71 protein-coding genes and 1 pseudogene (2 of these 72 running past the window's edge) are annotated in these 57,534 nt (G+C 32.3%); 21 read left to right on the top strand and 51 right to left on the bottom strand.

Translation table 11 applies throughout. From position 1 onward, the window contains the following. Together CER22_RS12285 and CER22_RS12290 are read right to left on the bottom strand one after the other, a co-directional pair. Positions 1-584: the 5' portion of a sensor histidine kinase gene (locus tag CER22_RS12285; protein WP_088063727.1), read on the bottom strand. It extends 793 nt beyond the left edge of the window; 584 of the gene's 1,377 nt are visible here — the first part of the coding sequence; it begins with the start codon at positions 582-584; its stop codon lies off the left edge, out of view. Further along, the gene (locus tag CER22_RS12290) at positions 577-1,224 is read right to left on the bottom strand and encodes a response regulator transcription factor (protein WP_046959692.1); all 648 of its coding nucleotides are present in this window, start codon (positions 1,222-1,224) and stop codon (positions 577-579) included. The genes CER22_RS12285 and CER22_RS12290 overlap by 8 nt, the downstream gene beginning before the upstream one ends. A gap of 121 nt (positions 1,225-1,345) precedes the next feature. Here CER22_RS12290 and CER22_RS12295 point away from each other — a divergent pair, with 121 nt between their 5' ends. Further along, a complete protein-coding gene (locus CER22_RS12295) occupies positions 1,346-1,762 on the top strand; it encodes a hypothetical protein (RefSeq protein ID WP_088608840.1) in 417 nt (138 codons plus the stop codon). 45 nt (positions 1,763-1,807) lie between these two features. On the opposite strand, the gene CER22_RS12300 is transcribed toward CER22_RS12295, so the two are convergent. The 8 genes from CER22_RS12300 to CER22_RS12335 all read right to left on the bottom strand — a co-directional run bounded on the left by CER22_RS12300 (position 1,808) and on the right by CER22_RS12335 (position 10,279). Next, a complete protein-coding gene (locus tag CER22_RS12300; protein WP_088063728.1) occupies positions 1,808-2,305 on the bottom strand; it encodes a DinB family protein in 498 nt (165 codons plus the stop codon). 99 nt (positions 2,306-2,404) lie between these two features. Then, the gene (locus tag CER22_RS12305) at positions 2,405-2,863 is read right to left on the bottom strand and encodes a GNAT family N-acetyltransferase (protein ID WP_088063729.1); all 459 of its coding nucleotides are present in this window, start codon (positions 2,861-2,863) and stop codon (positions 2,405-2,407) included. A 389-nt stretch (positions 2,864-3,252) separates the two neighbouring features. Continuing rightward, positions 3,253-3,957: an alpha/beta hydrolase gene (locus CER22_RS12310; protein ID WP_142291759.1), complete on the bottom strand. Its 705-nt coding sequence runs from the start codon at positions 3,955-3,957 to the stop codon at positions 3,253-3,255. Between the two features lie 170 nt (positions 3,958-4,127). Beyond that, on the bottom strand, positions 4,128-5,507 hold the full coding sequence (locus tag CER22_RS12315; RefSeq protein ID WP_088063731.1) for a 5'-methylthioadenosine/adenosylhomocysteine nucleosidase: 1,380 nt from the start codon (positions 5,505-5,507) through the stop codon (positions 4,128-4,130). A gap of 20 nt (positions 5,508-5,527) precedes the next feature. After that, a complete protein-coding gene (locus CER22_RS12320; protein WP_088063732.1) occupies positions 5,528-6,526 on the bottom strand; it encodes a phosphotransferase in 999 nt (332 codons plus the stop codon). A 15-nt stretch (positions 6,527-6,541) separates the two neighbouring features. Further along, entirely contained in the window at positions 6,542-7,294 is a 753-nt protein-coding gene (locus CER22_RS12325; RefSeq protein WP_088063733.1) for a WecB/TagA/CpsF family glycosyltransferase, read from the bottom strand. A 12-nt stretch (positions 7,295-7,306) separates the two neighbouring features. Next, positions 7,307-8,896 carry a M3 family metallopeptidase gene (locus tag CER22_RS12330; RefSeq protein ID WP_088608841.1) on the bottom strand — a complete coding sequence of 530 codons (1,590 nt, stop codon included), beginning with the start codon at positions 8,894-8,896 and terminating at the stop codon, positions 7,307-7,309. A 114-nt stretch (positions 8,897-9,010) separates the two neighbouring features. Continuing rightward, positions 9,011-10,279, bottom strand: coding sequence for an APC family permease (locus tag CER22_RS12335; protein WP_088063735.1), 1,269 nt, complete (start codon positions 10,277-10,279; stop codon positions 9,011-9,013). A gap of 142 nt (positions 10,280-10,421) precedes the next feature. On the opposite strand from CER22_RS12335, the gene CER22_RS12340 reads away from it, so the two are divergent. Further along, positions 10,422-10,856 (top strand): Lrp/AsnC family transcriptional regulator, encoded by a 435-nt coding sequence (locus CER22_RS12340; RefSeq protein WP_088063736.1) that lies wholly within the window; start codon positions 10,422-10,424, stop codon positions 10,854-10,856. An 89-nt stretch (positions 10,857-10,945) separates the two neighbouring features. On the opposite strand, the pseudogene CER22_RS12345 reads toward CER22_RS12340, so the two are convergent. Next, positions 10,946-12,216, bottom strand: a pseudogene (locus CER22_RS12345) (helix-turn-helix domain-containing protein). 454 nt (positions 12,217-12,670) lie between these two features. Here CER22_RS12345 and CER22_RS12350 point away from each other — a divergent pair. Continuing rightward, positions 12,671-12,874, top strand: a complete 204-nt coding sequence (locus tag CER22_RS12350) for a hypothetical protein (protein WP_075307469.1) — start codon at positions 12,671-12,673, stop codon at positions 12,872-12,874. A gap of 47 nt (positions 12,875-12,921) precedes the next feature. On the opposite strand, the gene CER22_RS12355 is transcribed toward CER22_RS12350, so the two are convergent. The 4 genes from CER22_RS12355 to CER22_RS12370 all read right to left on the bottom strand — a co-directional run bounded on the left by CER22_RS12355 (position 12,922) and on the right by CER22_RS12370 (position 15,927). Continuing rightward, a complete protein-coding gene (locus CER22_RS12355) occupies positions 12,922-13,782 on the bottom strand; it encodes a DegV family protein (protein WP_088122376.1) in 861 nt (286 codons plus the stop codon). 480 nt (positions 13,783-14,262) lie between these two features. Beyond that, positions 14,263-14,715: a spore coat protein gene (locus CER22_RS12360; RefSeq protein ID WP_088063739.1), complete on the bottom strand. Its 453-nt coding sequence runs from the start codon at positions 14,713-14,715 to the stop codon at positions 14,263-14,265. Positions 14,716-14,729: 14 nt separating this feature from the next. Further along, positions 14,730-14,930, bottom strand: coding sequence for a hypothetical protein (locus CER22_RS12365; RefSeq protein ID WP_060487103.1), 201 nt, complete (start codon positions 14,928-14,930; stop codon positions 14,730-14,732). Between the two features lie 364 nt (positions 14,931-15,294). Further along, positions 15,295-15,927 (bottom strand): spore coat protein, encoded by a 633-nt coding sequence (locus CER22_RS12370; RefSeq protein WP_088608842.1) that lies wholly within the window; start codon positions 15,925-15,927, stop codon positions 15,295-15,297. Positions 15,928-16,756: 829 nt separating this feature from the next. On the opposite strand from CER22_RS12370, the gene CER22_RS12375 reads away from it, so the two are divergent. Then, the gene (locus CER22_RS12375; protein WP_060487105.1) at positions 16,757-17,188 is read left to right on the top strand and encodes a GNAT family N-acetyltransferase; all 432 of its coding nucleotides are present in this window, start codon (positions 16,757-16,759) and stop codon (positions 17,186-17,188) included. Positions 17,189-17,435: 247 nt separating this feature from the next. Further along, positions 17,436-17,609, top strand: coding sequence for a hypothetical protein (locus CER22_RS33050; protein ID WP_088063741.1), 174 nt, complete (start codon positions 17,436-17,438; stop codon positions 17,607-17,609). A 119-nt stretch (positions 17,610-17,728) separates the two neighbouring features. Here the strand turns inward: CER22_RS33050 and CER22_RS12385 are convergent, their stop codons facing one another. Both CER22_RS12385 and CER22_RS12390 read right to left on the bottom strand, forming a co-directional pair. Next, a complete protein-coding gene (locus tag CER22_RS12385; RefSeq protein WP_087983809.1) occupies positions 17,729-18,499 on the bottom strand; it encodes a GNAT family N-acetyltransferase in 771 nt (256 codons plus the stop codon). A gap of 259 nt (positions 18,500-18,758) precedes the next feature. After that, positions 18,759-19,538 carry a BC_2878 family exosporium-associated protein gene (locus tag CER22_RS12390; protein ID WP_088608843.1) on the bottom strand — a complete coding sequence of 260 codons (780 nt, stop codon included), beginning with the start codon at positions 19,536-19,538 and terminating at the stop codon, positions 18,759-18,761. A 253-nt stretch (positions 19,539-19,791) separates the two neighbouring features. On the opposite strand from CER22_RS12390, the gene CER22_RS12395 reads away from it, so the two are divergent. Continuing rightward, positions 19,792-20,112: a hypothetical protein gene (locus CER22_RS12395; protein ID WP_046954336.1), complete on the top strand. Its 321-nt coding sequence runs from the start codon at positions 19,792-19,794 to the stop codon at positions 20,110-20,112. Positions 20,113-20,166: 54 nt separating this feature from the next. On the opposite strand, the gene CER22_RS12400 is transcribed toward CER22_RS12395, so the two are convergent. The 5 genes from CER22_RS12400 to CER22_RS12420 all read right to left on the bottom strand — a co-directional run bounded on the left by CER22_RS12400 (position 20,167) and on the right by CER22_RS12420 (position 25,695). Then, positions 20,167-21,702: an MDR family MFS transporter gene (locus CER22_RS12400; RefSeq protein ID WP_060487108.1), complete on the bottom strand. Its 1,536-nt coding sequence runs from the start codon at positions 21,700-21,702 to the stop codon at positions 20,167-20,169. A gap of 23 nt (positions 21,703-21,725) precedes the next feature. Then, positions 21,726-22,433 (bottom strand): polymer-forming cytoskeletal protein, encoded by a 708-nt coding sequence (locus tag CER22_RS12405; RefSeq protein ID WP_088608844.1) that lies wholly within the window; start codon positions 22,431-22,433, stop codon positions 21,726-21,728. Between the two features lie 18 nt (positions 22,434-22,451). Continuing rightward, positions 22,452-23,162 carry a bactofilin family protein gene (locus tag CER22_RS12410; RefSeq protein WP_088063744.1) on the bottom strand — a complete coding sequence of 237 codons (711 nt, stop codon included), beginning with the start codon at positions 23,160-23,162 and terminating at the stop codon, positions 22,452-22,454. A 13-nt stretch (positions 23,163-23,175) separates the two neighbouring features. After that, positions 23,176-23,799, bottom strand: a complete 624-nt coding sequence (locus CER22_RS12415) for a YhbD family protein (RefSeq protein WP_087980731.1) — start codon at positions 23,797-23,799, stop codon at positions 23,176-23,178. A gap of 159 nt (positions 23,800-23,958) precedes the next feature. After that, entirely contained in the window at positions 23,959-25,695 is a 1,737-nt protein-coding gene (locus tag CER22_RS12420; RefSeq protein ID WP_088608845.1) for an SgrR family transcriptional regulator, read from the bottom strand. 101 nt (positions 25,696-25,796) lie between these two features. Here CER22_RS12420 and CER22_RS12425 point away from each other — a divergent pair, with 101 nt between their 5' ends. Then, positions 25,797-27,023, top strand: coding sequence for an MDR family MFS transporter (locus tag CER22_RS12425; RefSeq protein WP_088608846.1), 1,227 nt, complete (start codon positions 25,797-25,799; stop codon positions 27,021-27,023). Positions 27,024-27,088: 65 nt separating this feature from the next. Here the strand turns inward: CER22_RS12425 and CER22_RS12430 are convergent, their stop codons facing one another. From CER22_RS12430 to CER22_RS12465, 8 genes are all read right to left on the bottom strand, one after another. After that, entirely contained in the window at positions 27,089-27,757 is a 669-nt protein-coding gene (locus CER22_RS12430; protein WP_088608847.1) for a YjgB family protein, read from the bottom strand. Between the two features lie 16 nt (positions 27,758-27,773). Next, positions 27,774-28,631, bottom strand: a complete 858-nt coding sequence (locus CER22_RS12435) for an aminopeptidase (RefSeq protein ID WP_088608848.1) — start codon at positions 28,629-28,631, stop codon at positions 27,774-27,776. A 220-nt stretch (positions 28,632-28,851) separates the two neighbouring features. Further along, the gene (locus CER22_RS12440) at positions 28,852-29,247 is read right to left on the bottom strand and encodes a hypothetical protein (protein ID WP_000847587.1); all 396 of its coding nucleotides are present in this window, start codon (positions 29,245-29,247) and stop codon (positions 28,852-28,854) included. A 77-nt stretch (positions 29,248-29,324) separates the two neighbouring features. Further along, complete coding sequence (locus CER22_RS12445; protein WP_000638305.1) at positions 29,325-29,567, bottom strand: GlsB/YeaQ/YmgE family stress response membrane protein; 243 nt, start codon at positions 29,565-29,567, stop codon at positions 29,325-29,327. Between the two features lie 172 nt (positions 29,568-29,739). Beyond that, complete coding sequence (locus tag CER22_RS12450; protein WP_088608849.1) at positions 29,740-30,705, bottom strand: nucleoside hydrolase; 966 nt, start codon at positions 30,703-30,705, stop codon at positions 29,740-29,742. Between the two features lie 77 nt (positions 30,706-30,782). Next, the gene (locus tag CER22_RS12455) at positions 30,783-30,971 is read right to left on the bottom strand and encodes a DUF3970 family protein (protein ID WP_088063750.1); all 189 of its coding nucleotides are present in this window, start codon (positions 30,969-30,971) and stop codon (positions 30,783-30,785) included. Between the two features lie 69 nt (positions 30,972-31,040). Beyond that, entirely contained in the window at positions 31,041-31,826 is a 786-nt protein-coding gene (locus tag CER22_RS12460) for a class I SAM-dependent methyltransferase (protein WP_088063751.1), read from the bottom strand. Positions 31,827-32,022: 196 nt separating this feature from the next. After that, positions 32,023-32,391 carry a hypothetical protein gene (locus tag CER22_RS12465; RefSeq protein ID WP_088063752.1) on the bottom strand — a complete coding sequence of 123 codons (369 nt, stop codon included), beginning with the start codon at positions 32,389-32,391 and terminating at the stop codon, positions 32,023-32,025. Positions 32,392-32,842: 451 nt separating this feature from the next. On the opposite strand from CER22_RS12465, the gene CER22_RS12475 reads away from it, so the two are divergent. The 8 genes from CER22_RS12475 (at position 32,843) to coaW (ending at position 38,849) form a co-directional block, all read left to right on the top strand. Further along, the gene (locus CER22_RS12475; RefSeq protein WP_071723536.1) at positions 32,843-32,995 is read left to right on the top strand and encodes a YqbF domain-containing protein; all 153 of its coding nucleotides are present in this window, start codon (positions 32,843-32,845) and stop codon (positions 32,993-32,995) included. A 170-nt stretch (positions 32,996-33,165) separates the two neighbouring features. Next, complete coding sequence (gene exsC, locus CER22_RS12480) at positions 33,166-33,600, top strand: exosporium protein ExsC (protein WP_088063754.1); 435 nt, start codon at positions 33,166-33,168, stop codon at positions 33,598-33,600. A gap of 304 nt (positions 33,601-33,904) precedes the next feature. After that, on the top strand, positions 33,905-35,107 hold the full coding sequence (locus CER22_RS12485; protein ID WP_088608850.1) for an MFS transporter: 1,203 nt from the start codon (positions 33,905-33,907) through the stop codon (positions 35,105-35,107). Positions 35,108-35,260: 153 nt separating this feature from the next. Beyond that, positions 35,261-35,560, top strand: coding sequence for a hypothetical protein (locus CER22_RS12490; RefSeq protein ID WP_088608851.1), 300 nt, complete (start codon positions 35,261-35,263; stop codon positions 35,558-35,560). Between the two features lie 170 nt (positions 35,561-35,730). Beyond that, the gene (locus tag CER22_RS12495; protein ID WP_061673347.1) at positions 35,731-36,093 is read left to right on the top strand and encodes a hypothetical protein; all 363 of its coding nucleotides are present in this window, start codon (positions 35,731-35,733) and stop codon (positions 36,091-36,093) included. Positions 36,094-36,271: 178 nt separating this feature from the next. Further along, complete coding sequence (locus CER22_RS12500; RefSeq protein WP_142293469.1) at positions 36,272-37,471, top strand: LL-diaminopimelate aminotransferase; 1,200 nt, start codon at positions 36,272-36,274, stop codon at positions 37,469-37,471. A 56-nt stretch (positions 37,472-37,527) separates the two neighbouring features. Next, the gene (locus CER22_RS12505; protein ID WP_087983795.1) at positions 37,528-37,926 is read left to right on the top strand and encodes a 3-hydroxyacyl-ACP dehydratase FabZ family protein; all 399 of its coding nucleotides are present in this window, start codon (positions 37,528-37,530) and stop codon (positions 37,924-37,926) included. Positions 37,927-38,018: 92 nt separating this feature from the next. Beyond that, complete coding sequence (gene coaW / locus CER22_RS12510; protein ID WP_088608853.1) at positions 38,019-38,849, top strand: type II pantothenate kinase; 831 nt, start codon at positions 38,019-38,021, stop codon at positions 38,847-38,849. A gap of 6 nt (positions 38,850-38,855) precedes the next feature. Here the strand turns inward: coaW and CER22_RS12515 are convergent, their stop codons facing one another. The 7 genes from CER22_RS12515 to CER22_RS12545 all read right to left on the bottom strand — a co-directional run bounded on the left by CER22_RS12515 (position 38,856) and on the right by CER22_RS12545 (position 43,137). Then, positions 38,856-39,365 (bottom strand): 2'-5' RNA ligase family protein, encoded by a 510-nt coding sequence (locus tag CER22_RS12515; protein WP_088608854.1) that lies wholly within the window; start codon positions 39,363-39,365, stop codon positions 38,856-38,858. Positions 39,366-39,482: 117 nt separating this feature from the next. Then, positions 39,483-39,962: a CcdC family protein gene (locus CER22_RS12520; RefSeq protein ID WP_060487126.1), complete on the bottom strand. Its 480-nt coding sequence runs from the start codon at positions 39,960-39,962 to the stop codon at positions 39,483-39,485. Between the two features lie 41 nt (positions 39,963-40,003). Further along, on the bottom strand, positions 40,004-40,675 hold the full coding sequence (locus CER22_RS12525; protein ID WP_088608855.1) for a DUF4052 family protein: 672 nt from the start codon (positions 40,673-40,675) through the stop codon (positions 40,004-40,006). Further along, positions 40,672-41,544 (bottom strand): ATP-binding cassette domain-containing protein, encoded by an 873-nt coding sequence (locus CER22_RS12530; RefSeq protein WP_088608856.1) that lies wholly within the window; start codon positions 41,542-41,544, stop codon positions 40,672-40,674. Before CER22_RS12530 ends, CER22_RS12525 begins: the two co-directional genes overlap by 4 nt. Positions 41,545-41,546: 2 nt before the next feature. Further along, positions 41,547-41,921, bottom strand: coding sequence for a GntR family transcriptional regulator (locus CER22_RS12535; protein WP_000805192.1), 375 nt, complete (start codon positions 41,919-41,921; stop codon positions 41,547-41,549). A gap of 125 nt (positions 41,922-42,046) precedes the next feature. After that, a complete protein-coding gene (locus CER22_RS12540) occupies positions 42,047-42,535 on the bottom strand; it encodes a DinB family protein (protein ID WP_088608857.1) in 489 nt (162 codons plus the stop codon). 23 nt (positions 42,536-42,558) lie between these two features. Beyond that, the gene (locus tag CER22_RS12545) at positions 42,559-43,137 is read right to left on the bottom strand and encodes a DUF4825 domain-containing protein (RefSeq protein ID WP_088608858.1); all 579 of its coding nucleotides are present in this window, start codon (positions 43,135-43,137) and stop codon (positions 42,559-42,561) included. Between the two features lie 438 nt (positions 43,138-43,575). On the opposite strand from CER22_RS12545, the gene CER22_RS12555 reads away from it, so the two are divergent. Genes CER22_RS12555 through CER22_RS12575 form a run of 5 tightly spaced genes read left to right on the top strand, consistent with a single transcriptional unit; the run spans position 43,576 to position 44,391 of the window. Beyond that, positions 43,576-43,716 carry a YrzI family small protein gene (locus CER22_RS12555; RefSeq protein WP_000156189.1) on the top strand — a complete coding sequence of 47 codons (141 nt, stop codon included), beginning with the start codon at positions 43,576-43,578 and terminating at the stop codon, positions 43,714-43,716. 27 nt (positions 43,717-43,743) lie between these two features. Continuing rightward, positions 43,744-43,887, top strand: a complete 144-nt coding sequence (locus tag CER22_RS12560) for a YrzI family small protein (protein ID WP_000142721.1) — start codon at positions 43,744-43,746, stop codon at positions 43,885-43,887. Between the two features lie 28 nt (positions 43,888-43,915). Then, positions 43,916-44,059, top strand: a complete 144-nt coding sequence (locus CER22_RS12565; RefSeq protein ID WP_017560126.1) for a YrzI family small protein — start codon at positions 43,916-43,918, stop codon at positions 44,057-44,059. Positions 44,060-44,084: 25 nt separating this feature from the next. Next, positions 44,085-44,225 (top strand): YrzI family small protein, encoded by a 141-nt coding sequence (locus tag CER22_RS12570; RefSeq protein WP_064469812.1) that lies wholly within the window; start codon positions 44,085-44,087, stop codon positions 44,223-44,225. A gap of 25 nt (positions 44,226-44,250) precedes the next feature. Further along, positions 44,251-44,391, top strand: a complete 141-nt coding sequence (locus CER22_RS12575; protein ID WP_064473550.1) for a YrzI family small protein — start codon at positions 44,251-44,253, stop codon at positions 44,389-44,391. Between the two features lie 241 nt (positions 44,392-44,632). Here CER22_RS12575 and CER22_RS12580 read toward each other — a convergent pair whose 3' ends face one another. After that, positions 44,633-45,718, bottom strand: coding sequence for an AI-2E family transporter (locus CER22_RS12580; RefSeq protein ID WP_000837880.1), 1,086 nt, complete (start codon positions 45,716-45,718; stop codon positions 44,633-44,635). Between the two features lie 149 nt (positions 45,719-45,867). Between CER22_RS12580 and CER22_RS12585 the strand changes: the two genes are divergently transcribed. Next, a complete protein-coding gene (locus tag CER22_RS12585; RefSeq protein WP_060487133.1) occupies positions 45,868-46,689 on the top strand; it encodes an HNH endonuclease in 822 nt (273 codons plus the stop codon). Between the two features lie 228 nt (positions 46,690-46,917). Here the strand turns inward: CER22_RS12585 and CER22_RS33640 are convergent, their stop codons facing one another. The 13 genes from CER22_RS33640 to CER22_RS12650 all read right to left on the bottom strand — a co-directional run. Then, the gene (locus CER22_RS33640; RefSeq protein ID WP_001289320.1) at positions 46,918-47,010 is read right to left on the bottom strand and encodes a putative holin-like toxin; all 93 of its coding nucleotides are present in this window, start codon (positions 47,008-47,010) and stop codon (positions 46,918-46,920) included. A 223-nt stretch (positions 47,011-47,233) separates the two neighbouring features. Further along, positions 47,234-48,346, bottom strand: coding sequence for an FMNH2-dependent alkanesulfonate monooxygenase (gene ssuD, locus CER22_RS12595; protein ID WP_088063763.1), 1,113 nt, complete (start codon positions 48,344-48,346; stop codon positions 47,234-47,236). A gap of 163 nt (positions 48,347-48,509) precedes the next feature. After that, positions 48,510-49,358 (bottom strand): ABC transporter permease, encoded by an 849-nt coding sequence (locus CER22_RS12600; protein WP_048566196.1) that lies wholly within the window; start codon positions 49,356-49,358, stop codon positions 48,510-48,512. Positions 49,359-49,374: 16 nt separating this feature from the next. Then, complete coding sequence (locus CER22_RS12605; RefSeq protein WP_088063764.1) at positions 49,375-50,361, bottom strand: aliphatic sulfonate ABC transporter substrate-binding protein; 987 nt, start codon at positions 50,359-50,361, stop codon at positions 49,375-49,377. 18 nt (positions 50,362-50,379) lie between these two features. Beyond that, complete coding sequence (locus CER22_RS12610; RefSeq protein WP_088608859.1) at positions 50,380-51,135, bottom strand: ABC transporter ATP-binding protein; 756 nt, start codon at positions 51,133-51,135, stop codon at positions 50,380-50,382. Positions 51,136-51,306: 171 nt separating this feature from the next. Beyond that, the gene (locus CER22_RS12615) at positions 51,307-51,831 is read right to left on the bottom strand and encodes a DUF402 domain-containing protein (RefSeq protein WP_088608860.1); all 525 of its coding nucleotides are present in this window, start codon (positions 51,829-51,831) and stop codon (positions 51,307-51,309) included. A gap of 166 nt (positions 51,832-51,997) precedes the next feature. Beyond that, positions 51,998-52,483, bottom strand: a complete 486-nt coding sequence (locus CER22_RS12620; protein WP_088063767.1) for an NUDIX hydrolase — start codon at positions 52,481-52,483, stop codon at positions 51,998-52,000. Then, on the bottom strand, positions 52,476-53,525 hold the full coding sequence (locus CER22_RS12625; protein WP_088063768.1) for a hypothetical protein: 1,050 nt from the start codon (positions 53,523-53,525) through the stop codon (positions 52,476-52,478). The genes CER22_RS12620 and CER22_RS12625 overlap by 8 nt, the downstream gene beginning before the upstream one ends. Before the next feature lie 12 nt (positions 53,526-53,537). Next, complete coding sequence (locus CER22_RS12630) at positions 53,538-54,011, bottom strand: tetratricopeptide repeat protein (RefSeq protein ID WP_137036125.1); 474 nt, start codon at positions 54,009-54,011, stop codon at positions 53,538-53,540. Positions 54,012-54,148: 137 nt separating this feature from the next. Next, positions 54,149-54,838, bottom strand: coding sequence for a phosphopantothenoylcysteine decarboxylase domain-containing protein (locus tag CER22_RS12635; RefSeq protein ID WP_048566190.1), 690 nt, complete (start codon positions 54,836-54,838; stop codon positions 54,149-54,151). A gap of 12 nt (positions 54,839-54,850) precedes the next feature. Next, the gene (gene aacC, locus CER22_RS12640; RefSeq protein ID WP_131233603.1) at positions 54,851-55,651 is read right to left on the bottom strand and encodes a BA2930 family N-acetyltransferase; all 801 of its coding nucleotides are present in this window, start codon (positions 55,649-55,651) and stop codon (positions 54,851-54,853) included. 324 nt (positions 55,652-55,975) lie between these two features. Beyond that, positions 55,976-57,223: a glutathionylspermidine synthase family protein gene (locus tag CER22_RS12645; protein ID WP_088122404.1), complete on the bottom strand. Its 1,248-nt coding sequence runs from the start codon at positions 57,221-57,223 to the stop codon at positions 55,976-55,978. 20 nt (positions 57,224-57,243) lie between these two features. After that, a protein-coding gene (locus tag CER22_RS12650; protein WP_088063770.1) for a hypothetical protein crosses the window boundary here: on the bottom strand, positions 57,244-57,534 show its final stretch. The gene runs 321 nt beyond the window's last position; the window shows 291 of its 612 coding nt (coding positions 322-612); its start codon lies off the right edge, out of view — the gene reads right to left on this strand; its stop codon occupies positions 57,244-57,246.

Genomic DNA, 57,534 nt, shown 5'->3' on the forward strand with positions numbered 1-57,534 from the left:
TTACTTAATTCTTTCAATGGTCTGGTGATTGTCGTTGAAAGTATCCATACAAGTACGATAATGAGAAAAATCGTAATGCCAAAAATGTAAAAATAAAATGAATTTAACACTTTTATTATTTCATTAGAATGTGCGATCGAAACTCCTACTAAAATTAACATATCGTCTTTCGCAATGTATTTCACAAAAAAACTAGATTTAATCTTTTCTTGATCATATATTTTATTCGCTTGCCCGAAGTTCTTTACTTTCATTACTTCTTCTTTTGTAATCCAAAGTTTATTAAGGGCAACCCTTTTCCTTGTAAGTTGCATACGTAACTCATCATTAATTCGATCTTCCGAATTGTTAATTGATGTATACGCAATCGTAACATTTCCTTTATTTTCAATGCTAGTAATTGCTTCATCCAGTTGTTTGCTCGGTATGGACTGTATTTGTGCTGTAATACCTTCTAAACTTTCTCGCGTTTTGTAAATATTATATTTCGGTAAAAGATAGTTAATTAATAATAAAGAGATTGTAAAAATAAGAATAACAGTTATAGAAATGCTGAGAAATAGCTTTTTTCCAAGTTTATTCACTCTGCTCCTCCAAACTATATCCTAAACCACGATGCGTCTTTATAATATTTTCTCCTACTTTTTTACGTAATCTTCTTACATGTGTATCAACAGTTCGCTCTTCTCCGAAATAGTCAAATCCCCATACGATATCTAACAATTTTTTTCGAGTTAAAATCATGCCTTTATGATTTAAAAAACACTTTATCAATTCTAACTCTGTTTTTGTAATATCTAACTCTTTGTCATTTTTATAAACTTTATTTTTAGTGAAATCTATTTTCAAATCTTGAACTTGAATGACATCATCATGCTGTATAAGTTTTTTCGCTCTAGTTATTAATACGCCTGGATGAAATGGTTTTTTTACATATTCATCTGCGCCACTTTGAAGTGCTGCTAATTCATCTTCACTTTCACTTTTCGCTGTAAGCATTAACACTTTTACGCTTGAATTCTTTTTTATTTCCTGACAGACAGTAATACCACTATGTTTCGGCATCATCCAATCTAAAACAGCTAAATCAACTTTTTCATCATAAAATATTTGAAGTGCTTCTTCTCCATCTTTTGCTAATAAAACTTCGAAGCCTTCTTTCTCGAAATAAGCCTTTAAAATCCTTAACATATCTTGTTCATCATCTGCTATTAATACTCTCATACATTATCCTCCATTGCTATTAAACAAAAACCAATTGTATTATACAACTTCTTTGTTACATCAATGTGACAGAAAAATATTTGAACGTTTTAAGGGTATAGTAAAAACGAGGTGTTGTATTATGATTAAAAAAATCGGGGTTATTACTCTTCTTTGTTTCTTATTATCAACAAATGTGTTCGCAAATACAAATCAACAAATTGAAGTGTTTGATTGTCAAAAAGAAATGGTCGTTCAAAAACAATCTTTAGATCCAGCTATTCAAAAAGAAGCTGTTCAATACGCTAAATCCATTACTGGCCCGTTCAAAAACTTAAACGTCGTTCCAAAAGATGGTCACATGATAAAAATCCCATTATTTAAACCAATTTCTATTACAAATCAATGGTTACATACAACAATTGATGAAGTACTTATTCTCCTCCCGCTTAATCAAAAACCTTATATTATGCTTTACGATGATGAAAACAATCCGCATTTTTATTATGTGAAAGGTGATCCGAAGGGATTATTGAAACAAATGAATGTTAAATTATAATGTAAGAAAGATCCCACAAATATCATTTGCGGGATCTTTTATTTATCAGTTAGCAACTACATTTTCATTTAAAAAATGAATAACCTGTCTTTTATGATGATTATCATGATCTATAAATTCTTTAATAATATATATAAGAGAATACGGCGTTCCAGTATGAGGACAATGTGATACCCCATTGGCTGTTAAAGGTGTCTTTAGATTTTCATCAGGCAGTAATCTAAGTTCTTTTACGAGTAATTCTCTTTTAGCTTTTGCTTCTTCAAGAAGTTTCACCTTAGATATACCTGATTTAGCATAATTAGATGCTAGTTTATTATATGTATCAAAATCAGGGAACTCCATTCCCTGTCCATTTCTCACTGATAATAATGTCTCACATAAAAGATAGTCATCCCAGTTCATAATATGTGATATGATCTCGCTAATAGTCCATTTCCCCTCTGATATTGGAGCCACCCACAATTCCTCTTTCATACCTTTCAATGTATTTAACCAAATTGAATATTCATTAAAATCATTAATAATTTTATTCTCTCCCATTATCTAATTCCCCATTCTAATAATAGATTCTAATAAATTATACCATCAATCTATACAAAAACGAACAAAAGTTCTATTAGAGAGATAAATATTAATTCACTACATCCTTTTATGTAAGTTCAAATAATGGCTTGCTCCCACAAATTTTATCCCTTTCAAAAATCCACTCGAAGTATAAAATTTGTCACCCTGTTCTGTATCTGTATGTAAGACAACAATATTAAAATATTTTTTCGCTTCGCCTAAAATTCGCACTAACAGTAACCTCCCTAATCCTTTCCTTCGGTATTCTTTTGCAATATAAAATCTCCTTATCCTACCAATCCTATTGTTTTCTGTATATGGGTCCTCATTTAACCCTCCTATTCCAATTAACTTTTCCCCTTGAAAAATACCATATAAACATTCTCCAGTTTTATTAAATATGTTTATTTTATTTTCATATTCACTTATTAGTTTTATTAAGAAATTAAATCCTTCTTCTTTGCTTTCTTGAACAAGATAATCGTGCTCGTATTTCATTAAATCTTCAATTTGTTGAATATGTATATCTTTCAAGTAAATTCCCCCTTAATATAAAAATACGTAAAAATGCTCAAGAATTATTTATTCTGAGCATTTTTATGGTTGTTCTTTTATTTAATTCGTAGTGTGCGTATTCTTCACTTCAGATGTAAATCGATAATATAGTTGTTTTATTTTATTATGAAAATATAAGAGCCTTGCTACACTCTAGTGTGTGGTAAAGCTCTTTAAAGTTGTTTAATTTCTATACATATAAAGATATTTGTACTCAAAAATCATTAATAAAGTTGTTTAATTCTTATTGAACTAAGGCAATTGTTTGTTTAAGTGAATACTTTTACATTTATAATATCTTTCAAATATAATATTAGTTTATATATTCACTATTCTTCTCTAACAGGTTCAAGATAAATTATAATTTGTTAATCGATACGTTTGTGTAACCACTGTTCAAATATCTTGAACTGTTCTTCAGTATGAAAATAATGTTCACCTGTCTCCATGACTTCTAATTTACAACGATGTTTTTTTGTAAAATAGTTAATAGTTTCAAATTCGCACAGTTCATCCTTGGATCCGTACATAATATATGTATCTGTATTCCATGTATTAATAGGATGTTCTTTTACATAACATAAATAATCCCAATATAACTTTTGACCAATCGGTGTCTCTATAGTCATTTCTTTTTGCAAAAGCTCTGGTGTTACATTAAACCATTTCATCATATTTTCGATAATTCGTTCCATATTAACTACTGGTGATAAAAATAATGCCTTTTCTATCACATCATTTTGATAAGCTAAAAGGCTAAAATAAGCTCCTATACTACATGCAAACACGCTTACTTTTTTCCAATGTTCTTTTGCGTAATTCATAATTATCGATAATTCACTAACACAAAACTGTACTTTGCAAGGAGTATTATCATTTTTTCTGTCTCCATGCTCAGGTAAATCAAAGCTTAATACTTGATAACCTTTTTGATTAGCTTCTTCAGCTAATATTTGAATAACTGTATCTTCCTTATTTGACCTATTTCCATGTACTGCAATAAAAACTTTTTCACTTTTATCTCCCCACAAAACCGCGGGAATATTACTAATGTTAAAATTATCTTTAAGCATATTTCCTCCGTGGAATAAGATATATAGGAATTGGCAAAAAACTGCACACACTTTATAATCCTCTACTCAGTTTTTTTAAAAATCAAACTATTACTAATTTATCACAAATGAATTCTACTCCATTCGTGGAAGAAGGATTTTTAAAATATTATATGATTTTTTAAATGAATTTATAATCTCTGCACAGTAGGCAATATTCCCTTCAACTCAAGTAAATCATCTATTACTAAATCCGCCTGCGCAAGTTCATCTTCTTGTGCAAAATCAAAGTTGCATCCAATCGCAATCAAGCCATTATCTTTCGCTGCACGTATATCAGATAACCGGTCCCCAACTACAGCTGCTTCTTTTATATCATATTTGTTTAAAATACTTTTTACTAAGTCGCTTTTATTAAGTGAGTTTATTTGCTCAATACTAAATGTTTCAGTAACCCATTGGTCTAAATCATAATAAGATACGATTGCTCGTAAATATTTAGTTAAACCATTACTAGCAATATATATTGAACAATTATTTTCTTTTATGTATGTAAAAACTTCTTTTACGTTCGGGTATAAAGCACCTTTTCCGCTCTTAATGTTTTCAATTAATCTTTCTAAAAAATATGCATCTGTTTGTTCTCTTACTTCAATAGAATGATTCGGTAATAAAGCTTCCCAGACTTTCGGCAAAGGCACACCCATAATTTCACGGTATTTTTCAATAGGTGTTACCGTATCCCATAATTGTAGTGATCTTAAGTAATCAAAAGTATCATCTAACGATAATTCTAAAATTTTATCAGTTTGAAATAACGTTCCGTCCATATCAAAAATTAATGCTTGTAACATGTCATTCTCCCCTTTTGAACTATAAGTTTTACTCGATATATTTTTCAGCATCTCAACGATAATTTCTGAACAATAATTTGCGGCAGTTTTCGCGAAGTCGTCATAAGAAATTTGCGCTTCATCATCTGCACTGTCAGAAATACATCTTATAACGAGAAATGGTACTTCATTTATGTAAGCAACATGGCCAATTGCTGCACCTTCCATTTCAGTACAATGCGGCGCATATTCGTCTATTAATCTCGCTTTTAGTTTTGAATCTTCAACAAAACATTCACCACTGACGATTCTTCCTTCATGAACCTCCATATGTAAACTACTACTATTGCATGCTGTACGTGCTAACTCAACTAATTCCATACTTGCGACAAATTCTTCTTGGAACGGGAATAAGTTTTTCATTTGAGTTTTACTTACATCATGGTGGGTAACATTCGTTGAAATAACGATATCACCAACTTTTACATCTCGGTGTAACCCTCCAGCAACACCTGTATTGATGATAGCATCTACATGAAATTTATGAATTAATGTTTGCGTACATGCGGCTGCATTTACTTTCCCTACACCAGAACGTGTAATAATTACTTTTGTTCCCATGAATTCGCCAATGTAAAAAGGCATTCCCGCAATCGTCTGTTCTTCTTGTATAGCTAGTTTTTCTAAAAGTAAGTCTATTTCGATTTGCATTGCTCCGATAATGCCGATTCTGTTCATGAATGTTATCTCCTTTTTTCTTATAAGTCTGCCAATATATTATGTAATGCACTATAATTTTCAGCTATCCAATTCATTTCATCTGCAAAACGTGAAGGTGGTACACTATTCTGATCCATATTAGTATGAATCCACCATGTACTCTCCATATACCAAAGCATTTGAATTGCCCGAACAATACTCCCTATTGGAAAGTCTAATTTATTACGGTATCCGGCTAAAAATGATGCAACAAGACTCTTATTTAATACTCCATCATGTAAGGCACAAGATATAACCGCACGCCCAATATCCAACTCTACATAATCATAATCCATACGATCAAAATCTAGAATTGCTGAGACTTCATCATTATGGAATAAGAAATTATCTACCCATAGATCACGGTGCACCCATCCTTTTTTACTACTATAAAATTGATCTATATTTACTAATTGTGTTGCTTCTTGCTGCAATTTTATATGGGAGAGAATATGTTCTTTTCCTAACTGTTCTGCTTCTTTCCTTTTATCTTCCCAATGTTTCAACCTTTCCTCTTTAGTAGGCGGAACAAATTTAGGGTTTTCTCCTTCTATTAAAGAGCCATCATTTAACAAATTATGCATTTGACCTATTGTCTTACCAAGAGAGTAGATTTCCTTTTCATTCACTTTTCCTGGTGAAATTAGATTACCTTCTTTATGTTCTAAAACTATAAATCTTTCATTATTTTTTGATGTATGCATTACATTATTTTTATAAGTTAGAAGCTTCGGACAACATACACCATTATTATGTAGTCTTTGCTGGTGATGTAATGCTTGTATTAAAAGTTCTGGGTTATACATTTTGTACCGTTCTTTATTATATTGCTTTAATACAAAAGATCCTGCATCCGTTTCGAGTTTCCACTTCAAATTTAGCCAACCACGATGAATAGGTATTGCTTTTTGAATTTTAAATTCAAATAAATATTCACATTCTACTTTCAGCTCTCGAAAAATTTCTTTAGCTTTTTCATTAGATAACGGCTCTATCATCTTGTTTATCCTTTCTTAACTTGGTGTTCCTTTCATCCTCTCTACCATAACTGAAATTAAAAATTTCGGAAGTACGAGTTGTCTCTTTAACCGTTTCGGCTGCGAAAGTAACCTATACAGCCATTCAGTTCCTGTATCCCTCATAATTTTTGGTGCTCTTTTTACAGTACCAGATATTATATCAATCATGCCTCCTATACCAATAGATAGCGGCACGTTTAATGTTTGTATGTTTTCATAGATGAATTCTTCTTGTTTTGGTGAACCTAGTCCTACTAGTAGTAAGTGCGGCTTGAATTGCTTAATTTTCATTTTTACTTCTTCTATTTCTTCGCCATTTACAAATCCATGCTGTCCTTTAAACTGTGCTCCTGGGAACTGCTCATTTAATTTTTTTAGTGCCTTTTTATTACTTTCTGGCGCAGCTCCAAAAAGAAAGACACGATATTCATTGTCATTACAATATTTTATTAAATCGTGAGTGATATCTGCCCCAGTAACACGTTCTTTCAAAGTTCCTTTTAATATTTTCGAGCCTATTATGACGCCAATCCCATCCGCTGTTATTAAATCTGCAGAAAGTAACATCTTTTTAAACTGCTTTGATTTAGCCGTGCTTTCCTTTGCAGACATAACAATTTCAGGATTTGCAGTTACTACAAACCTTGGTTTCTCTTGTTGTTCATGTAGCCAACCTTTTAATAAACTTATAGCTTTTTCATATTCTAAAGTTGAAAAAGGTATTCCCTTTATAAGTTGGTGATCCACTATACTCTCTCCTTACATAAGCCTCAAATATTCATCAACATCTTTCGAAATTTGTCTAAAAGCTTTATACCAGAATACATAGCTTGTTATATCGATTTCAAAATGTTTTTTCATAAGTTCTTCCACTGGAGCTTTTCCTGTTTCTCGTAAAAACTCCTTATATTTCGGATGAAAAGTACTTTTACTTTCTTGAGCCATCTCTAATAAACTAAAACTAGCTAAATACCCAAATGTGTATGGATAATTATAAAAAGGAACATCTGCAATATAAAATTGAATGTATTTCATCCAAACAAACGGCTGATATTCTGATAACGCATGCCCATATGCTTTTTCTTGCGATATAATAGATAATTTCTCGATTTCATCAGCACTTAATGGACCTTCTTTACACTTTTCATAAAAATTCTTCTCAAATTCAAATGATGCTCGAATTGCCATTACATAATTAAAACAGTTTCTTATTTTCCAACTAAGCAATGACTTTTTCATATCTATACTATCTGTTGTTTGAATTAGATAGTTTAAGAGTACCGTTTCAAAGCAAATAGACGCCGATTCAGCCGTACTCATTGGCAAATAATCATCTAAAAAAGAAGTAGATTGCTCAAAACTCATATTATAAAAATGCCAAGCATGTCCTAGTTCGTGCGCAAGTACTCTTACACTATCGATGCTTCCGTCATAACGCATAGAGATTCGTGATTCTTTTTCACTGAAAAAAGGAGCACAAAATCCACCAGGTGGTTTATTATCTCTCGGTTCCGCATCCACCCATCCACTCTCTATTGCATTCCGTGCAAATTCTGCTAATTCTTTATCTATATTTTCAAACGCATCGTATATGTTTTGAACTGCTACTGAAAAAGGGATATGAATCTCATTATTTTCCTTTACGGTCATAAGTTCATGCCATGTAATCGAAGCTTCCCCCTTCTTATACACGTTTAAAACACTTACTAATGTATCAAGATTTTCTTCTGTCGCATTCCACATTTGTAATAATACAGTTTCAGTAATACCATTAGCATGTAGAGATTGCGTTAAAATCTCTCTATCTTCTAATTCATTACTCTTTGTATTACGTAATCTCCCTATTTGATTTAATACAGTAGCAAAAATTTCTTTTTCCTTATGTAAGGCATTTGTTAATAACTCGAATACTTCTACTCTTTCCTTTTCATTATCACTATTCATTGCAATATTATTTGCTTGTCCAAATGATATTTGCTTATTATTGTGCTCTATTTCTATCTTATTTCTTAATTGTATGTACATATTTTCCCATGCACCAAGTTCATCTTTTATTAAATTAGTATTAATATTATTGGAAGTTTCCATTTCACTTTTCTGTATTACTTGCTGTACTTCTTTTTTCAAATCTTTTACTGTCATAGTCGATATAGTAAGGTCAGATGAAATACTTTCTTCAGCAGATCGGCAATACAAATAGTATTCTGCTTTTTCAATAGATTGTATAAGTTTTGAAAGAATCTCTACATCTTTTGTCGCATAATATTGTTCTTTCAACCTCAATATTGGAGTTACAATATCCTCAATTGGATACAATCGATCTAAATCCCACCTAGTAATTTCATGCATTTTTATAGCCGCCTCCTATTTTTACAAATAGTTACAGATATTTACCCTCACAATTATAAACGAAATGTAAAAAATTTAATATCTTTAAATATTTAGATTTCTACAAACGCATTCTTATTTATATTCTTTTCTTCTGCTACTGCAACGTACATAGCATAAACAGATAAACGATACAGCTACTGGAATCAGTATTACTCCTCCAATAAAAGGATAAACAACCACACAACATGTAAAAGCTACTATAGAAAAAATTTTACCTAACCTATTCTTTATTAATTTCATTCCAGCTGCAGTACCGACTATGTATGTAACAATCCCCAACGAATTCGGTATTAAAACAATTTTATCTATGCTAATATGGAAAACGAAACTTATTAACAAACCTATTATTGCAATAAAACTTACAACTTTTACTGCATTTGTTGGTGTTTCTCTTTTTTTATTAATCTGCGCTAAATAACACGGTGCAACTTCTTCTTTTCCTAGTGAATAACCTAAGCGCCCGATACTTGCGATAAATGCATTTGTCGTCCCTAAACAAATGATAAAAGCTACAAATCCAATTATCCATGCAAATTGGTCGCCTAATGCTTGCTTCATTACAAGCACAAGAGCTGTAGTATTATCAGCATTTATATGATAGGATTTCGTTCCAATTACTGATAATGCAATACCTATATATAAAACTCCAATAATAACAATTGCAAATCCCGTAGATAAAATAATATTTCTTTTTCTAGGTGATTTAAATTCAGGAGCTAAACTTGCAATAGCTTCCCACCCAAAAAACGACCAAAAAATTAATAATGATGCCTCTAAAATCGGATTTATTTCTTGCATAGAAATATGTACATTTATATTTTTTATTTCAATATAAGGTAGTGAACTAATAATTGTTATTAGCAAAATAAAGAAAGTTAATAAACCAATACATACTTGAAACAATCCACTCATTTTTAATCCATATAAATTGAAAACTATTGAAATACTTAAAATAATAAACGCTATTACGTAAGAGAAATACGGTGATAAAGCAAACACTTTCACGATATACATTCCACCAGTCATTGAGACAACAATTTGCCCAACGCTACCTGCAATAAAAAAACACCATCCTATAATAGCACCTATATTTTTACCGAAAGCTTTTTCTGCAAACGTGGCAATTCCACCTGCACTTGGGTACTCAATCGATAAAAAAGCGAATGTGAATGCAAGTGGAATACTAAGTAATATCATAATAAGCCAAGAAACAATCGCATTCCCTTCTGCAACACTCGCTGTCATACCAGGTAATATAAGAATTCCTGATCCTAAAACCGCTCCGACATATAAGGCTGTTCCCTTTTTAATAGAAATTGTTTCATCAAAATGATTAGACATTACATGCACCTCCATTTATATTTTAATTATAGAAAGTTATCAATCTATTCAATATACAAAAGTGCATGTAATTTAACATGAGATTTTATATTATGTATTTATTTCAGAAATTTACTTTCAATTTTGTAAAGGAGCATAATTCATGGATGAAATTGACAAGAAAATTACGTTATTACTACAAGAAGATGCCAGAATGACAATTACAGAAATGACCGAACACTTACACCTCAGCCGCCCTAGTGTTACAGAAAGACTAAAGAGATTACAAGATACTGGAATACTTGAGAAATATACAGCTCGGATATCATTAGATGCAGTTGGAAAATCAATTCAAGCATTTTTAAGAATCGAAAATTTAAAGATTCCATGCAAAAAATTTGAGGAGAAAATATACACAGAATATAGAATACTTGAATGTCATCGGGTGACAGGTGAAAGTAGCTATTACTTAAGAGTAGCGGTTCACTCAATGAAAGAATTAGAGGAATTAATTGATATCGTTATACCATTTGGTACAGTAAAAACTTCGATGATTTTATCTTCACCGATACCTTATCGACCAGTAATTATAGAATAGTAATAAAAAAGAGGCTATCCAAAAGGTATAAAATACCCTACTCTTTTGGATAACCCTTTACAATTTATAAGAATTTTTACTAAACTTCTTTATAAATCCATTTTATTTTCAACTGATATTTTATAAAATTTCGCAGATAATTTATAAGAGCGATTTTCATTATAAAAGTTACCTAGTTCATAGGATAGTTCAGCAACTAAGCGATGTTGTTTTTTTCTAATCCCACTTCAATTGCTTTTTGCATATTTTTCTCATATTCATAATAATCCCCACGTATTTTGAATACTTTAGCTTTCAAACCATATAGTTGGACAAATGCAATTGGCACATCATAAATCGATAAAAAATGAAATGCTTCATTCATAGCCTTATTAACATTTTTCCAATCTTTAAGTTCTATGTATATCTCCAACATGTTTCGTAACGCATATACTTTTTGATCTTTCTGTGATAAAAATTCACTTAATTCCAAAGTTTTTTCGTAGTATTTAATGGCATTCGTATAGTCTTTCAAACCTTGATAAATTTTACCGTAATCATATGAAATGATAGGTAAATACTTTGAATCATCATTAGTAGCCAAACTATTTTCTACTTTCTGTAAAATTTCAAGTGCCTTTTCATATAACTCATCCATAATATACAATATTGCAAGCATTAAAAGTGTATTTATTACGTTTTTCTGCATACCATTTTTTCTGTATATGTTGTAAGCTTTTAGGGCATACAAACGACTAATACTTTTATCTTTATAAAGCTCCTTATATACATGACATAAATTATAGTATATATGGCCATGTTGTTCAGTTTCTTCTGCACCAAGTAAACTCTCAGCCTGTACATAAATATCATGAGCAGCAATGTAGTCTTGTTTATTATAAAAATATAAACCTCGAGCTTTTAAATAATAAATATAATCTTCAGGATCTTGCATTTCGACTTGACTTGGTATCATTTGCGAAGCTTGATCTATAAGTAACTTCACATATGGCACGTTTTTTTGTCGAGCGTGGTAGTATATCAGTACACCATATACCTTTAGTAATAAAGGGATTGAATCCACTTCACGAACATATAATTCTAACAAAGATAAGTCAGCTTCTGTAATAGTTTTATCTTTTTTATATTTATTACATATTTTAAAAATAGTAAGCTTTATCTCCTCGTAATTTCCATTTATAAGATAATCGCTCTTAACTTCTAACTTCTTAGAAACCTTTTTTATAAAAGAAGATGACGGTTTTATTTTTCCACTTTCTATTCTACTTAAATATGTTATTGAACATATTCCTGATACGAGTTCCCCCTGTGTTAATCCTTTATGCATCCGAACATGGCGAATACGTTCCCCTATTTCCATCTTTCTACTCTCCCTGCTTAACCATTTCATACTTTTTACTAAATAAGCCATTATGTATTGCATAATCTTTCATACTAAGAAAATACATAACTTTACAAATGTAAAAAAATGTATCATATATTTTAATTTTACATTCATACTATGATTATTTCTAGATACTTTGTTAAATTTAATGGTTAAAATTTAGATTTTTCGTCCATTTTTTTCATGTGATTTTACTACTTGTTATTAACAAACACAGAATCATATACTTACATTACGATAAACTTAATGAAAAGGATTTAACTACATGTAAGCTATCATTCTTCATTTAAATAGTTATAGTTCATTACATTTACCTAATACATAGAAAATATCTATTGTAAACCAAATAAATTTAATAGATGAATTATTAATATCAAATCCTAGAAATTAATTTGTCGAATTATTCAATAAAAACGAAAGGATGATAAACATGATTGTAAAATTTAAAGATGAATCCTCACGAAAAATAGTAAGATATGTTGGAGGCGCTGTTTTACTTTTAATAATCGCTTCTTTCCTTTATCAGTGGAAAAATGACTTAGTAATTGATCAAACTGAAAGATTTAGCTTTGGACTAGCTATTATCACTTTCCTATCTACCTTCTTACCTTTTAAAGAGAAAGTGAATAAATAATTACATATAAATGAGATTAAAAAAGGATTGATCAAAAGATCAATCCTTTACTCTACTTCATTTAAGAAGAACAATGTTAACGCACCAGGTCCTGTATGCGCTCCGATTGCAGCTCCAATTGTATTTACGATAAATACTTCACAGCCAAATCTCTCTGTAATTAATGCTTTTAAAGCTTCAGCTGTTTCTATGTCATCACCATGAGTCATAGCGATTGTTTGACCTTTAAGGTCTTTTCCACGCTCTTCCATAATATCTACAATTCGGCTTAGTACTTTCTTTTTCCCTCTTACCTTTTCAAGTGGTACAAGTTTTCCTTCTTGCACGTTTAAGATCGGTTTAATGTTTAGTAAACCACCGATAAAACCAGCTACTTTACTTAAACGCCCACCTCTCACTAAGTACTGCAAGTCAGCTACTGTGAAGATATGTTCTATATGGTTCATTAGAAAATCAACACGTTTTAAAATATCTTCTTTTGATGCGCCGTCTTTCGCCATTTTAGCAGCTTCTAATACGACAAGCCCTTGACCAAGCGAAGCACATTTCGTATCAATAATTTCTAAATCTAAATCAGCATATGTTTCTTTCACTTCTTCTTTAATAACAACTGACGATTGATATGTACCAGACAGTTCAGATGAAAAAGCTAAATATATACAAGGATTACCTTCTTTTGCATAAGAAACAAATTTTTCTTGGAAAGTTTCAAGTGAAGGCAATGACGTTCTATAAACAGCGCCTTCTCTCATGTTTTGCAATAATGTAACTGACTCTAATGTAACTCCATCTAAATACTCTGTTTCTGCTTCATCATAAACACGGAGTGGAATTAAATCAATATCATATGCTTGCAGCAATTCTACCGGTAAATCCGCCGCACTATCCGTAATGATTTTAACACCCATTTTTAAACCTCTATTCTGTTATAAATATAAAAAATATAAAATAAAAATAGTACTTTTAAATTATATACGTAAAACTTAAATGAAGAAAGGAAAAGACTTTATATTGTATGCACTATTCTTCAAATGTTGAACTGTTAATAAAAATCATTCCAATTTAACCAATTGTTTATTGTTATTTTTTCTATACCACGAATAATTTTAGGGATTTTTCATTATTATATTTAAATTACTTAATTTAATGTGGTCTTTTCAAATTTATACTGTTTAAAATTAAAAAGCCAAATCCAATAAAGGAAACGGCTTTTTAATTTTTAAAAAAATAACCAAACTTTATTTTCCATCACATTGTTTGTTAACCTTATTATTCATGCAATGTTAAATATTAGTCCAATTATGATTAATATTTTAGCCTGTACTATAATTAAAAAAGTGAATACTTATCCCTAAGAAGCACCATATTTAAAAAACAGGTCAAATATTTTATAGAATATTTAATTTTACTAGTAAAGCTAATAAAATTTGGAGAAGAATTTGAACATTTACTGCTATGTCTGTATCCGTAGTCGTAACTGTAACATTTCTAGAATTTCTAATGACAGTTTCTTGTTTATTAACTTGTTTAACAGATGATTTTTGAAACAATTCTTGTGCTACACGGTCAGCTTTTTCACTATCTGCTATAGAAATACTTATTATAACCACGATAGCTGCTTGTAATGCTGCTTGAATAGATAACGCAGCTTTTGTATCTGTAGTAGTAACTTCTACATCTGCTGAATCAACAATTGTAATAGACTCTTCAGAAATTTGATAAGTTTTGCTTTCTTGTGCAGCTGCTTCTGAAACATTGGCATTTTTAAAAGATGGATGAGGATTTGAAGAATCTAATGCACTCCACTTTTTATTTTCATCTGTATGGCATGCTTTGTCCATAAGTTCACCCCCTTTCAATCTAAATAATTATTAACCTGTGATTGTATTTCAGAAACAATACTTTTAATTTGCTGTTTTTTTTCTGGCGATAAATTTTTTAACCTTTCTTCATTTATCCCATGCCTATTAAAAATATCTGAGAGTAAAAGGTCTATGATTATATTCTTTTGATCCTTATCAAACTTAAAGGAAGAAAATTTGTTTAAATCATCCATTTACAATATTCACTCCAATCAATTTTCTATAAAATTTTTAAATAACTACCAGCATTATATGTAATTTAATAAAAATTGCTTGGACAAGTAACTCAATCTTCTATTTCCACTTATTTTTACTAATAAAATCAAAAAGCTGGCTTCTAATAAGAAGACAGCTTTCCTTCACATAAACATAAGTTTCATTTACTGTTAAATAATGTATTTAAATTTTACTATTTTGCAGTTTTCCACACTTACTTTCCCATTAATATTGAATATTAATTCAGTCATAATAAGAATTCCAAGCTTGTACCACATATTACAACAAAAAATATTTACTTAGAGTGAACCCTTATAGCTAAATATAAACAGATTAGAAACATTATAAAATGTTTAGTTTAACTAATAAAGCTAATAAAATTTGAAGGAGAATTTGAACATTCACTGCAATATCTGTATCAGTAGTTGTTACGGTTACGTTTCTGGAATTTTTAATAAATGTTTTTTGTCTATTAATTTGTTTAATAGATGATTTTTGAAATAATTCTTGTGTTATTTTATCTGCCTTTTCACTATCTGCTATAGAAATACTTACTACAACCACAATAGCTGCTTGTAATGCCGCTTGAATAGATAGCGCAGCTTTTGTATCTGTAGTAGTAACTTGTACATCTGCTGAATCAACTATTTCAATATATTCCTCAGAAACTTGATCGATTTCATCTGCTTGTATAGCTTCTTCTAAAAAATTTGAATTTTTACTAAATGAATAAGAATTTAATATTTCGGAATCCTGTCTTATTGATTCAGAGTCCCCTTTTTTTGGTTCGCAATCCTGTTTTATTAGTGCAGAATCCCCTTTTTTTGGTTCGCAATCCTGTTTTATTGGCTCAGAATCCCCTTTTTTTGGTTCGCAATCCTGTTTTATTGGCTCAGAAACTCGTTTTTTCGGCTCAAACTCCCGATTTAATGGATCTCGGTTTTTCTTTCTTCTACAAACTTCACAATCACACATAAAATCACCCCTTGTAGTCTAAAAAATTAGCAATATGACAATATTGGCTAACTACTAGCATTTTATGTATTTTAAAAAATATTGTTTGGACAAGTAACTTGAATTTTTATTTTATTTCTAATTCTTTTTTCTAATAACAAAAAGCTGCCTTCTAATAGGAAGACAGCTTTGTTTGTGACTATTCTAGAATAGATTTCATACAATATAATTTTTCCTTTCTTATAACCTAAGCTCGTCACTTTAGTTATAAAAATATGAGTATATCCTATAGCCTTTTTGAGGAACCATCCATAATTTATTTCAGAAAAAGTGCTTTGTTTTACTGAAAGGTAGTTGAGGAAACAACCGCCTATTTATTTAAAACAAAATAAAACTTTTATATAAAGGCCCATAATTAAATACACTTAACTTCATATGATATATTGCATCCTTTCTTTTTAGAATGAGTAGTCGTTACTGAAGGGCACTTTTCGAAGTGCTCTTATATTTATATCCCTTTTCTTTTTCTGGAGGATTTTTATCACTCAGACTGATGATTACCACTTTTCCTTAATAGTTTCAATTAATACAGTAGCTACTAACCCTATAAACTCTATACGCTTAAACAATAATGCGTTACCGAACGCATGAACTAATTTTCATTTTGACTATGTAACACTAAATTCACAAGGTTATTATCCTCTGTTTGGTGAAGCTATCATTTCAATACCAACAAACCCACACCTTCAACTAATAACTTAAACAAATGTGCTATAGCTAGTTTTTTTTGATATAGCATCTTACGTTCTATATACTGAAGATAGAGCTAGTATTCTGAAGGAGGGTGTATATGAGTATTCAACTAGCCACATCTAATGATTTAGAATGGATTAATAATCAATATGACTCAATAGGTTTTGTAAGAAGTGATTTAAAAAGGGATAAAGTTGCAATTATTACTTACAACAACGAGTATGCAGGTGTTGGCCGATTAGTCCAAATAGATGAAGATACGATAGAAATGGGCGGGATTTTTATTCTCACTAAATTTAGAGGCCTACAATTAGCTGGGGAACTTGTTTCATTTTTAGTAGAAACTGCGAAGAAATTACAAGTACAACATGTATACTGTCTTCCTTTTGAGGAATTACAAAACTTTTATAAGAAATATGGCTATACTGAGGTTGATACTACGAAAGAAGTAGTTCATCCAATTATTCTAAAAAAATATAATTGGTGTTTAGATCATTATGATAAGCATGTTTTATTATTTAAGTTGTAAGTATGCCTAAAGAGAGCGTATACAAAAATATAAATTACTAGACCACTCAAATAATAACCGTACTTTATTTGGTCACCATCAGCTTCTACAAGTTATACAATTACTACATACGTTTCCTTTTTCCACTAACCTTACTTTTGTATAAAAGATTATTTTGTTTAAAATTACCTTAATTCGTATTCCAATAAACTAATCTGAAGGTGAATTCCTATATAATACAATTAAGTAATTAAAAGGAGCGTTATTCATGATAGATGTAATAAGACTCGTTATCTTTATTGTAGTTGCAATTGGTGCTATTTTTAACATTTACCTAGAATTTAAAAAACCTAAAAAAAGTATATACTCAATCGTTTTTTTATCAGTACTCTTTATCGGTGCCTCAGGTTTAATCAAAGATATTTTATCTAAACTTTTATAGTTATTGGATTAAAAATTACTGTTCTGTCAATAATGTAAGTAACATGATTGTATTTCTCCATTCTGCTTTGGAGAGGAGCAGTTAGCTTTTGCTAGCTGCTCTTTTATTTAAAAATGATTTCATCTATTATCCACAAAATACGTATCATATGCCTTATCAAAAACATATCCTAGTTTTTCTGCCAGTTTAGCAGACGTAGTATTCGCAGCATCCCAGTTTGGATATATCTCTTTTTCTAAGCAGGCCAAGATTAGCGCTGCACTAACTATAGTCGCCAACCCTTTTCTTCTATGATTGTGATCAGTCGCCACTTCAATTTCAATCCCATTATCATAAATGCTATACGATGATGCACCGCATACAACTTCACCTTGGTACAAAATACTATACCCTATACCTCGTTTTAAATAATCTTCTACTGATTGAAATTGACTTGTAAAATCTTCAGAGACCTTATGTAGTGTAGGGATATTTACGATATGTTCATCTATTCTTCGTAACTCGTATCCTTTTGGAAGCGCTGATATAAAAGATTGTAATTTTGAACGATTAAAAACTTCCGCATTACGTTTGAATTTATAGCGTAAAAACTTATCTATTTTTCTTTCGTAAAATGTTTCTAAACGCTTTTTCCACTCTTCACTATTTACGATTACTAACATTCTATCAGGAATGTTACGTAGTAATTCTTCTGTTTCTTTCCTATTTGGATCCCCAGCATAAAATGTGAAAATCCCTACCGTAACTTGCGCTACTGTTGGGTTTTCAAGATCATTTACCCAAGCAGTACCCATATGTCCTTGTAAATAAGAAAGTAAAACAACGTTATTGAAATCCTCGAACATAGTAACTAATTTTTCTCTCGTATGTATACTCGCTTCATATATCATTTACATTCCCGCTTTCTTTGGAATCAGTTTAACTCTACTTTTCATATATAAACAAAAGTTTATTAAACTATATATAATCGTAAAATATTCGTAAATATAAAATTATTATAACATCTAATAAATAGTAAGCGACTGTCCTGTATAAAGGTTAACAGTAAATATACTTAATAATAATTTGCAATCTACATGTAACCGATTATCATCTTTTATTATGTAATAGCCCTCAATACTCGTTTGAGGGTTCATTTAAATACGTATGTTATAACTCATTCTTATAAATATATGATTCTGTTCCTCCATTTTTATATACTTTAGTCAATTTAACAACTGACTTGTACGTATTATTGTCATTCGTCACCATCTTTTTCATATCTTCTATTTCAGCATTACCAGTTCCACTCTCGATTTTCAAACAGTTCGAAATGTTGAGGTATCCACTCGATGCGAAAAGAATAATAAACGTAAGATCAGGGAAATTAATGAACAGTATTCCAAACTTTAAAGGATTCGTAGTCGTATCAGATAAAACTAATAGAAAGTTTAATAGTTCCGGCACTTGAACAAAATCTTTAGAAACAATCGCTTCACCTATTATAGTAATTTGCTTTACGACATTCCCCATCTCATCTATAAATTCAGTACAACTAGGTGCATCAATTGTTTTTGCTTGTAGTGATAAATTCAATTCTGGATTGTAAAAGTCAAAAAAGAGTGTACTACCCTCTGTTAAACATTGTGGACAAACATTTCCAAGTAAACTAAAATCCTCTTCAATAAATTTAACTTTCGTTTTACAACTACAAACTTTTCCTATTCGAATTGCATCAATCCTAGAGCAATCTACAAAGATAACCTCATTGTCCTCTTGTACGAAGGATACGATACCATTCCTCTTATTAAATGAAAGAAAATAAGATACTACAATTTCGTTTCCGGCGATTACAATACTCTCAACTTTTGTAAAAGGCTCTAGACTTCGCAAAAATTCACAAATACTATTTTGGCAGCATTGATAATTTCGTTTCGGCTCACAATCCACTTACACTCCATCCCTTCCCTATATGTTTTATCTAATACATATACTATGAACGGAGTATAAAAAAGCTTGGACAATATAACTTTAACTCAGGAATATAGGTACTTACTTATCACATTAATAATGAAATTACGCCAATAATGAGTAATAGCACATAAATTTCCCTATAAATACATATAACAATTTCATCTTTCATGAAAAAAACGTTATAATAAGGTGTAGCCTCTACGATTACGTTATAAAGGAGAATAAAACAATGGCTAAAATTAAAGTATACCAAGCAAAAGAAGAAAATATGGATGCAGTAAAGAACATCATTGATGTTGAGGAACAAAACCCAACTACTGAAAACTTACAAAATCTATATGCATGTGTATTAGAAACAGAAGATATGGCATTGCCTGAATCATACATTGAAGAAGATATCTTAATTGATTCTATGGAAGTTATGGTTAACGCTTCTCAAAACAAACTAAGAGACTTAGGTGCATACGATGTAATCGAAGTTCAAAACAAAGGTAAGAAAACACAAATTTTATTATTAGCAGACGAAGAATACGAAATTATCGAAGGCTAATCTAAATCCGTACATACGAAAAAGCTCCTTTCCAATTGGAAAGGAGCTTTTTCATTACGCTTTTGATGTTTCACTCTTTTTATTCGTTTGCTGTTTCTTAATTACCATACGCTCATTTCCCATAAAGAAAATAAATATGAATGCTAGACCTGCTGGTACTAATGCCCACATAAATGTTTGAACAATGGAGCTAGAAAGAGCGTCAATAATTTTATCTAATATGTGCGGCGGGATTTGAGATCTTGCCGATTCTGATAGAATAGCTCTTGAATCTCCTAAAGCGTTTGTATTCATTCCTCCGCTCATACCTTTAAAAGCTTCTTCTAATTGATCTTGGAAACCTGTTCTTTGAATCATTCCGAAGATTGTAATACCAAGTGTCATTCCTAATGAACGAATGAAATTACTCGTTGAAGTTGCAGATCCGCGCTGTTCCATACCGAAGTTGTGAATAGCTGCCATACTTAGTACAGAGAATGAGAAACCTACTCCAAATCCAATAATAATCATATAAACCGTTAATAATATACGACTTGTTTCTGGCGTTAATGTGCTTAATAAGAATAGTCCAATTAGCATAATAACAGCAGAAATAATCATAATGTTTCGGTAGCTAAGCTTCGTCGTTAAAAATCCACCTAACTGCGCTGTTACGACTGATCCTAACATCATCGGTAAAAGTAATAATCCTGAGTTTGTTGCGCTACCACCGTATACACCTTGAATGAATAACGGTATGTATACAGTTGCTGACATGAACGCAGCACCGTAACATAATGCAATAATGGTACTCATTCCGAATAAACGTTGTTTAAACATTTCAAATGAAATGATCGGTTCTTCTACTTTACGTTCAATAAAAATAAATGCAATAATTAAAATAGCGAATCCGCCAAATAAACTTAAAATAAAGTTAGAATCCCAATCATACTTTTGTCCACCTAGTTCTAAAGCAAACATTAGCGAAACTACTGCACCAACTAAAGTAATTGCGCCAAACCAATCAATTTTTTGCTTTCTATGAACTCGTGATTCTTTATAAAAGAATGTAATAAAAATAAGTGCTAAAACGCCAAGCGGTAAGTTAATGTAAAATACCCAGTGCCAGCTTATGTAATCTGTAATATACGCACCAAGCAGCGGGCCAAAAATACTTGATAAACCAAATACTGCTCCGAATAATCCACCCATTTTCCCGCGCTTTTCAGGAGGGAAAATATCAAAAACGATAGTAAACGCGATCGGCACTAATGCCCCGCCACCAATACCTTGAATGGCACGATAAATACCTAACTGTGTAATATTTTCAGCAGTACCACAAAGTGCCGAACCAATCATAAAGACGATTAAACCGAAAATAAAGAATCTCTTTCTACCATACATATCTGATAGTTTTCCGAATATCGGCATACCTGCCATTTCTGCGACCATATAGGCAGAAACGACCCATACAAAGTTTTCAAGGCCTCCTAAGTCACCAACAATCGTTCCCATCGCTGTTACGACAATGGTATTGTCCATTGATGCCATTAAAATACCTAGCAATAAGCCCGCCACAATAAAGCCGAGCTTATTATTCTTCTCAACCATAACCTTGCTCTCCCTCGTACTACTTATATTTGTTTATGTTCTTTTACAACTGCATTACCTTTTTGATTAAAACTAGTATGATATTCTACAACACTAATTTCACATCCTGGACCAATAGTAACGTTGTTTCCTCGTACTACTTCAGCAATCGTATGCTCTAAATAAATTTCATCTCCTTCAATGATAGACGTTTGGAGGCTTCCAGCATGACTTGTAAATGGAATAAATCTCGCTTTTTTACGAACGGTAATCTTTTTACCGCCGATTTCTCTCACTTTGCTGCCTTCATAACGAAGTGAAATTTCAATATTTTCAGCATTAAGTAATCCATCACTTTCAAGACCACCAGTTAGTGATAGTTCTTCAACTTCAATATCTCCTTTCACATTTAAAGTGCCTTTCACATCTACGAAATCACCAGTAAACTTCCCTTTAACTTCTATCATACCTCTTACTTTCGTTTTTTCAATATGGGCATCACTATTCATTTGTGTATTTCCGTATACTTTTACATATTCCGCATCTACATTTCCTTGTACTTCACTATCTCCATACACGACATAATTTTTCACTTTCATATTACCGCGCACTTCACTCGTGCCGTACGTTTTAAATTCATTACAGCTCATATCATTAGAAATCGTTCCTTCACCGCGAATATTCACTTTGTTATAATCCCCACCTGCTGAACTACCAGAGCCATTGACAGTAAGACTATGTTGATGTTCCATATTACTTTCTCCCTCCCATTAAACCTGCTTCATTTCTTTTACATTTGCGCTTTTATCGACAGTAAGAACACCCGTATATTCAATGAGTTCAATCTCACAGTTCGCTCCTACTGTCACATTGTTTCCTCTTACCGTTTTTATGTGAGCATAATCAATATCAATATTGTCACCTTCTAATAGTTCAGCCTCTAACTGCATACCAAATACTGATTTAAACAGTCTACTAAAAGTACTTAGTCTATGTTTTACTTTAATCGTTTGACCACCAATTTCTTTCGCTCGACATGTACCGTGAATATTAATATTTATTTCATCGGCACTTAATAATCCACCAATTGTAAATTGGCCTTCTGAAGAAAAAGTATCCACTTCACAATTACCATCAATCGTCGCTTGACCATTGACTTTAAACTCTTCACCAGTTACATTTCCACCTATCGTACCTTTTCCTGCAATTTTCAAACTGTTCGCCTTCACATCTTGCGTAATTGTTGCTTTTCCATCAATGCGCATCGTTTCCGCGTGTACTGTGCCATCGACTTTACCCGATCCACTAATTCTCGCATTGCTACTTTTCAAATTTCCAGTAACAGCACCATATCCGTTACATTCAAACTGGTCACATTCAATATTTCCATTAACAGTCCCTTTTCCATTTAATTGCACTTTATGAAACTCGCCGCCATTCGATGAACCGTAACCATTTATAATCAAATTATCTGTACGCATACTTTCTCCTCCACTACAACAGTTTCGTTTTTAATGCTTCGGTATATTTCATAATCGCTTCGCGTAAAACAATTTTGGTACCTTTTTCAAAAATTAAATCGTCCACGTTTGAAACTAAGAAACATGTAGAAATCCCTAACTTTCGGACGATGATTAAGTCACAAGTTTTATGCTTAATTGCTTCATAATTTTCACGTAAAACTTGCAAGACCATTTTTCCTTCTTCTAAACTAATCTCTCCCGATTGTAGTAACTCTTCTAACATATACACATAAAGAATATCTACAAATTGAAACTCTGTTGTTTTATTCGTTTGTTCTATGAAGAATTGTAAAACTGGCTCTGATGCAATTCCTTTACGTAAGACGTCTTCTTTTGTTAAAAGAATTTCTCTAACACTCGGTGAAAACATATTTGCTAGTTCATCAAGTGATAAATCTTCTTTCATCGTTTGGATTTTATCAATACGCTCTAATATCTTTTCTTTCGGAAAAAATGTCTCTTGACCCGTGAATGTTGACTTTCGTACAAACCAATCTTCCGGTATTAAATTTTTTCTTTTCCACCTATATAACTGTCCGTATGAAATACCAGTTAGTTCTAATAAATCTTTTTTTGAAATTAAATCTGTACTCAACTGTATAACACTCCTTCCTGACAACAATGTAACATAACACTGTTACGCTGTAAATAGACTTTTATCGTAAGTAGCGTAACAATGTGTAAAACAAACCTGTTTCACACACGAAAAAAAGGCTCTTACACATCATGTAAAATGCGTAAAAGCCCTTATTTATCAACATGTAAACCATATTTCATAAAAATCAATCCACCCTTGTGAATTAATCATTATATTTTGTACTTTTTCGTGAGAAGTTACTTGTTGTTTGTTACGATATAAAGGAATAATATGAATGTGACGTAACAAAGTGTCCTCAATATCGCGTAACAATGTAACTCTATTCTCTAAATCTTCTTCTTTAAAATAAGGGAAGAGCTTTTTATGAAAGTCCATGCTGCTTTGCCCATGAATAAAACTATTTTTTGTAAGAAACATATATAGCAGACTATCTTCTATTCGCTCGCTAATTGTTGCACTATCATGCATCATATCAGCCTTTTGTATCGTACTCATTTCTAATAAATCTTCTATTTCAAGAAAATTATTTTCTACATAAATCCCATACTTCGCACACTCTTTCTGAATCCATTGTGCATCTTCTACATGATCTTGTCCTGTAAATGTATAAAGTTGTAGCACTTCATTATGATATTTACTTCTCTTAATTAAACTTTCTATATCTTCCTCAATTTCTACTTTTCTTTCATTTGCTAATATTAGTTTCTTAGCCACTTCTCCACGTTCTCCGCCGAGTTCTTGAACAATCCTATCGCCATGAATGATTTTATGTAGTGCCTTTCGAAACAGTTCATCTTGCATTGGTCCTTCTTTTACAAGATTGCACGTTACATATGTCACGTTCGATTCAAGCCGAGACAACTCTTTATTAGGCTTTTCTTTATCTTTATATTGCGCCTTTACTAACACGTCATACGTATTTACATTTTGCTCTACATTCATTAGTTCAATTCGGTCAAGAAAAGGTCTTTCACGATAATATAAATCATGCACTTCTAAAACAAATAATTGTGCATTTTTCTCGCGTAATATAAAAGGTCCTGTACCAATAAAGTTTCCTGCTTCATCTTCATTTACGATAGAACACTGTTCTGCACTTAGCATATGTAAAAACATCCTATTTTCCGTATGTAATTGAATTTCAACAACAAATTCATCCACTGCACGGACATTTTCAACATGTTGCAACATCCATGCGTGTGGGTTGTTTTCCGCTTTCATAAATCGATTCAATGAATGTATAACATCATGTGCGGTAAGTCGTTTTCTATTATGAAGATGAACGCCTTTTCTTAAATAAAATGTCCAAACCTTTTCAGCGTCATTATATTGCCAGTGAAAAGCAAGTCTTGGCTCTATACAATTTGTTTCCTCATTCACATATACGAGTGTATCAAAAATATGTTTAACCATATGACATTCTGAGCGCATCGTAGCGTAGACCGGATCTAAAGCGATGTCTAGATTCATTTGTACTTGCAACCGAAGGACATCTTTTCTTCCTTCTGGTGTCCTTTCTATTTTATGACCAAATATGGAATCTACCCAAGCTTCATACTCTTTCTTTACTAATGGAAATTGTGAGCTGTAGCGTTCCACAAATGAGATTCCACTTTTCACATCCCCTTTTTTCGTTAGTTCTTTTCCTCTGTCTAAAATCAATGTCATCGGTTGCTTTTGAAATATTAATTTAGAGCGATTCCCTCTCCCCCGCCCTGGAAACCAAGCGATCCAATTTAACTCTTCTAATTTTTTTATTATTAATTTACTATTACGCTCCGTACAAAATAATGTTTCTGCTATCATTTGTACGGTAACTTCTAATTGTTCTCCTTCTTGTCTACCTTTACCATAGGCACACCATAGTTCAATATATTGATTTAAAATAAACATCATAATCCCCCTAAAAGGTGAAAAATAACCCCTTTTGTTTCTACCCTTTTTCCACTTCTCCTTTCATCTTATCATTTCAATATAGAAAGGAGGAATTAATATTGAAAAATCTCATACTACGTTATAATAAACCCATTATTATTAGACTGTGCGGCGAATTATTAACCCGAACAACTGAATCTATGTTAGCTCTCATTATGATTATTTACGTTAATAAAATGTTAAACGGTAATATAATAATAACTATGCTCATTTTCGGACTACAACCTCTCTCAGACATTGTATTTACACTTATTGCTGGAGGAGTGACTGATAAATATGGGCGAAAGAAAATTATGTTACTCGGCTTATTGCTACAAGGCGTTGCAATCGGTAGCTTCATCTTTGCTCAATCTGTTTTTATATTTGCTTTGCTTTACGTCATAAATGGGGTTGGCCGTTCCTTATATATTCCCGCTCAACGTGCACAAATTGCTGATTTAACAAAACCAAAACAACAAGCAGAAATTTTTGCTCTTTTGCATACAATGGCTGCAATTGGTTCCGTAATCGGTCCAATAATTGGTACTATCTTTTATCGTACGCACCCTGAATATTTATTTATAATGCAAAGCATTACACTTATGGTATATGCAGTAGTTGTATGGACGCAGCTTCCAGAAACCGCTCCAGTATTTACAAAGCCAAAGCAAAAAGTTGAAGTATCATCTTCAAAACAATTTGTAAGCAAGCATTACGCCGTTTTAGGACTTATGATTACTACACTCCCTATTAGCTTTTTTTATGCTCAAACTGAGACAAATTATCGCATTTTCGCTAAAGATATATTTCCAGATTTCGTATTCATGCTCGCTTTTATTTCAACATGCAAGGCTATTATGGAAATCTTCCTGCAAGTTTTCCTTGTGAAATGGTCTGAACGATTTTCTATGGCGAAAATTATTCTTATTTCTTACACCTGCTATACAATAGCTGCAATTGGCTACGGGATTTCAACAACAATCACGTCACTATTCTTTACATTACTCTTTTTAGTCATTGGGGAAAGTATCGCCTTAAACCATTTACTTCGATTCGTTTCAGAAATCGCTCCTACAGATAAGCGTGGATTGTATTTTTCAATTTACGGGTTACATTGGGATATATCTCGTACGTGCGGTCCTGTTATTGGTGCGGTTTTATTAAGTAAACTTAACGGTAGTATACTATTTTATATTTGTACTTGTTTCTTAATAGCTGGAGGCATTATGCAAGCGCTGTTTGTTCAAAGTGTAGAACGTAATAAAATAAAAAAAGACATTTCAGAGCATACCCCTCATATTTTATAGGATGCTTTCTTTATAAAAAGAAGGATGTCACAAAAGTCTCGAGACTATTGTGACATCCTTTTTTATTACCCTGCCATTTTATTAATACTATCTTCTGGTGAAAATACCGAAATATGATTTACCTTACCAGTCGATTCTGGAATAATGAATTTTAACTCAAACTGATTGTTTACTTTATATACATATATTTTATCTTCCCCATTTACCTTAACTGAAGCTGGTTTTCCTAATGCTTTCTCTATTTCTTTTAATGTAATTGATTTTAGCTCTGCATGATAGGAGCGTACATCAAAAACTTGTGATCCTTTATTAAAACCGAAGCTAACATTTTTATTTGTAAAGGTAGCGTACATTCCGTTACCTGCTTGTTCCGTTTTATCCGCTTTTCCCCACGCTTTTTCTATTTCTTCAATATCTCCTGTATGAGCTGCGAACGGAACATTAGGTACTTTTCCTTCTTTCGCTAGTTCAAACAAATCTTTAATGTGGTTAATTGATTTTTGATTTATTACTGTATCTTTCGTGCTTGAATCTGTCTTTGGTTTTGCTGATCCTTCATTATTTGATTTTGCTTCAGGCTCTTTCTTTTCTTCAGAAGAATTATTTTGTTCGTTTTTACTATTTTCAGAGGTTGGGTTCGTTTCCTTTTTTTCGTCTGTCCCTTTACATGCTACTAATGCCAATAGGCATGTAAAAGCGAGAAATAACATAGCTATCTTTACATACACTTTCATACATTTCAGCCCCCTATTATAATCTTATTCCTTTCGATAACCAATCCATTACGCTACTTTTCAAATTATATTTGTTCCAAAAAATAAATGCTTCACTTTCTCCTAGTGCTTGTACAACATCCTCTACAAAAGCTGTTCCTAAAAAATAACCAATTCGGTTGTATCCAAAGTATTGTCCGCCAGATAACCGGAACCACTCTTTCTCTTTTTCGAACGTCCATCCTTCTATATAATCTTCCAAAAAACGATTCTTTATTTGTTTTTCATTTTCTATATAGCATTGTAACCAACGTTCACCATCATTGTTATATGAGTAGTACACTGATTCATTTACGCCTTTTATAATTTGCTTTGATAAATATGTTGCAACACCTTCACGATACAAAGTAACTGCCGCGTCAGTCCACTCAGCTTTTGTCCAATCCATTCCATCATTTTGTAACATAACATTATGATATATATGTCCTATTTCGTGAGCGACAATAACACGAAGGTGATTTACATCTGGAGATAATTTTTCTGCCGCAAAAAAGATGTCTCCAATAATTTCCCTTTCTACAAATGCATTAGAGCCAAAAGCTCCAACAAATAAATGAAACTTCATATTTACATCAAAGTTATAATTATTATGATATTCATTCGTTATCTCTTGAATAATAATCGGTAATGTTTCTGCAATGATATGAATACCTTCTATTTTTGCGGGATATTGTTTAATGGCAGTAGAAAGACGTTCTCTCGTATGTGGACAATGATACTTAAAGTATTCTTCAAATATCTCTGGATGCGAAATGAAATATTGGTTAAGAACTTCTAATTCTACATTATCACTTTCCCATACTTTCAAAAAACTTGGAATTGTATTATTTATCATTTTTCCCATCTCCTTATATATCCCTTCTCGTCATATACACCGCAATCCTTCCTTAAACGTAGAAAAAGCAACAAAGAGGGATGAGCCTTCCTTATTGCTTTTTCTGTTTAATCAAACCATTTATCACCATCAGAAATCCATTTACCATAATGCAAACCATAACATTCATCATAATAATAAAAAAAAGCTATCCAAAAAGGACAGCTTTACATATGTATTTTTACACTTCGATTGACTTACCATCTTCAACAATATGATAAAGTAAGTGAGCTAAATGATGAATTGGGCCATACTCTTCCTCTTCTTCATCTGTTTCACCTTGGAACTCAAGATCATTTAAGTACAGTGCTAAAAATTGATAGTATAGTTTTAAATCAAATCCGTAGCACGCAGTTGGCTCTTCATGATCACCTTCGTATTGTAACATTAAGTATTGATCGTTTCCTTCTGCATCTTCTGCGTCAAAGAATACGAAGAATCCAACGTTTGTATCTAAATCAAATAGATGACGAGTGCCTTTTTCTGTTGCTTTGTTGAAGTCCTCTTCACTTAATTTATGTACTGTTGTCGCTTTAGCATTATCTTCTTGATGGAAATTTACTGTAAATGTTTTCAATGCTGACACCTCCTGATTGTATAATACTAGCATAACATATAAAAAGGACTGCTTACAAATGTAAACAGTCCTTACATTCATTTTCGCATTGCTCGTAATAAGAAGCTTACGATGAAAATTAAAACGATCGCACCGATTAAAGCTGGAATAATTGCATATCCACCAATGACTGGACCAAAACTACCAAGTAATTTCGAACCAATCCATGAACCGATAATACCAGCAATAATATTACCAATTACACCACCAGGTACGTCCTTTCCAGTAATTAAGCTCGCAAGCCATCCTAATATACCACCGACGATTAAAGACCAAATCATATGATAACCTCCTTTATATTTTACCAATCAAAATATAATTAGAAACAATTGCTTACCATTAGTTATGTTACATTTTTCAATAGTTATTCATACAGATCAACTATTAGATTATTTCAAAATAATGAACGGCCAGTTTTTCGACTCGAGGTTGATGTTATTCGTAATACACATATTAAGGACAGTCAGGCTTTAATATTGTCCGCATAAACTCTTCTTTAAATGCAGGATAGTCAAAACCAACTGCAATTTTTTGAATTGGTCTATTATCAAATGTTGTTGGCTCGGCTATTTTTCTAAAGTCTGCCACACTTTGTCCTCTTGTTACGTCATTTGTCGTACTGATCCAAACTGCTGACTTTTTATATTCAAAAATATCATCATTAATAAAGGAAATGAACGGAAGTAAATCGTGAATCGGACTTCCAGCAATACCCGGGTATTCTTTTTTATAAAAGTTCTCATAATAAAAATCGATCATCGGTTTAATAAGTTTCGCCTGTCCTGTTCCTTCTTTATTAATAATATCCACCATTTCAGGAGTAATGAGGGCCGCTTGCGTTACATTTAACGGATAAATAGTCGCATTCTTTGCGTACTTCATCACAATATTTGCGGCGATTGGATCTCCATAAAAATTAGCTTCTGATACAGGAGTAACGTTACCAGGAAATAAAAACGCACCGCCCATAATATAATATGAACATACCTTATCCATTACATTTGGATATAATAAAAATAACGTTGCCAATGTTGTTAATCGTCCAGTCGCTACGATAATAATATCTTCTGGACAAGGCTCGATTAATTTAATTAACTCACAAAAATTTTCCCGTTTACAAATCCTCATATCAGGTGGAATAATCGGTCCCAAACCGTGATCCCCATGAATTTCGGGAAAGAACAATGGTTCTTCCGCTGTCATTGGTCTAGCTGCACCCTCAATGATTTTCACTTCTGTAGCATAGTATCTTTCTAAAAAATACACATTTTCTGTTACGATTTCTCGCGATACATTCCCATATTCAGCAACAATACCTATAATATCTAATTTACATGTTTTATTTGCATAAATTAACGCCACAGCATCGTCAATACCAAAGTCTCCAAAAAAGATGATTTTCTTTTTAACTATCCTCACCCCTCTTCAACATAATCTACTATTATTATTATGTAAAAAAGACAAGGCTGTGAAACAGTGCAAACTAAAAAAGCCGCCTATTTATTGGCGACTTCAATCCTTTTATATGATAAATATGCTAATACATTCTTACTTGAATCGTATTTTGGATTATTCCCTTTTCTCGGTTCTCTCATATGTGTTTTTTCAAATCCAGGAATGTCCGGCATTTTCTCCATAAATTCAAGCATTTCTTCTTCAGTTCCTTCAATACGTACGCGAATCATTATTACTTTTCCTCAATTCTCATTTTCTCTGTACTAAGTATAACGTACTTTGAAAAGACTGCAAGAAATTTATCTTTTTAATGTCGCGCTTTTTTTACATACAAACAATGCCATTTCAGTATAAAACGAATTTATTTTATTATTTTCAATTTGAATATTAAAGAATTCTTGCATTTCAACTGGTGTTTTCATCATACACTCTGTTAATTTCATACGTTTCTGCAAAGGTACATTCATCATATCGCACCACCAGTCAAATTCAAATCTCTTGTCAAAAGTAAGACATGACTGCATTTGCAAACCGTTTTTTTCTAACAAGGTAATCCATTCTGTTTTTTTCAGCGCTCGTTCATGACTCGGATCCCGCTTTTTTTCTATAAAATTATAAAATGTATCGTATTCATTATTTTCCGGTGAAACATTATCTATTAAAATAAACAATCCATTATGTTCTAACGTACGATTTACTTCATATATAAACTGAGGTGGATTCGTAAAATGATGTGCTGCAATTCGGCACGTAATTGTATCAAAAAAACCATCAGCAAACGGTAAACTTTCAGCGTTTCCAGCAATAAAAGATACATTTTCATGTCCATTACTGATAATAAAATTTTTCGCATTCTCTAACATTTTTTCTGTTAAGTCTAAGGCAACTACTTCTTTAAACAATGGAGCTAATATATTCGCAACATGTCCACCGCCAGTAGCAATATCAAGAAGACGATTATTATGACGAGACTCAACTTGTTGAACTACATATTGTAAGTCTGGTCCATTAGCATGAATTTTACTTTTTACATATTTTTCAGCATTATTACCAAACTGTTGTTTCACAAGCTCTTCTTTACTCATTTTATCATCTGCTTTCTATTGTTATTTACATATAGGATTCATATAATAATTAAAGTTCTCTTTATGTATTTTCAAATCCTCTTTTCAGCTTACTTCTTATCATGCTTTCCTATCATCAATATAATATAAATTTTACGTTTTATTCCTAAACAAAAAAGGCTACGGAAACTTGTCCCCTAACCTGACTAAATATTTATTACATTTTTACTTTTTCATATACATCTATATAATATAAATCCTCTTTTAACTTCATAATAACGTCTACTTCGTTATAAGTAGCCTCACGAGCATGTAAACCAAATTGATCCATACCAATCCATATCCATTCAGGTGTATGCTGTAGAACATCTATGTTAAAATAATCTAATTTAATAAGCTCCGATTTTATAAATTTATCTTTATTAGCGATTTGTTTATCCATTAAGCCGTATTCTTTTCCATTTTCAAGTAGCGATATAATTTTCCCTAAAATCGGATGTTCACGTATAATAAAATGATATTCCCTTTCGTCTATATTCGCCATAATTAAACGAGAATTAGATAAATCTAATCCCAAACTCGGCATATTTATTTTAATCACCTCCAATATTGGTTTCATCTCCATCCTAACAAACAAATATTTAAATAATATTAATATAATGTAAAAATATAAAGGCTGATTTCCCTTTAGAAATCAGCCTTTATATTTTTATATCGTTTCTTTTTCCTCATTATTTCTAGAAACTAAATTTCCAATAGCATCTGCCGTTACTTCAACTACAAATTCACACATACCTGCTACAACTTCTCCAATTACTTCATCCATCTTTTTCCCCCCTTATTTTATGTTACATATTTCTAGTATAGGAGAGGTTGGTTATTTTTAACTATCGGAAAACGTGACAACAACATTACAGTTTTGTAAGCTTTTTCAATTTACGTAGCTTCTATCCTTTGAAACTCCAAGTATGATTAACAAGCATATAGGCCATCATAATATTAATTAAGTTCCAATTATGCTAGAGGAGGCGTGTAAAATATACTACGTAAAATTAATTAAAGGTCAATCATTCTATGCTTTTGATCATCGTTTCTTAATGTCTGAAGAAGAAAAGGTTTCCGAGAAAGTTTATAATTACTTACGTCGTAATGAATTTTTCGAAGTACGTAAAGAAGAATATTCTGCTTAATTAAAAAAAGCATCAAGAAATATATCACGTAATTGTGATATATTTCTTGATGCCCTCATGTAATCTCCCTCTTTTGATCAATTTTGCTCAATTCTCTTAAAACATTCTATTATTTGTCCAAGCTATTTTATCGTAAATTTCATATTTTAGTATATGAGGAGGTGACAAATATGACTCATATCATTGATTACCAAGCTACTCAACCTATAAGTAAAACTGGTGAAACAACTTTTGCAATCCCAGCTTCTCCAAATAAAGCAATTCTAGCAAATTTGAAATTAAGAATTTCAAGTAGAGATTCACGTAATAATCGAGTAGAATTAATAGCTACAGTTGGTGTAGAAGGTATAACTGAGATTTCACAAATTTTATTCCGAATTTTCCGTGATAACATTGAAATTTTTAATACACAAGTAGGTATTGAATCTACAGATTCTGAACAATTCTATGCTCAAACATTTCAAGCTATAGATCAAAATGTTAGTAGTGGAACACACGAATACTCATTAACTGTAGAAAACCTAACTAGTGGTGCAAGTGCAGAAGTTATTGGTCCTCTATCTTTTAGCGCTTTAGCTATTGGACAAGAACGTAAATGCTGCTAAGCCAATCTAATATTTAATTTTGTACTTGAGAAAAGCAAGACGTAGTATATGCGTTCTTGCTTTTTTAATTTCTTTATATTTATCCTTATTTTTAAAAGACACTTCATCATAAAATTTTTACATTTTCATTGCTTATTTTAGCAACTAACAAATCAAATTTTTGACAAATCAAAAAGATTGAAATCCACTCATGAAACACGTAATATAGACTCTGACTCTAAAAAAGTTCGTTAAAAATAATACATAAAATAAGGAGGTTTTATATACGAGTTTTTCATTTTAAAAGACGGAGAGGTTTTACATTATGTGGCGTAATAAAAATGTTTGGATTGTGTTAATTGGGGAGTTTATTGCTGGTCTAGGGCTATGGCTTGGTATTCTTGGCAACCTTGAATTTATGCAAAAATATGTTCCTTCTGATTTCATGAAATCAGTTATATTATTTATCGGACTATTAGCTGGTGTACTAGTTGGTCCTATGGCTGGTCGTATTATCGATCAGTATGAAAAGAAAAAAGTTCTTCTTTATGCTGGGTTCGGTCGCGTTATTAGTGTTATTTTTATGTTTTTCGCTATCCAATTTGAAAGCATTGCCTTCATGATTGCATTTATGGTTGCTCTTCAAATTTCTGCAGCATTTTACTTCCCTGCATTACAATCTGTAATTCCACTCATCGTACGTGAGCATGAGTTATTACAGATGAACGGTGTACATATGAATGTAGGTACAATCGCTCGTATTGCAGGTACTTCACTAGGTGGAATTCTTTTAGTTGTAATGAGTTTACAGTATATGTATGCCTTCTCAATGGCAGCATACGCTTTATTATTCCTCTCAACTTTCTTCCTACAATTCGAAGATAAGAAATCAACAACACCAAGTAAACAAGCTGCGAAAGATAATAGCTTTATGGAAGTATTTCGTATTTTAAAAGGAATTCCTATTGCTTTTACAGCACTTATATTAAGTATTATCCCTCTATTATTTATAGCCGGATTTAATTTAATGGTAATCAACATTAGTGAAATACAACATGATCCAACGATTAAAGGCTTTATATATACCATTGAAGGTGTCGCATTTATGTTAGGGGCCTTCGTTATTAAACGTTTATCTGACCATTTCAAACCTGAAAAATTATTATATTTCTTCGCTGTTTGTACCGCTTTTGCACACCTTTCCTTGTTCTTTAGCGATATAAAATGGATGTCTCTTACATCATTTGGTTTATTTGGTTTTAGTGTTGGTTGCTTCTTCCCTATTATGTCGACAATTTTCCAAACGAAAGTGGAAAAAAGCTATCATGGTCGTCTCTTCTCATTCCGTAATATGTTTGAGAGAGTTATGTTCCAAATTGTCTTACTCGGCACAGGCTTCTTCTTAGATACGATTGGATTGCAATATATGGTTCTCATTTTCGGTGTGATTTCATTATTAATTATTTTCATTTCATTATCTAAACAGAAACAATATGAAAAACAACCTTCGCAATCTGCGAATTTATAGCATAAATAAAGACGCATGGACCATATTAGATTAATCCATGCGTCTTTGTTATATAAAGCCTTATTTATTACGCTTATTATAATTATTTAAAGGAGTACCCTCTTTCACTTTCGAATACAGTATACTAACATGATATATACAGGAGGTGCGAAATTGTCTGATGGTATGCAGTTATTTAGTATCTTTATTTTTGTATTAGCTCTGTTTAGCATCATAAACTTTTTAGCAATTTCCTTATCTGGACATAACCTTAAAAGAAGAATTATCGCAGGTTTCATTTTTTTACTACTAACTCCTATTGTTTTTTTTGCTACCGTAGCATTCGCTTCTATATTTGATAAAGCTGGATTTGGCGCAGGTGGGCTAGCCTTCATTGTTGCAATTATATATATTTTAAATGGGATAGTAATCCTATTTTCCTCTTTATATTTCCTCAAAAGAGACATAACATAGGCTACTGTACTCGGCATGGATCTGATTTTACACTAGATTCATGCTTTTTCAATTCCGCCTAAATTTTTATGTGAAATTAAATAATTCTTTATAAAAATTTAAACTTTATTTATTACAATATTCGTATCGTATTCGCACGTTTATTAAAAATGAAAAGAAAGGAGTACAAAATGAAAAAGGTTCTATTAATTATTCCAATATTCATCGTTCTACTTAGCGGATGTAGCAATAATGATATATACGGTTCTTGGGAAGTCGTTGACAACAAAAATGGTCTTTGCCCTGCATCTTATAAATTTGAAACAGTTGTAAAAGAAGAAAAGAAAGAAAAAATTGTTCAATATTTAGTGGAGATGCAAACATCAAAGGAAAAAGAAGATTTATACAAAGGCTCATTTGTAAAGAATTCTAATGTATATCACATTGATTATGGTAACTCATTTACATCGGATCAAACTTTAAAAGTTGTCGATGGCAAATTAAATGTATACTTTTATGCAGTAGAAAAGTTATGTACATATAAAAAGAAATGATTACACTTCATATAAGACGCAGAAAATATTTTCTGCGTTTTTTATGTTTCTCCTTATTATCCTCCCTCTAAATTTGTCAATCGTTTTAATTTTCATAAAAAAATGATAAAATGTAAACATGTGTTTTCAGAATAATTAAAAACGCAGAAAGAAAACACTGTTTTTAGGAGGGGTTTTGATGACTTACACGTTAGCAACTAGAATGAAAGCATTCCAATCTTCTATATTTAGTGAATTAGGGGCTTATAAAAAAGAAAAAATTGCAGCAGGTCACAAAATGATTGATTTAAGTATCGGGAATCCTGATATGCCGCCTGCTGACTTCGTAAGAGAAGAAATGGTACATACAGCAAGTGAAAAAGAAAGCTATGGATACACATTAAGTGGTATTCAAGAATTTCACGAAGCTGTAACTGAATATTACAACAACACTCATAACGTTAAATTAAATGCCGATAAAGAAGTTTTATTATTAATGGGTTCACAAGACGGACTCGTTCATTTACCTATGGTTTATGCAAATCCGGGAGATATTATATTAGTTCCGGATCCAGGATATACAGCTTATGAAACTGGAATTCAAATGGCTGGTGCAACATCTTACTACATGCCATTAAAGAAAGAAAATGATTTCTTACCTAACTTAGAGCTAATTCCTGAAGAAATTGCCGATCAAGCGAAGATGATGATTTTAAACTTCCCAGGGAATCCGGTTCCAGCAATGGCTCATGCAGATTTCTTTAAAGAGGTAATTGCATTTGCGAAAAAGCATAACATTATTGTTGTCCATGATTTTGCTTATGCTGAATTTTATTTTGATGGTAATAAACCAATTAGCTTCCTCTCTGTACCTGGTGCTAAAGAAGTTGGAGTAGAAATCAACTCTTTATCAAAAAGTTATAGTTTAGCAGGTAGCCGTATTGGATATATGATTGGAAACGAAGAAATTGTTCGTGCACTTACTCAATTTAAATCAAATACAGATTATGGTGTGTTTTTACCAATTCAAAAAGCGGCATCAGCGGCACTAAGAAATGGCGCTGCGTTTTGTGAGAAAAATCGCGGTATTTATCAAGAACGTAGAGATACTTTAGTTGATGGATTCCGAACATTTGGTTGGAATGTTGATAAACCAGCTGGTAGTATGTTTGTCTGGGCCGAAATTCTGAAAGGCTGGACTTCTATAGATTTCGCTTATGCATTAATGGATCGTGCGAATGTCGTTGTTACACCAGGTCATGCATTTGGACCTCATGGAGAAGGCTTTGTACGTATTGCACTTGTTCAAGATAAAGAAGTGTTACAACAAGTTGTTGAAAACATTAGAAATAGCGGTATTTTTTCTCTTGAAAAAGTAAATGAATTAGTTAAAAATTAATGATAACTCCCCTGCTTAACTGTAGCAGGGGTATTATTTATTGGAGGTACTTTCATATGCATATTCAAGACACTCTTCCTCATCGTTATCCTTTTTTAATGATTGATAAAGTAACAAATGTAAAACATGGTGAATCCGTTACGGGATATAAACTGATTTCAAATAATGAGTGGTTTATAAATGATAATCAAAAACATATGCCTCATATGTTAATTGTAGAAGCACTTGCTCAGCTTAGTGCATTTGTAAATACAAGTGACTCTGAAGGTCTAGGCTTCCTCTCTTCGTTGGATGGGGTTGAATTCCACGGAAACGCATATCCCGGTGATAAACTTGATTTACATTATAAGCTTACTCGCAATCGTCGAGGTTTTATTCTCGGTAAAGGTACTGCAACTATTAACGATCAGCCGATTGTAACTATAGAAAAGCTATTAATATATCAAGCAGAATAGAGACGATGTAATTCGTCAGGATATCTCCCTCCTACAAATTCGTCTCACCAACATGAACAGAGTAAACAAATTACTTGGTTAGGAGCAGGAAAATGGAAAGTACTATCGGTATCGATGCTGGAGGAACATTAACGAAAATTGCTTATTTGAACGAACAAAAGCAATTAGCTTTTGAAAAATTTTATTCAAATGAGCAAGATAAAATAATAGATTGGCTTAAGAAAAGCACTCGTATAAAACAAATATGTATAACAGGTGGTAAAGCAAAACAATTACAGCAACTACTTTCAGACTCATATAATATAGTAGAACTAAACGAATTTGAAGCTACTCTTGTAGGTGTCCGATACATATTAAAAGAAGATCAATATGATATAAACAACTTTATTTTAACAAATATAGGTACAGGTACTTCCATTCATTACGTTTATAATGACAAATATATTCGAGCTGGTGGAACGGGTGTTGGCGGTGGTACTATTATGGGGCTTTCAAAATTGTTAACAAATATAGATCATTTTGAAGATGTGATTCCTTTAACAAAATTAGGTTCTAGAAAAGAACTAGATATTACGGTCGGTGATATTTATGGTGGCATTCTCTCTCCTATTGATAATAGCTTAACTGCAAGCAATTTTGGTAAAGCTGCTATTTCAGAATCAAAATATAATAGCTCAGACATACTTGCTACTGTACAAGGACTTGTCGGTGAAGTCGTTACTGCATTAAGCCTTCAATTCGCCGAAAAAAAAAACATTGACCATATTATTTATATTGGTTCGACTCTATGTAATAACGTACACCTTCAAAATATTATTAGTAGCTACACTAAATATCAAAATAAAATACCAATCTTTTTACGAGATGGTGGTAATAGCGGTGCGATTGGTGCTTTACTTCATATTACGGATAAAAAAAGCTGACACTTGTCAGCTTTTTTGCAACGGTACTTCAAATTCAATAATTGATTCCCCATTCTCTCCAATTCGCTCTACACTAACTCTATCAACTATACATTGTAACTTTTCAGGGAAATTATGAATATCCTTAGCTACTTCAGCAGCTAACTCAGTACGTTCTTTTCTCCCGACTGTTACATGCGGTATATACGGAATATCTTCTTTCAAAAATTGTAATAAGGCTCCTGTATATAGCAAGTCATGTAGTTCTTCTATTTGTTTTTGCCCCTTTTCAACTCGTAAAAATAAATATTCCCCTTCACCCGAAATTTGATTCGCAAATTCAATTTCTATCTCTTGTATCCCTTTTGATAATTTTAAAATATGTAATTTCAGCTCATCATTTGAAATCGAGCTTTCAAATGGGAATACAACTGTAATATGCGGTGGGATTAAACCAAATAAAGGATCATGTTTTTTCCTAATGTTCTCTATTTCATTAATAGACATGTCGTTTAGAAAAAGTAAAATTGTACGCATTTTTATATCCCCTACTTTCTCTTTTTATATTCATCATATTGTATGGTAGCTTGCACTTCAACAAATGATTTCAATTACATATAAAAAGAAAAAACTTCTCAAAAGAAAAGTTTTTTCTTATAAAGCATGATTATTATTTTCCCGCCAAACTTTCCTAAACTTTATATAACAAGCAATTCTCCAAGGAATAATATACGAGACAGCAACAACATAAAATAATAAACCAATTGTTTGTTGATCTAAGTCAACAATATATTGTCTTGAACCATATCTTAAAAAGACAAGTGCAATAAAAGTAATTAAAAAAGCTGCGCTTTTTTTCGTATAAATATTCCCATCCTCTCTTCGTTCGTAATTTGTTAGTACTATAAGTGGTACGGCGAAAATAATTCCAATGAATGCTGCTATTATAACTTGTAAAATAGCTGGATGTACGGGACCTAAAAACCATACAATACCTGGTGTTAAAAATAGTAATGGCCATAAAATACGTTTTCCTGTTCCTTTTATTGGCTTATGCATAGAACGATAACGACGCCAAAATATGAGCAGTGCAATGCATAAAAAGACTGTAATTAGTGAAGAAGTGTCTCCCATTTGTTTTTCCTACTCTCCTCAAATATATACTTAATTATATTTTAAATTGTTTGCTCAAATGATACCTTTCGAATAAATATACCGCTAGTCACGACATAGACGATAGTTAATATAATTGAAATGACAATAAAATATGGGATATCTATTAAAAATAGATTAGATGTAGAATTTAAATCCTGCATTCCTACTTCTGCATAAAGCACACTATTCAATGATATAAAAAATGTTCCACCAATCATAAGACCAATCCACTTAAAACGTTTCTTAATCACTACTACTACTTGAAAGAAAGTTGCTATTGTAAGATACAATAATAGTTGTACAATAAACTGTTTAACTGATTGTTCTCCTAAACTAATATTTACTGTACTATACAATGTATTTTTTAAAAAAATTACTTGAAGGAATGAGAAAACCACAGCTTGTAATAAGATATAGAAAACTGATCCAATGAAAAACTGTAATCTCGTTACTCCAAATGAAACTGCTAAACGAAACACATCATCCTGTATGATAAAAGTACTTACTACTATAAACAATGTAATTGCAATCGAAGGATTATTTAATATATTTTGTAAAAATCCTTCTCTTATTTCTCTCAAATCCATTACACTTGTAATTCCTTTTATAAGTAATGCTGCAATCCAAAATATTAAAATTGCTTTATAATGAAAATTTATATGTAACTTCAACTGCTTCATTAAAATCGTCATTCCACTTCACCACCAGTTATGTGTATAAATAGTTTTTGTAATGTAATTCTATCAATCAGTAACCCTTCTTTTTCAAGAGAGTAATAATCTTCATTAGAAAGTTCTTCCCATATAACAGCAATCCCCTTATTTCCATAAACTTCTCGATTTATTATTTTTTTATTTATCGAAAACTCATCTACTTTATCTTTTTTTCCTGAAATAATATGAGCTTGTTGCAATAAATCTTCCACCGATGATTGAACAACAAGTGCGCCTGCTTTTATGATGATTACATCTTCAATAACATGGGTTACTTCTTCTACTAAATGTGTTGATAATATAATTGTTCGTGGATACTCACCGTAATCTTCTAGTAGTAAACTATAAAACAACTCGCGATGTGCTGCGTCTAAACCTGTAGTTGGTTCATCAAAAATGGTAATTGGCGCCCTACTTGCTAATCCTTGAATAATTCCTACAACAGTTTGCATTCCATGTGATAGTTTATGGTATTTTTCTTTCAAATTAAGTTGAAATTTCTTGGCAAGTTCTTCAGCAAACTCTTGATCCCAGTTTTTATAAAACATGTTACATAAATTAAAAATTTCTTTAATTTTATTATTTAGATACGCAGCTTCTTTCACTTTAATAAAACAAATATTTTGCATCGCTTTACTATTTTCAAAAACATGTTCGCCAAATATTGATATACTTCCACTACTTGAAGTAATTTGGCCTGCAAGTAAATTTAATAGTGTCGTTTTTCCTGCCCCGTTTCTACCGAGCAAACCATATATTTTATGCTCTTCCAATGAAATCGTTACTTCATTTACTGCTATTTTCTTTTTATATTTTTTCGTTACGGCTTTTGTTTCAAGTGCAATCATCCCTATTTCCCTTCCTTCGTAATTTTTTGAATCATATCCATCAATTCATCTTTGGATATTTCTAGTACTTTTGCTTCTTCCCACACTTTAGGTAAATATTCAGTCATAAAAGTATTTTGTCTTTTTTTAAGTACGACTTCTTTCGCTCCCTTTGCAACAAACATCCCAATCCCTCTCTTTTTATATAGAATCCCTTCATCCACTAATACATTTACCCCTTTAGCTGCAGTAGCTGGATTTATTTGTAACATCTTCGCAAATTGATTTGTTGATGGAACTTGTTCTTCTTCAAGTAATATGTCTTTTAAAATATCAGATTCAATCGTTTCTGCAATTTGTAAGTATATTAATTTATTTTGCTCCAGAGTAGGTTTCACAATTTCACCACCTTAGGTTCTTAGGTTCATTACTTATGTAATTAACCATATCACATTAAATTATTTATTTCCATAAATTTCTTTTACAAAAAAAGAGAGTCATTCGTTTAAGAATGGCTCTCTTTCTAAAATGTTGAAGTTTCAACTCTTGTTCTCAAATTCTTTTCATTTATTCCATTTTGACAAAAGTTAAATTGTTGTTCCGTTATGGACTTTGTACGATCTACTACTTGCCCTAAATGATAACTTGTATGCTCCGCTAAATGTAATAAGCTATGAAGATCCATATGCTTTTTTTCTTCGCATGCTTGTAAATATGCTTTTCTCCATTCATCAAATACTTCTTCAACGTACTGTAGCAAAACTTCAGTACGTTGTCGCTTTACTGGAAAATACTCCTCGATTCCCTTTTCAAAAACTATATTTGGATTTTTATAACGACTAGTATTTCTCTGTATATGTTCACTAATATGCAGTACGATTCCACCAATTGAATTAATAGAGTCCCTTTGTTTCCACAAATCTTCTTCACTAACGAGGCTAATTGCCTGTAATAACTTAGGTAAATAATGATCTTGCATTCGATGATAAGTAATTTTGTATACTAACTCCACCTATTCTCCTCCTATCATTTCAACTACTGCACTGGATATTTAACAAATATAGATTTCCGAAACTCTTTCTCATTTATAAACATTGTAATTTTTTCGCTATTATCGTTAAGGAACTTTACTACTTTCTTTTTATCCCATATATCATTTTCTTTTGGAAAATCATCAAATTTTTCATACAAGATTGATAGTATATCTTCTCTTTTTATCGTGAAATTTTTATTTTCTACTTGAAACTCGTAACTTTTCGCATTTGGTACTAAAATCGCTAGATAAATAACGTTAAAGAGAAAATTCTTCTCCATTGTGTCCTTGCCATCAAACCAATACGTCTCAACCATGTCTTCTGTCAGAGTTCCATTTGCACCATAGTTTACCTTTATACTTTCATTCTCCAAACTAATACTTTGAAATGTATCACCACCGGGTAAATGATTAACAATTGCAACTACATCTGAGTTATTACCAACGTATGTCCCAGCATATTTCTTAAAGTCACTAGGTTCAACATCAGATATTTCTTTTATTCTTTCTCCGCTAGAACAAGCAGTAATACATAAAAAAATTGTTAGCATAACAACTACATTACGATGCATATATTTCATTTAGCATCCCCCATTTTATCGATATTTCGTTCATTACAATACTTCTTTCCAAAACCCTTTAAAATATACGCATTTTAATCAAAATTAAAAATTTTCAATTTTTATGTTTACAATTATCCATTAATTGTATATACTTACTAACGTAAGAAACAATTCTAAAAGGAGGTCGAAGGAAATGATGAAATTACAATTACATGCTTTAACTTTAGCGTTAACTGCACCTTTGTTTTTCGGACAATTAAATATGAATTCGACCACCCTAATGGAGAATTGAAAATCGCACTTTATTTCTATTAATTCATAAATTCGCCACAGGAGGTCGTATACTTTCCTGTGGCCTTTTGACGCCCAGCCATAGGAGAACTATATCTTCCTGTGGCTTTTTTGTGCGATTTTTTAGCCTCTTATATTATTTTTTAAAGAAAGGAGCAACATTCGATGACCATTAGCGTATTGTTTTTAAGTATTACGATTCAAAGAAATACAATTTCCAAAGATGAAATTTTTCATAATGAGCAAATTGAAAAAGCTATGAATGATGTTAAGGAGCGCCAAGCGCTTTATTGTGATCACCTGTAATTCCTTTTCGAAAGGAGGAATTCATTTATGACTTTTCATATTTTCTTTTTTACAACTGTACTTCAGAAAAACACTTTATCTGAAGATGAAATCATTCGTAAACAACAATTAAAACAACTGACTGATAAAATGACTGACATTAAAAGTTCATACTATACGCAAATGTATTAAAAATATATTTTAAAGGAGCAATACCTTCATGAAATTCAAAGCATTCTTTTTAACAATCACCATTCAAAAACGTAAGCTTTCTCAAAGTGAGATTTTGCGTGAGCAACACATTCAAACTATTATGGACGAAGTGAAAGAGCACCAAGCTTCTTATTACAGCCGTCTTTTCTAAATAACTTTTAAAGGGGAAAAAACAAATGAAATTTAAAGTATTCTTTTTAACGATCACCATTCACAAAACTAAGTTCTCAGACAGTGAGATATTGCATGACCATCAAATTAATAAAGCTATGGAGGATGTAAAAGAACGTCAAAGTCACTACTGTAGCCATCTATAATTCCTTTCGAAAGGAGGAATGTATCATGAAGTTTCACCTTTTCTTTTTAACAATTACAATTCAGAAAAAAAACTATTCTGATGCGGAATTAAAACAAGAACAACAATATAAACAGGTTATAGACGAAATTCGAGATCGTAGAAGCAAGTACTACTCTCATCTATAATCTTTTAAAAATATAAAATTTGAAAGGGGTCGATTATGATGTTGCTAGCACGCTGTAAGGAAATGATTTGGATAGTTCAGAGGGATTCCACATAGTTTTATTGGGGCTATATCATACAAGTTTATCGTTATATTTGATATGTAATAAATATATAATAAAAGTTTATGCATACACTTTTTTACATTGATTAACAAACAAAAGATACACCACTTAAAAAGCGGTGTATCTTTCTCAACTTATACTATTTTCGATTACTTCGTTTCGTCTTAAACAATCTCACTAAGTTCGATACAACTGTTTTTGTTACTGCATAAACTGGTACTGCCAAAATCATTCCGATAATTCCCGCAAAGTTACCTACCCCTAAAATTAAAATAATAATTGTTAACGGATGGATATTTAATTTTGAACTCATAATACGCGGTGAAATGATGTTACTTTCAAACTGTTGTACAATTGTTACGATAATAATTACGTACAACGCTTGCATCGGAGATACGAACAGACCTACAATAACAGCTGGTGCTGCACCGATAAATGGACCTAGGTTAGGAATGATATTTGTAAATGCTGCTATAATTCCTAAAACGAAAGCGTACGGTAAATCGATAATTAAATAACCGATAAAAGTAAAAGCACCTACAAATATACAAACGAGCGCTTGTCCTTGAATATATGCAGATAATGTTTCGTTCGTTTCCTTAATGATACGAAGTCCTTCTTCACGGTAAGACTCAGGTAATAGACTAACTGCTTTCCCTGGAAACGCATGTCCATCTTTAAACATATAAAATAAAATAAACGGTACTGTAAAGATAACTAATGCGACGTTCGTTATAATACCAAATAAAGCCGTTGCACTCGACGTAATTGTGTTTGGTATATCCTTTAAGTATTCAATTGCATTTTTTTCAATTGTTTCAATGGAAACATAGTTTTGTGTAGATAACCATTCAAACAATCTATGATGGGATAAATCTTGTATGTATAGTTTTCCCTCTTTAATATAACCGGGCATATTTTTTACTAAATCCATTAACTGTTGCGAGATCGTTGGAACAACTACCCCAACTCCAACTGCAGTTAATGTTATAATAAAAAGATATAACAGTAAAATCGCTAAATTTCTAGGTACTTTTTTATTCTCCAAAAAGACTAACAATGGGTTAAATATGAAGTATAAAAATAACGCGATTAAGATTGGGAAAAACAACGTTGATATGAAGATACCAATCGGTTGAAATAGAAACGATATTTTTGTGCAAATAAATATGATCGCTACAACCATTAGCACTTCTAATGTCCAAAAGTGCACTTTCGATTTCAAAAAAACGTCCTCCTTTAAACTAGCACTTCTCTTCATTGTACCAAAATAAGCAAGAATTTCACATAATATTTTCCTTTACAATATTCCAAAATACCAATAAATACACTACAATGAGATTACATACAAATTTGCAGGTAAAGGTGATAAAAATGACACAATGCATCATATGCAGAAAAGATACGAAAGAACTTAGTGAACAATATGTCATCCCCGAAATATTATGTGGATATTATTTCACAAACTCAATTTGTGATACTTGCCATGAACAAATGACAGCAAATATTGATCGCCCCTTAATTCGGCATAAATTAAGTCAATTTAAGATTGAGCAAATGAAAAAACAAATTGATTCCCCGCTCTATACGAATGAACATGGTGAGGAACTTGCGGCTGCTGAGACAGATGTTGTTGAAGTAAGTGATGAAATACTTTATTCCAATGCATTAATTATGAAACTATGTAAAAAGCACGATATTTCGCTACATAATGAAATTTGGAAAGAAGAACGTGTAACGAAAGTAGCTAGCTCTATTCAACGTGAATTACTTTTAGATAACCGTAAATACAAAATGAGTGTATTAAAAACAGCTTATACTTTCGCTGTCCAAGCTGTTGATGGCTATTTTGAAGATCCAGATGCGATTGTTATTTCTAACATTCTATCAAATGCCGATTTTATGGAATTAAAAGAAAAAAGTATAGTTCGCGATTTAAGTAAAAGTTCTTTATGGAATACATTAAATACAAATAGCGAGAACCATTACTTTATTTTATTAAGTGATAAAGATGGCCTGTTCTGTTTCATTCGTCTATTTGATATATTTGACGTTGTCGTTCATTTATCAGAAAAGAGATATGAACTTTCATCTCCAATTGTCGGCGTAAATGATGTAAATAGGCAGGAATTTTATGTCCAAACTTTAAAACAGTATATGGATGGGCTATTTAAAGAAAAAAAACCTACTATTTAATCGAAATCAGAACATACGGTCTCCTTTCTTGATGAAAAGACACTGTGTTATAATAAGTATGAAAAGAACAATACAATCACATAAACCAATTATTAATTGTAAATAAATAAAAAAGACCAGTGTGCGGCTACACACTAGTCCACGTAACTTAGCAGATTGGATTGTTCATTTATCCTATTTGTTTCTTACAAACAAAACAACCCACATTCTATTGGCATAGGTGGGTTGTTATTTTTTGAGCTTGTCTATTAAAACGACGACGAACGTTAACAATGCAACGAGAAACAGTCCACCCTGCAGTAGCAACGCTATTTCACTCACGTATTATCACCCCCCTCCTATTTGGAGAAGTGATAATTGAACAACCAACCGTACCTTAAGTTACTATTTAATTTTACCATATTTTCTAATAGTTTACGACGAAAACCCGCAAGTGAAATACTTGCGAGTTTTTTTATCCCGTATTAACAGGCAGTAAACAAAATGAAGCAAAACATAGGTGAAACTGCCTGTTAATAGCCGATTGGTTCAACTTTATTTCTCACTATTTTTTTAATGCATATGCATCAGCTATCATTTCACCAACAATTTTATTTTCTTGTTCCTTCTCGTCTTTCAATAAAGGAAATAACAGTTCTGCCACTTCATATGCCTCTTCTAAATGGGGGTATCCTGATAATACAAACGTATCAATTCCTAACGCTTCATATTCTTTTATTCTTTCTGCTACTGTATGCGGATCTCCAACAAGCGCAGTGCCAGCACCACCTCTTACAAGCCCAATTCCAGCCCATAAGTTAGGACTTATCTCTAACGACTCTCTCGTTCCTTTATTTAAATGTGTCATTCGTTTTTGTCCAACTGAATCATATCTTACAAATGTTTTTTGAGCGAGCTCAATTGTTTCATTATCTACATATTGAATTAACCTTTCAGCCTCTTCCCATGCTTCTTCTTCTGTCTCTCTTACAATTATGTGTAGTCTAATACCAAATCGTACGTTACGCCCCTTCTCTTCCGCAAGTTTTTTTACTTCATCTATTTTCTCTTTCACTTGCTCTGGTGGCTCTCCCCAAGTTAAATATACATCACTATGTTCAGCCGCAACTTCTTTACCTGCAGCGGACGATCCGCCAAAATAAATTGGTGGATACGGTGTTTGAACCGGAGGAAATACAACTTTACTCTCCGTAACTTTAATATGTTTTCCTTCTAAAGAGATCGTTTCACCTTGTAATACTGACTTCCAAACCTTTAAAAATTCATCTGCAACTTCATATCTTTCATCATGTTCAAGATACAATCCATCACCTTGCAATTCAACAGGATCTCCTCCAGCTACTACATTAATAAGTAATCTCCCATCTGAAATTCTATCAAATGTAGATGCCATCCTCGCTGCAACTGTCGGTGACATTAACCCTGGTCTAACTGCTACTAAAAATTTTAATTTCTCTGTCTCAGCCGCAAGAGCTGATGCTAACACCCATGGATCTTCACAACCTTGACCAGTTGGAAGTAATACACCAGTATATCCTAAATAATCAGCTGCCTGTGCAACTTGCTTATAATAACCATATTCAGCTGCTCTTCCTCTTTTTGTCGTTCCTAAATATCGACCATCTCCATAAGCCGGAATAAACCATAATAATTCCATATCTTTACACACCCCTTATTTATTTTGAAACGTATACTAACATACTCTATATAAATTACCCCTAATAATTTACCCCGCTATTTGCGGGCAGTAAGATCCCGATTGGTGAGGGCTGATAATCAGTGGGGGATGTCCCCTACTGATTAAAGTTTCACTTTATATGTTAATTCCCTGTCTCTCCTTTAAAATTATCTCGCCATCTTAAAAACTTCACTTCTAGTAAACGTACGAGTGAATCAGAAAACTTTCCAACGAATGCAAAAATAATAATGCCGACAAATACGATATCTGTATTTGAAAATTGCCTTGCATCCATAATCATATAGCCGATACCTTCTGTAGACCCCATAAGTTCTGCTACTACTAAACTCACCCATGCAACTCCTAATGATAATCTTGCTCCGAGTAATAGGTTCGGCAATGCTGCTGGTAAAATTAATTTTGTAATTAATTTTCTTTTACTAAACTCTAACACTCTGGCAACATCGAATAACTTTGAATCTACACCTCGTATCCCTAAAAACGCGTTTACGTATAGAGGAAAAAATGCACCGTCCGCAATTAATAATACTTTCGATGTTTCTCCAAAACCGAACCATAATACGAAAAGTGGCGCAACAGCTAAATGAGGTACAGTTCTTAACATTTGTACAGATGGATCTAAATATTGCTCACTTCTCGTTGAAAATCCAACAATCGTTCCTAAAATAATTCCTAAACTCCCGCCGATAAAGAAACCAGCCGCAGCCCTAAATACACTGATACTTAAATGACCGAATAACTCTCCTGTTTTAATAAGTTCTTGAAAAGCTAGTAATATATCTAATGGCGTTGGTAAAACTGTTTTAGAAACTAAATCGAATACGCCGGCTAACTGCCAAATAATTAATACGATAATCGGTATAGTAATCGCTCTTACTAGCACTTTTACATTCGTCTTTCGCACTTTCTTTACATTGTTTTTGCCAATCGTTATACTCGCCCTTTTCATAACAGCTTTCGTATTCTCCAATTTACAAAACCTCTTTTCATTTCGCCTTTAATGCTTTTTCTACGAAAGAATTATCTACAACTTTATCTGTTTTGATTTCTTTCTTTATAGAGCCGAGCTTATATTGAAAATCCGCTGTCTTTTGCTGTTCGGCTATTATTTCTTTCGTTACCGGAACTAAAATTGGTTTGTCGTGATCAAACACTTCTTTTACAATTTCTTCATCTATCTTCTTTGCAGAAGTATATATTTTTATCGCTTCATCTAAGTTTGACTCTTGCCATACACGTGCTTTTTCATAAACTTTAAGGAATTTCTCAACTAATTCTGGATGTTCCTTCGCAAATTTTGTTCTCGCAATTAAAAACTCTGGTGAAGAAACATTTAATAGTTCACCATCTGCAATAACCTTTGCCCCTTTATTTAACGTATGTAGTGAAATGAATGGATCCCAAATGGCCCATGCATCTACTGATCCGGATTCAAATGCCGGCTGCGCTTCATCTGGTTGCAGTTGAATGACATTTACATCTTTCGCATTTATACCTTCTTTTTCTAATGCTCGATATAATAAATTAAATGCGCTACTTCCTTTTGCTACTGCAATTTTTTTACCTTTTAAATCTTTTACACTCGTAATCTTGCTATCTTTTTGTACAAGAATCCCTGTTCCTTTTCTCGCATAACTTGTATTAGCAATTTCAGTAAATTCAATACCTGCAGCTTGCGCTGAAATAACTGGGGAGTTCCCCACTTCACCAAAATCCAACCGGTTTGATGCGATTGCCTCAAAATAAGGAGGTCCGCTTTGAAACTCTGTCCATTTCACCTTAACTCCTTCTTTTTTTAACTCCTCTTCAAACCACCCTTTTTTCTGTGCCAGTAAGAGCGGGCTTAATCCTTGCTGTATACCAATTTGTATTGTTACCTCTTCTTTCTTACTACTTGCAGTGTTTTTTTCACATCCTAATAAAAGTAAAGATATAACTAATGCAAAAGAAAGAACCTTACATTTTTTATACATATATAATCCACCCTTTTCCTATATACTTGTTTGAATCAGTCCCCCGTGTTCAAACTGATGTAGCACCTTCGTTCGAAGTTGTTGGAACGATTGAGAAGTTTTATTTCGCGGATAAGGCAAACTATTTTCAATAACTTTATGTATTTTCCCAGGCTTTGCACTCATGATGATAATTCGGTTTGAAAGATATATCGCCTCGTCTATATCATGAGTAACAAATATCATTGTCGTTTTCTTTTGTTCCCAAATGTTCAGCAGCACTTCTTGCAAATGACTTCGAGTAAAAGCATCCAGTGCCCCAAATGGTTCATCAAGTAATAATACATTCGGATCTCTTAATAAAGCCCTCGCAATCGCAACACGTTGTGACATTCCGCCTGAAATTTCTTTCGGATATGATTTTTCAAAACCATCCAATCGAACGATTTCAACCCATTCCTTTACCTTGTCTTTTACATACTTATCTTTTAACGACAGATCTGCAGCAACATTTTCTTCAACTGTTAACCACGGAAATAAACGATGTTCTTGAAAAATAAAACCTTGTTTTTTACTCGGTTTTACAATTTGCTCTCCATCGATGATAACTTCACCTTCAAATTCGTTATCTAACCCCGCAACAATTTTCAAAAGCGTACTTTTCCCACAACCACTCGGTCCGATTACAGTGACAAAATCACCTTTCTCTAATTGAAAATTAATATCTTCTAATACTTGAACCGTACCAGTTTGTTTCGAAAAATATTTTGATACCCCATCAATTGAAACAGTCACTTCTTCCCCTCCTTGAAATGATTCATTTAAATGAATAGATTCAGCATTTGTATAATAAAAAAACCAAAGGCATTTTATCAATAGATAAAATGCCTTTGGTTTCTCCAATCAGCAATACGTTATAGAATTAACTACATATTATACAAATATTTCCGATAAGTCAACTAGGTTTTAATGAACGATATTTATTTTTTTATAAAGAGTAGCAGTTTCTGAAATGATTTTTGGAAGTGACTCTTGAATTGTGTTTTTGACTGTATGAAGAGCCTTTTCTACATACCCGTCTTCAAATTGTTCTAACGACTCAGGTAATTCATCCTCATCCAATATAAAAAATTCTCCACTTGGAAGTATCATAATATCAAGGATTAAATCTTCAAAGGATACCACTTCATCCGTTATACATGTATTCTTTACAATATTAAAATACGAACCTAGATACCCCCCATCCTGATCTCTCCAAACGTATAAATTATATGGAAGATTTACCCGGTAATATGCAACTGTATAACTTCCTTTCGGGATTGTTAACTTCTTATCGTTTGCTGCCATTGTAAAAGAATACTGTACTTCATGATATAAAATAATTTTGTCCTGCTGCGCTTCTATTAGTAAACAAGCATGATCTATAGTTGTACCATCATATCGGATTTTTCTTTCAATAATTTCAATGTCTGACGTACGTAAGCAACTCATTTTTTATTTCCCCTTTTATTTTAGTTCTTTCATTATATCCCTTTATATTTCCATTAAGAAAGCGTTCAGTCAATTCATTCATTTTTTTTAGTTAATATTTATATAATCTCATTTTCTACTTCACAAAAAAGCCCCTTCTAAATTAGAAGGAACTCCAGTATTATTATTATTTTATAACCCATGATTTGTAAGCCTTTACTTCTAAACTAAACTTAGATTCTTTTAACCACTCTACAGCACTACATACAAGAGGAGATGAATTATCTTCAGTAATACTTTCTATTGGAATCCATCTAGCTCCTAATGAATCTTGCTCTTCAAATTGTTCCGGTACTTTGAATTCACCTCCGCACCTTTCTACAAAGTAAAAAACTGCGATATGATGTACATGTGTGTACTCATTAAATTTTGATGGAAATTGAAAATCAATTGTACATACTTGTTTTACTACCGTTACATTTAGCCCCGTCTCTTCTTTAATCTCTCTATGAAGTCCAGCTAATAATGATTCTCCATCTTCTAAACTACCACCAGGTAGATCATTACGATTTCTATATGGACCTTTAATTTTATCAATTACTAATAAATTATTGTTTTCGATACAAATGCCATACACACCAAACGCACGATGAAAATTAGTAGCATTATTCATGCTTCAACTTCTCTATAACCGCATCATAAAACTTCCGTTCCTCATCAACATTTAAGTGAACACGACTTACTGTTTTAGAAAATCCATATAACAATTGTGCTTTCACTGGCTCTTTTAGCGTTATTTCAAATGTTGGAGGTTCCTTTATAAATTCCATCACAGTTGCGTCAAGAACTTCTTTTTCTTTCTTTAAAGGTTCGCCTTTATAAAATGCAATTTTATCAATTTGTGTAAATGGTATAACAATTTTCTTTCCTAATCCGATTTGAATGATTACTCGTTCTTCTGTAACAATAATTGGATTTTTACGCATTGCTTGTATTTCAGCTAAAAAATAAAACATTGCGTATGCGTTTAAAATAAGTAAAATCCATGCTACTACTGGATTCCATTGATGAAGTAAATAATGAAAACCAATACTTTCTATTATGGTCGCATGAATGATCATGATATATACACCTATTGCACCGGTCTTTTTGTGATATGAGTATACGGATTCACCTTCCGGTACTTTTATATGCCACGATAAAAATGCATAATAGATTAACTTACACTCTGTTACAATGATATCTACTAATTTATTTCTTTTCATAGTAGCATCAAACGCTGCATCAATCGCATAAGAAAATGAAGAATATTCTCTTCTATATTCTTTATATCTTTTGATTGTATTAGGAAGCACTTTAACGATTTTATACAACAGGAATAGTTCTAGACCTACAAAAGCAATTTCTCCCGCAACTATAATATAAGAAACGTTTGAAAAAGCTTGTAAATAGTCACTTGGAATAATAAATCTCACAAATATATATCCAGCTATTACGACAGGAAATATATACGTTAGCGAGTATCTTTTTTGAATAATAAAGAAATATGTAATAATCGGAATTACAAACATACAATCTAACAAAGAACCAAGCACTACTTCTTTCGGAGCGGCTGGTACAATCGGAAGGGCATACAATAAATAGTTTGATAACAAGATGAAAGATACGAGTCCAATCCAAATGCCTTTTCGCCTTCGTGATAGTTTGGCATTCATACGTTCACTCCTCTATTTAAAAACCTCGTTTAAATGATCTTTATAAAATGTAATCGCACGTTCAAATTCTTTAACTTCGTCTACTTTTATAACCGTTTCAAGTAATAATTTCATCGCGGATTCATGATCGTTAACGTTATATTTTGCTAATGATAAAAATACTTTTATCACGTCATTATCCGGAAACTGCTGCAAACCTGTTTCTAAAACTGTAATTGCTTTGTCATACTCACCTATACAACGATATGTACTTCCAAGACCGATATATGCACCGCAAAGTGACTCACCATCAAGACCATTTGCAATTGCCTGTTCATAATACGGCACAGCGTCTGTTTCAAGTCCCATTACATCATGTATCCAGGCACATTGAAAAAGCACTTCTGCATCCCGCGTAAAATTGGTTAACCCCATTAGTATCTCTCTAGATTGCGCATATTTCTTTTCATTTCTTAGTTTAATCGCTTGCTTTAATAAATGTTCCATAGAATCCACTCCTCACCAATTATTTTATGTATCCATCTTGAATGGTTAACGTTTGTGTAAAAGTAAAATTCCCATAAATTAAAGTTTCGCTTACCTATATATACTATGCGGATTCACTCTTATCCAAATACTTAAAATTATAAAGCAGTAATGTGATTACATAGTACCTCTAACCTTTTGACAATTTCTTTCGCCGTTTCATCTTTCCCATTACATAACTTCCCTTTACCGTCCTGTCCAATTACGTAGTGCACCGCTCCACGTGAATATAAAGAATGTGGTGAATTTGCAATCATTACATTTGCCTTAGATTCTTTCATTCTATTTTTCGCTCTTTCAAACAATTCTTCTTCATTTACATCACTTTCAAGTTTAAAGCCAACGAGTACGGTTTCTGGATCCCACTCTTTTATTTGCTTTAATACTTTTGGAGCCTTTTGAAAATGAATAATTGGCGCTATATCACTTGAAATTTTCCCATTCATATTAAGAACATTACCATCTTGATCACAAATTTTGTCTACAACCCAATCTGATCCAGCCGCTGCCATAATGACCGCATCGACTTTTTCATGTGTAATTATACTTTTCATTTTATCTTGTAAATCAACAATTCCTTCAAATGGGTGTAATTCTAATTGATTGTTTACATCGTTCGGTTTCTCAGCGAAATAACCGTGTAAATATATAACATGTGCTCCTTTACTTATAAACTCTTCAGCGATTATTCTACCAATTGTTCCTTTTGCCATATTCGTATGACCACGCACTTGGTCCCATTTTTCTAAACAACCACCACTCGTAATTAATACCTTTTTCCCCTTCATTGTAACCATCCCTTACTGATTTTTCTTACGAAACCATTCTGTTCCAAAGTCAACTATATCTCGTTGCTTCATAAGACGGCACGTTGCATTTCCTATTTTTCCATTTGTTACAGTTCCTTTTCGCTCAAACTCTACACCGATTTCTACAAACTTATCAGAATCGTAATCCATATCAACAAACTCTTTCCATACTCTTGCACCATTCTCTATAATTGGTGCCCCTACTTTTATTAACTCACATGCACCAGTACGTACTTCAGATAAATGTACAGACGTATTGGAATCATATCCAACACCAATTAATAATATGTATCCATCTAAATCGTATATTTTTCTTAATGGAGATTCCTCTCCTAAACTCATTGATAGCGACTGATTCATCGTTATTTCTTCCGCATGTTTTCCCCATGCAGCAAAACTTCCTAATGGATGGTTGCTACGTACTACATTCGGATATGTACGAAAACATTCAACTACTTTTCCCATTGCCCTTGTTGGTGTTATATGTGGCTCAAACGCCGGGACGTTATCTCGAATAATTTGCCACCATTCTTCAGGTACAGGTGGTCTTGACCAATGTTTCGGATCAGATAAATCCGAAGATTGAGTTGGCATAATAATTGTTCCCTCTTCCGTAATAACTTTCATTAACGCCTCTACTACCGCAACGGCTCCGCCAGATACCCAGCCAATAGAACTGAGCGAAGAATGCACAATAACCGTCATTCCTTTTTCTAACCCTAATTCTCTTAAATCATTTGTAATTGTTTTGATTGTATTTGGCAATTGTGTACTTGCCACTATGTCATTCATTTTCACGATTGTTCCCCCATTTTTTAAAACTAATACATACATATATTATCATATTTTTCTTAATTTTTAACTTAATCATTTCTGTCACTTCAAAAAAAGGTTATAAATTCACATGCATAATAATCAAATGACAATATATCGATCTCAAATAACAATAGCAGATAAATAAAAAAACTTTATTCTCTTTTCTACTATTTGAACTAATTTGCTTAATTACATACGTTTTTTCAGTATGAAGAAAAATAAAAGTGATACGTCAAAACAATACAAACACTATATATAAACGAAAGAGCCCATCACAACTGATAAGCTCTTCCGTTTCATTTACCCTTCAATTGTAACCCCTGTAAACATCGATAAGTTTCCCGTTATTTTCTCGCCTACACGTAAAAATAACCCTGCGGCTCTCCCGCTAATACAGTGTGAACCAATTAATAGTTTACCAGTATACGGACCATCCCATGTGTCAATTGTATAGTCAGGCATTTCTATGTATTGCTGATATATTTTCCGTTGTTCAAAGTAATACTTCGTTTTATCTTCAGCCAATAGTTCATCATTTTCGTATATAGATACTCCTCCGCCTTCACGGCCGTATAAAGGTTTAGAAACATATGATTCATTTCTTTCTATAAACGGTTTATTTGTAAAATATGTTGGCAAGAAGTAGTTCTGAATGATTTCTCGCTCTTCTTTCTCAAAGAAAACTCCCTCTTCGAACAGTTGCCAAATTAATGCGAGTACACTTTTATTTTGCATAAGAAAAGAAGCAGGTGGATTAATAATTTTCACTCTTCCTTGCGCTATATGATCTAAAAGCTGAAGTCCAATTCTTTTCCCATTTTTATCGGTATCTGAAACTAAATATTCAATTGGATATAGTCTATATAAATAATGGATTCGTTCGCCACTTGGCGTATATATACCATCATCTGTAACGACGATATCTTGTATTCCTATATAGTCTGTTGATTGATCTAAGCAATAGCTTCTTAAAAATTGAACTGTTTGATGATCTTCATCGTGCCAATCATAACTAGTAAAATATATCGTCTCTTCAGGACCTATATTATAGTCATGTTTAATTTGTTCCCACGCCTGCACAATATGCTCTTCTATATGATTTGGGTGATTCACGTCGTGATAACGGCATAACACTTCATTTGCGACAGACGGCTCTAAATAACCTGTTGGTGTGTCACAATTTACTTCTATTAACTTTATATCTTCACCATTTACGATAAAGTCAAACCTTGTAAAATATGAAAACAAACCAATATGTTTCATTCTCGCAATTTCCCACGTTTCAGCTGGAAATCCTAGTTTTTGAAAATCTTCTGTTGTATTGACAATATATTGATACGTTCTATATAACACGTACATAACTTCCTCTGTCGCTTTTGAAATAGCAGTATAAGTTTTTACTGGCATACGATACATACCTGTTGCCATATATTGATTCCATTCTTCATTTTCTAATAGACTCGGCCACGTAAAACCATTCCGACCAGCCTCTTCCGCAAGTGAAAACCATACTTTCATATACTCTTTCTGCTCTTGTTCTGTATACATGATCCTATTATCCTTTCGTGTTATGATCCGGCTGGCGCTTTTGCGTTTCCAATTCCACTTGAACCAGAATTCACTTTCGGCGTTTGAGTAGTAGATGATTTCGGCGTATTTGTATCTGGCGTCACTTTATTTGAGGAATTGGGCTGTTGTTTGTTTAAATCTACTTTATTGGAAGAATTATTGTTGTTACTGTTAGTTCCACCGTAGTATCCTCCACCACCGCTGCCACCAGTTCTACTTTGGTCTTTTTCACGATATGGAATAATATTATTTGCATACGGTTTTTTCATTACATTGGGTTTTGCTGAATA

It is taken from the genome of Bacillus sp. K2I17 (assembly GCF_002209985.1).
GTDB classification, from domain to species: domain Bacteria; phylum Bacillota; class Bacilli; order Bacillales; family Bacillaceae_G; genus Bacillus_A; species Bacillus_A wiedmannii.

Excerpts from the sequence above, each read along its gene's own strand:
- CER22_RS12290 (WP_046959692.1), bottom strand. The coding sequence starts at position 1,224 with ATGAGAGTATTAATAGCAGATGATGAACAAGATATGTTAAGGATTTTA.
- CER22_RS12295 (WP_088608840.1), top strand. The coding sequence starts at position 1,346 with ATGATTAAAAAAATCGGGGTTATTACTCTTCTTTGTTTCTTATTATCA.
- CER22_RS12300 (WP_088063728.1), bottom strand. The coding sequence starts at position 2,305 with ATGGGAGAGAATAAAATTATTAATGATTTTAATGAATATTCAATTTGG.
- CER22_RS12310 (WP_142291759.1), bottom strand. The coding sequence starts at position 3,957 with ATGCTTAAAGATAATTTTAACATTAGTAATATTCCCGCGGTTTTGTGG.
- CER22_RS12315 (WP_088063731.1), bottom strand. The coding sequence starts at position 5,507 with ATGAACAGAATCGGCATTATCGGAGCAATGCAAATCGAAATAGACTTA.
- CER22_RS12320 (WP_088063732.1), bottom strand. The coding sequence starts at position 6,526 with ATGATAGAGCCGTTATCTAATGAAAAAGCTAAAGAAATTTTTCGAGAG.
- CER22_RS12330 (WP_088608841.1), bottom strand. The coding sequence starts at position 8,896 with ATGCATGAAATTACTAGGTGGGATTTAGATCGATTGTATCCAATTGAG.
- CER22_RS12335 (WP_088063735.1), bottom strand. The coding sequence starts at position 10,279 with ATGTCTAATCATTTTGATGAAACAATTTCTATTAAAAAGGGAACAGCC.
- CER22_RS12340 (WP_088063736.1), top strand. The coding sequence starts at position 10,422 with ATGGATGAAATTGACAAGAAAATTACGTTATTACTACAAGAAGATGCC.
- CER22_RS12350 (WP_075307469.1), top strand. The coding sequence starts at position 12,671 with ATGATTGTAAAATTTAAAGATGAATCCTCACGAAAAATAGTAAGATAT.
- CER22_RS12355 (WP_088122376.1), bottom strand. The coding sequence starts at position 13,782 with ATGGGTGTTAAAATCATTACGGATAGTGCGGCGGATTTACCGGTAGAA.
- CER22_RS12360 (WP_088063739.1), bottom strand. The coding sequence starts at position 14,715 with ATGGACAAAGCATGCCATACAGATGAAAATAAAAAGTGGAGTGCATTA.
- CER22_RS12365 (WP_060487103.1), bottom strand. The coding sequence starts at position 14,930 with ATGGATGATTTAAACAAATTTTCTTCCTTTAAGTTTGATAAGGATCAA.
- CER22_RS12370 (WP_088608842.1), bottom strand. The coding sequence starts at position 15,927 with ATGTGTGATTGTGAAGTTTGTAGAAGAAAGAAAAACCGAGATCCATTA.
- CER22_RS12375 (WP_060487105.1), top strand. The coding sequence starts at position 16,757 with ATGAGTATTCAACTAGCCACATCTAATGATTTAGAATGGATTAATAAT.
- CER22_RS33050 (WP_088063741.1), top strand. The coding sequence starts at position 17,436 with ATGATAGATGTAATAAGACTCGTTATCTTTATTGTAGTTGCAATTGGT.
- CER22_RS12385 (WP_087983809.1), bottom strand. The coding sequence starts at position 18,499 with ATGATATATGAAGCGAGTATACATACGAGAGAAAAATTAGTTACTATG.
- CER22_RS12395 (WP_046954336.1), top strand. The coding sequence starts at position 19,792 with ATGGCTAAAATTAAAGTATACCAAGCAAAAGAAGAAAATATGGATGCA.
- CER22_RS12400 (WP_060487108.1), bottom strand. The coding sequence starts at position 21,702 with ATGGTTGAGAAGAATAATAAGCTCGGCTTTATTGTGGCGGGCTTATTG.
- CER22_RS12405 (WP_088608844.1), bottom strand. The coding sequence starts at position 22,433 with ATGGAACATCAACATAGTCTTACTGTCAATGGCTCTGGTAGTTCAGCA.
- CER22_RS12410 (WP_088063744.1), bottom strand. The coding sequence starts at position 23,162 with ATGCGTACAGATAATTTGATTATAAATGGTTACGGTTCATCGAATGGC.
- CER22_RS12420 (WP_088608845.1), bottom strand. The coding sequence starts at position 25,695 with ATGTTTATTTTAAATCAATATATTGAACTATGGTGTGCCTATGGTAAA.
- CER22_RS12430 (WP_088608847.1), bottom strand. The coding sequence starts at position 27,757 with ATGAAAGTGTATGTAAAGATAGCTATGTTATTTCTCGCTTTTACATGC.
- CER22_RS12435 (WP_088608848.1), bottom strand. The coding sequence starts at position 28,631 with ATGATAAATAATACAATTCCAAGTTTTTTGAAAGTATGGGAAAGTGAT.
- CER22_RS12445 (WP_000638305.1), bottom strand. The coding sequence starts at position 29,567 with ATGATTTGGTCTTTAATCGTCGGTGGTATATTAGGATGGCTTGCGAGC.
- CER22_RS12455 (WP_088063750.1), bottom strand. The coding sequence starts at position 30,971 with ATGATTCGCGTACGTATTGAAGGAACTGAAGAAGAAATGCTTGAATTT.
- CER22_RS12460 (WP_088063751.1), bottom strand. The coding sequence starts at position 31,826 with ATGAGTAAAGAAGAGCTTGTGAAACAACAGTTTGGTAATAATGCTGAA.
- CER22_RS12465 (WP_088063752.1), bottom strand. The coding sequence starts at position 32,391 with ATGCCGAGTTTGGGATTAGATTTATCTAATTCTCGTTTAATTATGGCG.
- exsC (WP_088063754.1), top strand. The coding sequence starts at position 33,166 with ATGACTCATATCATTGATTACCAAGCTACTCAACCTATAAGTAAAACT.
- CER22_RS12485 (WP_088608850.1), top strand. The coding sequence starts at position 33,905 with ATGTGGCGTAATAAAAATGTTTGGATTGTGTTAATTGGGGAGTTTATT.
- CER22_RS12495 (WP_061673347.1), top strand. The coding sequence starts at position 35,731 with ATGAAAAAGGTTCTATTAATTATTCCAATATTCATCGTTCTACTTAGC.
- CER22_RS12500 (WP_142293469.1), top strand. The coding sequence starts at position 36,272 with ATGACTTACACGTTAGCAACTAGAATGAAAGCATTCCAATCTTCTATA.
- CER22_RS12505 (WP_087983795.1), top strand. The coding sequence starts at position 37,528 with ATGCATATTCAAGACACTCTTCCTCATCGTTATCCTTTTTTAATGATT.
- coaW (WP_088608853.1), top strand. The coding sequence starts at position 38,019 with ATGGAAAGTACTATCGGTATCGATGCTGGAGGAACATTAACGAAAATT.
- CER22_RS12515 (WP_088608854.1), bottom strand. The coding sequence starts at position 39,365 with ATGCGTACAATTTTACTTTTTCTAAACGACATGTCTATTAATGAAATA.
- CER22_RS12520 (WP_060487126.1), bottom strand. The coding sequence starts at position 39,962 with ATGGGAGACACTTCTTCACTAATTACAGTCTTTTTATGCATTGCACTG.
- CER22_RS12525 (WP_088608855.1), bottom strand. The coding sequence starts at position 40,675 with ATGACGATTTTAATGAAGCAGTTGAAGTTACATATAAATTTTCATTAT.
- CER22_RS12530 (WP_088608856.1), bottom strand. The coding sequence starts at position 41,544 with ATGATTGCACTTGAAACAAAAGCCGTAACGAAAAAATATAAAAAGAAA.
- CER22_RS12545 (WP_088608858.1), bottom strand. The coding sequence starts at position 43,137 with ATGAAATATATGCATCGTAATGTAGTTGTTATGCTAACAATTTTTTTA.
- CER22_RS12555 (WP_000156189.1), top strand. The coding sequence starts at position 43,576 with ATGACCATTAGCGTATTGTTTTTAAGTATTACGATTCAAAGAAATACA.
- CER22_RS12560 (WP_000142721.1), top strand. The coding sequence starts at position 43,744 with ATGACTTTTCATATTTTCTTTTTTACAACTGTACTTCAGAAAAACACT.
- CER22_RS12565 (WP_017560126.1), top strand. The coding sequence starts at position 43,916 with ATGAAATTCAAAGCATTCTTTTTAACAATCACCATTCAAAAACGTAAG.
- CER22_RS12570 (WP_064469812.1), top strand. The coding sequence starts at position 44,085 with ATGAAATTTAAAGTATTCTTTTTAACGATCACCATTCACAAAACTAAG.
- CER22_RS12575 (WP_064473550.1), top strand. The coding sequence starts at position 44,251 with ATGAAGTTTCACCTTTTCTTTTTAACAATTACAATTCAGAAAAAAAAC.
- CER22_RS12585 (WP_060487133.1), top strand. The coding sequence starts at position 45,868 with ATGACACAATGCATCATATGCAGAAAAGATACGAAAGAACTTAGTGAA.
- ssuD (WP_088063763.1), bottom strand. The coding sequence starts at position 48,346 with ATGGAATTATTATGGTTTATTCCGGCTTATGGAGATGGTCGATATTTA.
- CER22_RS12605 (WP_088063764.1), bottom strand. The coding sequence starts at position 50,361 with ATGTATAAAAAATGTAAGGTTCTTTCTTTTGCATTAGTTATATCTTTA.
- CER22_RS12615 (WP_088608860.1), bottom strand. The coding sequence starts at position 51,831 with ATGAGTTGCTTACGTACGTCAGACATTGAAATTATTGAAAGAAAAATC.
- CER22_RS12620 (WP_088063767.1), bottom strand. The coding sequence starts at position 52,483 with ATGAATAATGCTACTAATTTTCATCGTGCGTTTGGTGTGTATGGCATT.
- CER22_RS12625 (WP_088063768.1), bottom strand. The coding sequence starts at position 53,525 with ATGAATGCCAAACTATCACGAAGGCGAAAAGGCATTTGGATTGGACTC.
- CER22_RS12630 (WP_137036125.1), bottom strand. The coding sequence starts at position 54,011 with ATGGAACATTTATTAAAGCAAGCGATTAAACTAAGAAATGAAAAGAAA.
- CER22_RS12635 (WP_048566190.1), bottom strand. The coding sequence starts at position 54,838 with ATGAAGGGGAAAAAGGTATTAATTACGAGTGGTGGTTGTTTAGAAAAA.
- aacC (WP_131233603.1), bottom strand. The coding sequence starts at position 55,651 with ATGAATGACATAGTGGCAAGTACACAATTGCCAAATACAATCAAAACA.
- CER22_RS12645 (WP_088122404.1), bottom strand. The coding sequence starts at position 57,223 with ATGTATACAGAACAAGAGCAGAAAGAGTATATGAAAGTATGGTTTTCA.